At 54.4% G+C, this 57,671-nt stretch carries 49 protein-coding genes, 7 tRNA genes and 1 pseudogene (1 of these 57 cut by a window edge); 13 read left to right on the top strand and 44 right to left on the bottom strand.

The window, feature by feature from the left end; all coding sequences use genetic code 11:
- From mrdA to OGV50_RS18355, 4 genes are all read right to left on the bottom strand, one after another.
- Positions 1-1,751: the 5' portion of a peptidoglycan DD-transpeptidase MrdA gene (gene mrdA, locus OGV50_RS18370; protein ID WP_012133351.1), read on the bottom strand. Its footprint begins 151 nt before the window's first position; only the first 1,751 of its 1,902 coding nucleotides appear in the window; it begins with the start codon at positions 1,749-1,751; its stop codon lies off the left edge, out of view.
- Positions 1,752-1,781: 30 nt separating this feature from the next.
- A complete protein-coding gene (rlmH, locus tag OGV50_RS18365) occupies positions 1,782-2,249 on the bottom strand; it encodes a 23S rRNA (pseudouridine(1915)-N(3))-methyltransferase RlmH (protein ID WP_003022725.1) in 468 nt (155 codons plus the stop codon).
- Positions 2,250-2,252: 3 nt separating this feature from the next.
- Positions 2,253-2,570, bottom strand: a complete 318-nt coding sequence (gene rsfS, locus OGV50_RS18360; RefSeq protein WP_012133350.1) for a ribosome silencing factor — start codon at positions 2,568-2,570, stop codon at positions 2,253-2,255.
- 258 nt (positions 2,571-2,828) lie between these two features.
- Complete coding sequence (locus OGV50_RS18355; RefSeq protein WP_200075475.1) at positions 2,829-3,440, bottom strand: adenosylcobalamin/alpha-ribazole phosphatase; 612 nt, start codon at positions 3,438-3,440, stop codon at positions 2,829-2,831.
- A gap of 94 nt (positions 3,441-3,534) precedes the next feature.
- Here OGV50_RS18355 and cobD point away from each other — a divergent pair, with 94 nt between their 5' ends.
- Positions 3,535-4,629, top strand: a complete 1,095-nt coding sequence (cobD, locus tag OGV50_RS18350) for a threonine-phosphate decarboxylase CobD (protein WP_286488695.1) — start codon at positions 3,535-3,537, stop codon at positions 4,627-4,629.
- Here cobD and nadD read toward each other — a convergent pair.
- From nadD to leuS, 4 genes are read right to left on the bottom strand one after another with little or no spacing between them, the layout of a single operon-like run.
- Positions 4,604-5,245, bottom strand: a complete 642-nt coding sequence (nadD, locus tag OGV50_RS18345) for a nicotinate-nucleotide adenylyltransferase (RefSeq protein WP_024130547.1) — start codon at positions 5,243-5,245, stop codon at positions 4,604-4,606. The genes cobD and nadD overlap by 26 nt on opposite strands.
- Position 5,246: 1 nt before the next feature.
- A complete protein-coding gene (holA, locus tag OGV50_RS18340; RefSeq protein WP_012133346.1) occupies positions 5,247-6,278 on the bottom strand; it encodes a DNA polymerase III subunit delta in 1,032 nt (343 codons plus the stop codon).
- On the bottom strand, positions 6,278-6,871 hold the full coding sequence (gene lptE / locus OGV50_RS18335) for an LPS assembly lipoprotein LptE (RefSeq protein ID WP_024130546.1): 594 nt from the start codon (positions 6,869-6,871) through the stop codon (positions 6,278-6,280). The genes holA and lptE overlap by 1 nt, the downstream gene beginning before the upstream one ends.
- 14 nt (positions 6,872-6,885) lie before the next feature.
- Positions 6,886-9,468: a leucine--tRNA ligase gene (gene leuS / locus OGV50_RS18330; protein WP_200092025.1), complete on the bottom strand. Its 2,583-nt coding sequence runs from the start codon at positions 9,466-9,468 to the stop codon at positions 6,886-6,888.
- Positions 9,469-9,703: 235 nt separating this feature from the next.
- On the opposite strand from leuS, the gene OGV50_RS18325 reads away from it, so the two are divergent.
- Entirely contained in the window at positions 9,704-10,186 is a 483-nt protein-coding gene (locus tag OGV50_RS18325) for a zinc ribbon-containing protein (RefSeq protein WP_012133343.1), read from the top strand.
- 93 nt (positions 10,187-10,279) lie between these two features.
- Here OGV50_RS18325 and rihA read toward each other — a convergent pair whose 3' ends face one another.
- From rihA to miaB, 10 genes are all read right to left on the bottom strand, one after another.
- Positions 10,280-11,218 (bottom strand): pyrimidine-specific ribonucleoside hydrolase RihA, encoded by a 939-nt coding sequence (gene rihA, locus OGV50_RS18320; protein WP_047458179.1) that lies wholly within the window; start codon positions 11,216-11,218, stop codon positions 10,280-10,282.
- Between the two features lie 116 nt (positions 11,219-11,334).
- Positions 11,335-12,060 carry a glutamate/aspartate ABC transporter ATP-binding protein GltL gene (gene gltL, locus OGV50_RS18315; protein WP_012133341.1) on the bottom strand — a complete coding sequence of 242 codons (726 nt, stop codon included), beginning with the start codon at positions 12,058-12,060 and terminating at the stop codon, positions 11,335-11,337.
- The gene (gltK, locus tag OGV50_RS18310; protein WP_012133340.1) at positions 12,060-12,734 is read right to left on the bottom strand and encodes a glutamate/aspartate ABC transporter permease GltK; all 675 of its coding nucleotides are present in this window, start codon (positions 12,732-12,734) and stop codon (positions 12,060-12,062) included. The genes gltL and gltK overlap by 1 nt, the downstream gene beginning before the upstream one ends.
- Complete coding sequence (gene gltJ / locus OGV50_RS18305) at positions 12,734-13,474, bottom strand: glutamate/aspartate ABC transporter permease GltJ (RefSeq protein WP_110494538.1); 741 nt, start codon at positions 13,472-13,474, stop codon at positions 12,734-12,736. The genes gltK and gltJ overlap by 1 nt, the downstream gene beginning before the upstream one ends.
- Positions 13,475-13,636: 162 nt before the next feature.
- Positions 13,637-14,545: an amino acid ABC transporter substrate-binding protein gene (locus OGV50_RS18300; RefSeq protein WP_047458175.1), complete on the bottom strand. Its 909-nt coding sequence runs from the start codon at positions 14,543-14,545 to the stop codon at positions 13,637-13,639.
- A 360-nt stretch (positions 14,546-14,905) separates the two neighbouring features.
- Positions 14,906-16,444 (bottom strand): apolipoprotein N-acyltransferase, encoded by a 1,539-nt coding sequence (gene lnt, locus OGV50_RS18295; protein WP_110494537.1) that lies wholly within the window; start codon positions 16,442-16,444, stop codon positions 14,906-14,908.
- A gap of 24 nt (positions 16,445-16,468) precedes the next feature.
- The gene (corC, locus tag OGV50_RS18290) at positions 16,469-17,347 is read right to left on the bottom strand and encodes a CNNM family magnesium/cobalt transport protein CorC (protein WP_024130542.1); all 879 of its coding nucleotides are present in this window, start codon (positions 17,345-17,347) and stop codon (positions 16,469-16,471) included.
- Between the two features lie 84 nt (positions 17,348-17,431).
- Complete coding sequence (ybeY, locus tag OGV50_RS18285; RefSeq protein WP_286488694.1) at positions 17,432-17,899, bottom strand: rRNA maturation RNase YbeY; 468 nt, start codon at positions 17,897-17,899, stop codon at positions 17,432-17,434.
- Entirely contained in the window at positions 17,896-18,942 is a 1,047-nt protein-coding gene (locus OGV50_RS18280; RefSeq protein WP_012133334.1) for a PhoH family protein, read from the bottom strand. Before OGV50_RS18280 ends, ybeY begins: the two co-directional genes overlap by 4 nt.
- A gap of 243 nt (positions 18,943-19,185) precedes the next feature.
- Entirely contained in the window at positions 19,186-20,610 is a 1,425-nt protein-coding gene (gene miaB / locus OGV50_RS18275) for a tRNA (N6-isopentenyl adenosine(37)-C2)-methylthiotransferase MiaB (protein ID WP_275055167.1), read from the bottom strand.
- Between the two features lie 145 nt (positions 20,611-20,755).
- Here miaB and ubiF point away from each other — a divergent pair, with 145 nt between their 5' ends.
- Positions 20,756-21,931, top strand: a complete 1,176-nt coding sequence (ubiF, locus tag OGV50_RS18270; RefSeq protein ID WP_286488692.1) for a 3-demethoxyubiquinol 3-hydroxylase — start codon at positions 20,756-20,758, stop codon at positions 21,929-21,931.
- Positions 21,932-22,030: 99 nt separating this feature from the next.
- Here the strand turns inward: ubiF and OGV50_RS18265 are convergent.
- The 12 genes from OGV50_RS18265 to nagB form a co-directional block, all read right to left on the bottom strand.
- Positions 22,031-22,105, bottom strand: a tRNA-Gln gene (locus OGV50_RS18265).
- Positions 22,106-22,148: 43 nt separating this feature from the next.
- Positions 22,149-22,223, bottom strand: a tRNA-Gln gene (locus OGV50_RS18260).
- Positions 22,224-22,229: 6 nt separating this feature from the next.
- A tRNA-Met gene (locus OGV50_RS18255) sits at positions 22,230-22,306 on the bottom strand.
- Between the two features lie 16 nt (positions 22,307-22,322).
- A tRNA-Gln gene (locus OGV50_RS18250) sits at positions 22,323-22,397 on the bottom strand.
- A gap of 36 nt (positions 22,398-22,433) precedes the next feature.
- A tRNA-Gln gene (locus OGV50_RS18245) sits at positions 22,434-22,508 on the bottom strand.
- 23 nt (positions 22,509-22,531) lie between these two features.
- A tRNA-Leu gene (locus OGV50_RS18240) sits at positions 22,532-22,616 on the bottom strand.
- An 8-nt stretch (positions 22,617-22,624) separates the two neighbouring features.
- Positions 22,625-22,701, bottom strand: a tRNA-Met gene (locus tag OGV50_RS18235).
- Between the two features lie 222 nt (positions 22,702-22,923).
- Entirely contained in the window at positions 22,924-24,588 is a 1,665-nt protein-coding gene (gene asnB / locus OGV50_RS18230; RefSeq protein ID WP_047458165.1) for an asparagine synthase B, read from the bottom strand.
- A gap of 279 nt (positions 24,589-24,867) precedes the next feature.
- Positions 24,868-25,620 carry a ribonucleotide monophosphatase NagD gene (gene nagD, locus OGV50_RS18225; protein ID WP_012133329.1) on the bottom strand — a complete coding sequence of 251 codons (753 nt, stop codon included), beginning with the start codon at positions 25,618-25,620 and terminating at the stop codon, positions 24,868-24,870.
- Positions 25,621-25,666: 46 nt separating this feature from the next.
- Positions 25,667-26,887, bottom strand: coding sequence for a DNA-binding transcriptional regulator NagC (gene nagC / locus OGV50_RS18220; RefSeq protein WP_058668765.1), 1,221 nt, complete (start codon positions 26,885-26,887; stop codon positions 25,667-25,669).
- Positions 26,888-26,895: 8 nt separating this feature from the next.
- Positions 26,896-28,044 (bottom strand): N-acetylglucosamine-6-phosphate deacetylase, encoded by a 1,149-nt coding sequence (nagA, locus tag OGV50_RS18215; protein ID WP_200023808.1) that lies wholly within the window; start codon positions 28,042-28,044, stop codon positions 26,896-26,898.
- Between the two features lie 58 nt (positions 28,045-28,102).
- Entirely contained in the window at positions 28,103-28,903 is an 801-nt protein-coding gene (gene nagB / locus OGV50_RS18210; RefSeq protein ID WP_012133326.1) for a glucosamine-6-phosphate deaminase, read from the bottom strand.
- Positions 28,904-29,246: 343 nt separating this feature from the next.
- Here nagB and nagE point away from each other — a divergent pair, with 343 nt between their 5' ends.
- The 4 genes from nagE to chiQ all read left to right on the top strand — a co-directional run bounded on the left by nagE (position 29,247) and on the right by chiQ (position 35,498).
- The gene (nagE, locus tag OGV50_RS18205) at positions 29,247-31,196 is read left to right on the top strand and encodes a PTS N-acetyl glucosamine transporter subunit IIABC (RefSeq protein WP_134769628.1); all 1,950 of its coding nucleotides are present in this window, start codon (positions 29,247-29,249) and stop codon (positions 31,194-31,196) included.
- A 403-nt stretch (positions 31,197-31,599) separates the two neighbouring features.
- Entirely contained in the window at positions 31,600-33,267 is a 1,668-nt protein-coding gene (glnS, locus tag OGV50_RS18200; RefSeq protein WP_012133322.1) for a glutamine--tRNA ligase, read from the top strand.
- A 442-nt stretch (positions 33,268-33,709) separates the two neighbouring features.
- A complete protein-coding gene (gene chiP / locus OGV50_RS18195) occupies positions 33,710-35,116 on the top strand; it encodes a chitoporin ChiP (RefSeq protein WP_012133319.1) in 1,407 nt (468 codons plus the stop codon).
- A 49-nt stretch (positions 35,117-35,165) separates the two neighbouring features.
- Positions 35,166-35,498 (top strand): ChiQ/YbfN family lipoprotein, encoded by a 333-nt coding sequence (chiQ, locus tag OGV50_RS18190; RefSeq protein ID WP_047458156.1) that lies wholly within the window; start codon positions 35,166-35,168, stop codon positions 35,496-35,498.
- A gap of 123 nt (positions 35,499-35,621) precedes the next feature.
- Here the strand turns inward: chiQ and fur are convergent, their stop codons facing one another.
- From fur to ybfF, 4 genes are all read right to left on the bottom strand, one after another.
- Positions 35,622-36,068 (bottom strand): ferric iron uptake transcriptional regulator, encoded by a 447-nt coding sequence (gene fur, locus OGV50_RS18185; protein ID WP_007373881.1) that lies wholly within the window; start codon positions 36,066-36,068, stop codon positions 35,622-35,624.
- A gap of 289 nt (positions 36,069-36,357) precedes the next feature.
- The gene (gene fldA, locus OGV50_RS18180) at positions 36,358-36,888 is read right to left on the bottom strand and encodes a flavodoxin FldA (RefSeq protein ID WP_047458152.1); all 531 of its coding nucleotides are present in this window, start codon (positions 36,886-36,888) and stop codon (positions 36,358-36,360) included.
- A gap of 150 nt (positions 36,889-37,038) precedes the next feature.
- Positions 37,039-37,332, bottom strand: coding sequence for a LexA regulated protein (gene ybfE / locus OGV50_RS18175; RefSeq protein ID WP_012133315.1), 294 nt, complete (start codon positions 37,330-37,332; stop codon positions 37,039-37,041).
- 128 nt (positions 37,333-37,460) lie between these two features.
- Positions 37,461-38,234 carry an esterase gene (gene ybfF / locus OGV50_RS18170; RefSeq protein WP_049009846.1) on the bottom strand — a complete coding sequence of 258 codons (774 nt, stop codon included), beginning with the start codon at positions 38,232-38,234 and terminating at the stop codon, positions 37,461-37,463.
- Between the two features lie 197 nt (positions 38,235-38,431).
- Here ybfF and seqA point away from each other — a divergent pair, with 197 nt between their 5' ends.
- On the top strand, positions 38,432-38,977 hold the full coding sequence (gene seqA / locus OGV50_RS18165) for a replication initiation negative regulator SeqA (protein WP_047458147.1): 546 nt from the start codon (positions 38,432-38,434) through the stop codon (positions 38,975-38,977).
- 24 nt (positions 38,978-39,001) lie between these two features.
- A complete protein-coding gene (pgm, locus tag OGV50_RS18160; RefSeq protein WP_012133312.1) occupies positions 39,002-40,642 on the top strand; it encodes a phosphoglucomutase (alpha-D-glucose-1,6-bisphosphate-dependent) in 1,641 nt (546 codons plus the stop codon).
- A 90-nt stretch (positions 40,643-40,732) separates the two neighbouring features.
- Here pgm and potE read toward each other — a convergent pair whose 3' ends face one another.
- The 9 genes from potE to kdpF form a co-directional block, all read right to left on the bottom strand.
- Positions 40,733-42,052 (bottom strand): putrescine-ornithine antiporter, encoded by a 1,320-nt coding sequence (gene potE / locus OGV50_RS18155; protein ID WP_012133311.1) that lies wholly within the window; start codon positions 42,050-42,052, stop codon positions 40,733-40,735.
- Entirely contained in the window at positions 42,049-44,247 is a 2,199-nt protein-coding gene (speF, locus tag OGV50_RS18150; protein WP_286488691.1) for an ornithine decarboxylase SpeF, read from the bottom strand. The genes potE and speF overlap by 4 nt, the downstream gene beginning before the upstream one ends.
- Before the next feature lie 256 nt (positions 44,248-44,503).
- Positions 44,504-44,608 (bottom strand): leader peptide SpeFL, encoded by a 105-nt coding sequence (speFL, locus tag OGV50_RS18145; protein ID WP_114149115.1) that lies wholly within the window; start codon positions 44,606-44,608, stop codon positions 44,504-44,506.
- A 278-nt stretch (positions 44,609-44,886) separates the two neighbouring features.
- Positions 44,887-45,564 carry a two-component system response regulator KdpE gene (gene kdpE / locus OGV50_RS18140; RefSeq protein ID WP_012133308.1) on the bottom strand — a complete coding sequence of 226 codons (678 nt, stop codon included), beginning with the start codon at positions 45,562-45,564 and terminating at the stop codon, positions 44,887-44,889.
- Positions 45,561-48,248, bottom strand: a complete 2,688-nt coding sequence (gene kdpD, locus OGV50_RS18135; protein WP_200092032.1) for a two-component system sensor histidine kinase KdpD — start codon at positions 48,246-48,248, stop codon at positions 45,561-45,563. Before kdpD ends, kdpE begins: the two co-directional genes overlap by 4 nt.
- Positions 48,248-48,814: a K(+)-transporting ATPase subunit C gene (kdpC, locus tag OGV50_RS18130; RefSeq protein ID WP_047458134.1), complete on the bottom strand. Its 567-nt coding sequence runs from the start codon at positions 48,812-48,814 to the stop codon at positions 48,248-48,250. Before kdpC ends, kdpD begins: the two co-directional genes overlap by 1 nt.
- An 8-nt stretch (positions 48,815-48,822) precedes the next feature.
- Positions 48,823-50,871 carry a potassium-transporting ATPase subunit KdpB gene (kdpB, locus tag OGV50_RS18125; RefSeq protein ID WP_200092053.1) on the bottom strand — a complete coding sequence of 683 codons (2,049 nt, stop codon included), beginning with the start codon at positions 50,869-50,871 and terminating at the stop codon, positions 48,823-48,825.
- Between the two features lie 20 nt (positions 50,872-50,891).
- The gene (gene kdpA / locus OGV50_RS18120; RefSeq protein WP_200092071.1) at positions 50,892-52,571 is read right to left on the bottom strand and encodes a potassium-transporting ATPase subunit KdpA; all 1,680 of its coding nucleotides are present in this window, start codon (positions 52,569-52,571) and stop codon (positions 50,892-50,894) included.
- A complete protein-coding gene (gene kdpF / locus OGV50_RS18115) occupies positions 52,571-52,660 on the bottom strand; it encodes a K(+)-transporting ATPase subunit F (protein WP_047458128.1) in 90 nt (29 codons plus the stop codon). The genes kdpA and kdpF overlap by 1 nt, the downstream gene beginning before the upstream one ends.
- A gap of 309 nt (positions 52,661-52,969) precedes the next feature.
- Between kdpF and OGV50_RS18110 the strand changes: the two genes are divergently transcribed.
- The gene (locus OGV50_RS18110; RefSeq protein WP_024130535.1) at positions 52,970-53,176 is read left to right on the top strand and encodes a YbfA family protein; all 207 of its coding nucleotides are present in this window, start codon (positions 52,970-52,972) and stop codon (positions 53,174-53,176) included.
- 146 nt (positions 53,177-53,322) lie between these two features.
- On the opposite strand, the gene OGV50_RS18105 is transcribed toward OGV50_RS18110, so the two are convergent.
- On the bottom strand, positions 53,323-54,804 hold the full coding sequence (locus OGV50_RS18105) for an MFS transporter (RefSeq protein ID WP_200092076.1): 1,482 nt from the start codon (positions 54,802-54,804) through the stop codon (positions 53,323-53,325).
- Positions 54,805-55,070: 266 nt separating this feature from the next.
- On the opposite strand from OGV50_RS18105, the gene ybgI reads away from it, so the two are divergent.
- From ybgI to OGV50_RS18090, 3 genes and pseudogenes are all read left to right on the top strand, one after another.
- A complete protein-coding gene (gene ybgI / locus OGV50_RS18100) occupies positions 55,071-55,814 on the top strand; it encodes a radiation resistance protein YbgI (RefSeq protein WP_024130534.1) in 744 nt (247 codons plus the stop codon).
- 25 nt (positions 55,815-55,839) lie between these two features.
- Positions 55,840-56,178, top strand: a pseudogene (locus OGV50_RS18095) (carboxyltransferase domain-containing protein); the annotation flags it as partial.
- A 226-nt stretch (positions 56,179-56,404) separates the two neighbouring features.
- Positions 56,405-57,643 (top strand): IS110 family RNA-guided transposase, encoded by a 1,239-nt coding sequence (locus tag OGV50_RS18090; RefSeq protein WP_003030308.1) that lies wholly within the window; start codon positions 56,405-56,407, stop codon positions 57,641-57,643.
- The last annotated feature ends 28 nt before the right edge of the window (positions 57,644-57,671 follow it).

The following is a 57,671-nucleotide window of genomic DNA, read 5'->3' as shown; positions in this document are numbered from 1 at the left end:
TGGGGATTGTTATACGGCGCGAATGCCGTCATCAGTTTATGGTCGCGTAGTCGTTCAGCAATTTTGTGCGCGTTGTAGGTTTCGTTGGCTTTCAGGCCAAAGACCTGCGCCGTACCAGACTTCGCGGCGATTTTATACGGCGCGCTGGCGAAATATTTATGCGCAGTGCCGTTAGCGCGGTTTGCGACGCCGTACATGCCGTCTTTGGCAATTTCCCAGTAACCGGAGTGAATATCGCCGACAGGCGGTTCGTGCGGCTGTACCCACGGCACCTGCTTGCCATTCTCCGCCGTGCTCATCAGCAGATGCGGCACTTTTACCACCCCGTCGTTAATCAGGATCATCAGCGCCTTGCTCATCTGGATCGGGGTCGCCGTCCAGTAACCCTGGCCGATGCCCACCGGGATGGTATCGCCCTGATACCACGGCTTTTTAAAGCGTTTTTGCTTCCATTCACGGGTTGGCATATTGCCGGAACGCTCTTCAGCCAGATCGATGCCGGTATATTCCCCGTATCCAAATTTGCTCATCCACTCGGAGAGTCGGTCTATCCCCATGTCATAGGCCACCTGGTAGAAGAAGGTATCCGCTGACTCTTCAAGGGATTTGGTGATATTCAGATGACCGTGCCCCCATTTTTTCCAGTCGCGGTAACGCTTCTCAGAACCCGGCAACTGCCACCATCCGGGGTCGAACAGGCTGGTATTGCGGGTGATCACCCCCGCGCTTAAAGCGGACACCGCGACATACGGTTTAACCGTTGAGGCCGGCGGGTAAACACCTTGCGTCGCCCGGTTTACCAGCGGCGTATTCGGGTCGTTGAGCAACCCTGAGTAATCTTTGCTGGAGATGCCATCCACAAACAGGTTCGGGTCGTAGCTCGGCATGGAAACCAGCGCCAGTACGCCGCCTGTCCGTGGGTCGGTTACGATCACAGCGGCGCGGCTGCCCGCCAGCAGCGTTTCAATATATTGCTGGAGTTTCAGGTCAATTGTGAGATGGATGTCATGCCCGGCCTGCGGCGGCACCTCTTTAAGCTGACGGATGACGCGGCCACGGTTGTTGACTTCAACCTCTTCATAACCCGTCTGGCCGTGCAGCACCTCTTCGTAATAGCGCTCAATCCCCAGCTTGCCGATATCGTGTGTGGCGGCGTAGTTGGCCAGCTTACCGTCTTTATCAAGGCGTTCGACGTCTTTATCGTTAATCTTCGAAACGTAGCCGATGACGTGGGTTAGCGCGGAGTTGTAAGGATAGTAGCGGCGCTTGTAGCCTTTCACTTCCACGCCAGGAAAACGGTACTGATTGACGGCAAAACGCGCGACCTGCACTTCGGTCAGGTTCGTTTTGACGGGAATAGAGGTAAAACGGTGTGAACGTGCGCGCTCTTTCTTGAACGCGGCAATGTCATCGTCGTTCAAATCGACCACGCTGCGTAACGCATCCAGCGTTTGCTGAACGTTATCGACCTTCTCCGGCATCATTTCTATCTGATAAATAGTGCGGTTGAGGGCGAGGGGGATGCCGTTACGGTCATAGATGATCCCACGGCTGGGGGCGATGGGGACCAGTTTGATGCGGTTTTCGTTTGAGCGGGTCTGGTAATCGGTAAAACGCACGATTTGCAGATTATAAAGGTTGGCGATGAGCACGCCGGTCAGCAGCAAAATACCCAAAAAAGCGACCAGCGCCCGGCGCACGAACAGCGCGGACTCAGCCGTATAGTCGCGAAAAGAATTCTGTAGTTTCATCCGCTGCTTAATCTACTCAAGGCTTAATAATCACTCACGGTGATAAGGGTGGTTGGTGGTAATGCTCCACGCCCGGTACAGACTCTCTGCCACCAGCACCCGAACCAGCGGGTGGGGGAGGGTTAACGCAGAAAGTGACCAGCTTTGTTCCGCCGCCGCTTTACAGGCCGGAGACAACCCCTCAGGGCCGCCAATCAGGAGACTGACGTCGCGACCATCCAGCTTCCAGCGCTCCAGCTCAGTCGCCAGCTGTGGCGTGTCCCAGGGTTTCCCTGGGATATCAAGGGTGACGATACGGTTTTTGCCTGCGGCCGCCAGCATCTGCTCACCCTCTTTATCGAGAATACGTTTAATATCCGCGTTCTTGCCGCGTTTGCCCGCTGGAATTTCGATCAGCTCAAACGGCATGTCTTTAGGAAAACGCCGGAGATACTCCGTAAAACCGGTTTGTACCCAGTCGGGCATTTTCGTACCGACAGCGACAAGTTGAAGCTTCACGCATTAACTCCAGAGTTTTTCCAGTTCATACAGGCGACGGCTCTCTTCCTGCATGACATGGACAATCACATCACCCAGGTCAACGACAATCCAGTCGGCTACGCTTTCACCTTCAACGCCAAGCGGCAACATGCCCGCCGCGCGAGATTCCTGTACAACGTGGTCAGCAATAGACATAACGTGACGGCTGGATGTACCGGTGCAGATAATCATGCAGTCGGTGATACTGGATTTACCCTGAACATCTAAGGTGATGATGTCCTGACCTTTCAGGTCATCAATTTTGTCGATTACAAAATCCTGGAGTGCTTTACCCTGCAAGTTTTCCCCCTGGGTATTACGGATGAATATAAATAAGCCTGTCAGTATACCTGAACCCGAGGCGATGTCGGGACTAATGTCATCAACGGGCGTTTAAAAGTGGGTTATCATCCCATCCCGCACAACAGATTGCATCGCCATTTTTGTAAAACAATTTCTGCAAAGCTCTGAAGGGCGGGAGAAGTCTGGCGCGGAGGATAGCAGCCTGTCAGGGGGTGTCAATGGCCGAAACGCCCCCGAGGAGAAAAAACAGAAATATCACTCGCCGTGATGCCAGACAGCCCGACTGTTTAACACCTTCAGCGTGGCGAAATCTTCACAAAAATCAATGGCGCTCCAGCATCCTTGCTCAACCCTGAAATGCCATAATGAGGCGGCGGGCATGGACAATAATCGCGCGATCATGAGACTCAGAACCCCCTGGTGGCTCACGACCAGCAGGTTTTTATTATCTTTATAATCAGCAAGTTGTGCAATAAAGCGCTCTACGCGTTGTGAGAACGCCTGGAAGCCTTCCCCATTGGTCGGGACGGCGTTCTGCCAGTCGGTGCACCAGGCCGCGTAACTTGCCGCGTCTTCGCGGCTCAGATCGCGGTGATGACGCATCTCCCAGTCGCCAAAAAACATCTCGTTAAGCTCCGGGAACAGGCGCTGCGGTACGTCGCGGTCGTGAAGCACCAGCCGCGCCGTGTGGCGGGCGCGTTCCAGTTCGCTACAGAATACGTTGTCAAAGGGGACATTGCGCAGCAGATTATTCAGCGTTTGCGCCTGGGATATCCCTTTTTCTGTCAGCGGAGTGGGGGCGTGGCCGCTGTATAATCCGGCTACATTGGCTTCGGTTTCCCCATGACGAACTAACCAGAGTCGCATGTTTTTCCTCGTGATACGTATTCGCGCAAAATATGATATTCACCCTGATTGCGCAGCGCTTTTTCACTAAAATAGACTTTTTATCGGAGGCAAGATGCCTTTACTGAAGAGTGCGCATGGCGGTAACACCCGGGAAGCCGCCGCATTGTTGGGCATCTCGCCTGAACAGTTGCTGGATTTTAGCGCAAATATTAATCCTCTGGGTATGCCAGGGCGCTTAAAACGCGCGCTTATCGACAATCTTACCTGCGCGGAGCGGTATCCTGATGTGGATTATCAGCATTTGCACCAGGCGCTGGCGCAGCACCATCAGATCCCCGCGTCATGGCTCCTGGCCGGAAATGGCGAGACGGAATCCATCTTCACGCTGGTTCACGGGCTGAAGCCGCGTCATGCCATGATCGTCACGCCGGGCTTTGCCGAGTATTGCCGTGCGCTACAGTGGGGCGCGTGTGAGATACATGAATTTGCGCTTCGCGAAGCCGATGGCTGGCAACTCACGGATGCTATTCTGAATGCGCTGACCCCGGATCTGGATTGCCTGTTTCTCTGTACGCCAAATAATCCAACCGGACTCCTGCCTGCCCGCGAACTGTTACTGGCTATTGCGGAACGCTGTAAGACGCAGGGGATCGCGCTGATCCTGGATGAGGCGTTTATCGATTTTATTCCGGGTGAAGAGGGCTTTATTCCGCTGTTGCAGGGCAACCCGCATATCTGGGTGCTGCGTTCACTCACCAAATTTTACGCCATTCCGGGGCTGCGGCTGGGCTATCTGGTGAACAGCGACGAGCAGGCGGTCGCGCAAATGAGAGCGCAACAGATGCCCTGGTCAATCAACGCGTTTGCGGCGCTGGCCGGAGAGGTTATCTTGCAGGATGCCGCCTATCACCAGGCGACCTGGCAGTGGCTGGCGGAGGAGGGGCAACGCTTCCGTCAGCGGTTACATGCGTTTCCTGGGCTAACAGTTTATCCCGGTCGGGCGAATTATCTTTTATTACGCTGTGAGCGGGAAGGTCTGGATTTGCAACGCGCCTTGCTGGAGAAGCACATTCTGATCCGCAGCTGTGCTAACTATCCGGGGCTTGACGCGCGTTATTACCGGGTGGCGATTCGCAGTCAGGAAGAGAACCGCCGTCTGCTGACGGCGCTGGCGGAAGTATTTACCGATACAACCCTTGCTGGTTGATGTAGTTCAGGACGGATTCCGGCATGAGATCGTCGCACGGTTCGCCTTTCTCCAGCCGCTCGCGGATAAGGGTGGCGGAGATATTGAACCAGGGCGTTTCAGCCAGATAAATTTTACCCGCCGGGAGCGCGTGCAGATCGTCCGGCGTATGGGTTAAATGGCGCTCCAGCCACTGCTGATGCTGCTCTTTCACCATCTCAAGCGGGTAGCCGGGGCGTCGGCAAACGATCAGGTGAGTATTGTCAAGAATGGTTTCATAGTCATGCCAGGTCGGGAACGTCAGTAAGGAGTCCTGGCCGATGATAAACGCCAGCGGCGCGTCCGGGCCTTGTTCTTCACGCCACTCTTTCAGCGTTTGCGCGGTGTAAGAGGCGGTATCGCGTTTGAGTTCGCGCTCATCCAGGATAAACAGCGGCTTGTCGGCGATAGCCAGCTCAAGCATATATTTACGCTGTGCGCTGGACGCTTCAGGCTGTGGACGATGGGGCGGTACGTTATTGGGCATGATAATCACCCGCGACAGGCCAATCAGATTGGCCAGCGTTTCCACGGGCTTGAGATGACCATAATGCACGGGATCAAAGGTGCCGCCGAACAGAGCCTGTAACGATTTCATATCAACCATCAATAAAAACATCTGCCAGCGCTTTGTGGCAGAGAAGGAGAGAAAGCCCCTCCAGCTCAGCCCACACTGACTGTCCATAATCTTGTTTTAGCGTAATTTCCGTCCGCGTCAACAGTTGCACTGCCTGGCGAAGCTGGGTTTGCTGGAGCCGATTCAACGCATCGCCAATCATGCCGCGACGGTTTTGCCATACCCGATGTTTATCAAACAGCGTGCGCAGAGGCGTATGGGCGGATTGCCGTTTAAGGTTAACCAGCATCAGTAATTCGCGTTGCAGGGTGCGCAGTAGGATCACGGGTTCACTGCCTTCAAGGCGCAGTTGCTGCAAAATATGCAGGGCGCGTTTGCTTTTGCCCATCAATAACGCATCCACCCAATGGTATGGCGTGAAGTGCGCCGCGTCGTTGACGGCCTGCTCTACGCGTGGAAGCGTGAGCTTACCGTCAGGCCAGAGGAGTGAAAGCCGCTCCAGCGCCTGCGCCAGCGCCAGCAGGTTGCCTTCGTAGCAATAACACAGCAGCTGATTCGCGGCGTCATCCAGCTGCAAATTATTCTGCTTTGCTCTGGCGGCAACCCAGCGCGGTAGCTGCGCCTGCTCCGGCGTCTGACAGCTTACCTGCACGCCAGTGCCCGCCAGCGAGGTATACCAGGCGGCGTTTTCCTGGGCTTTGGTGAGCTTGTTTCCGCGCACGATCAGCAGCAGGTCGTCATGCAGCAAACCGCTGAGCGTTGCGAGCTGTTCATTGATCGCCGCATTCGGGCCATTTTCCGGTAGCAACAACAGCAGCGTTTGACGGCTGGCAAACAGGCTCATTGCCTGACACTGCGAGAACAGAGTTCCCCAGTCGGTGCTGGTGTCGATCGTAAAGGCGTGGTGTTCTTCGAACCCTTGCGCAGCGGCCGTCAGACGAATAGCGTCCTGGCTTTCCTGCAACAAGAGAGGGTCGTTGCCCAGGAGCAAATACGCCGCGCGCAGCCCTTCATTGAGCTGTGCGCGGAGTTGTTCAGGGTACAACCGGATCATCAGTTACCCAGCGTGGTGGACACGCGTGCCGGGGAAGATGCTGGCGTCGCCGTGGTGTTTTCAGCGGCGTCCGCGTTTTCCTGGGATGACTGAGCATCAGCGACATGGATACTCGGCAGCTTGCGAATCAACTGTTCGGCCGCTTTGTCATACATCTCTTTGATGATCATATCCTGTTCATTATCCTTCGCCAGCGCGGTTTGCGGGTTATCAAAGAATGAACGGTACACTTTCGTGCTGATCGGATAAATATCATGACCCGGGATCAGAACGCTTGCACTGACGCTCATGACCATCTGGTATTCCGCCGTACGGCCATCCTGGAACACGGAGGCGGTATCTTTAGAGATACTGGTCCGGCCAAGGCGCAGTGACGGAACATCCTGGCGCGTTGTATCTTTTTCAAGCAATTCAATATTGTTAAGACGCAGTTGGTTACGTACCGCCCGGCTTAATGGTCCATTCGGATCGCTTGTATCAAGAATCATAGTTTTCATCGTGCTGGGCACCTGCGTAGTGCTACGCAGATGCCAGCCGCACCCGGCGGTGACCAGCACCGCCAGGGATAACAACAATGTTGTCAGATGTCGCACGCTTCCTCCCGCGCTTAGCCAACGACCAAATTGAGGAGTTTACCCGGAACGTAAATCACTTTACGCACGGTAACGCCATCAAGATATTTTGCGACCAAATGTTCCTGGCCTGCACGTTCACGAACCTGTTCTTCAGTGGCGTTCACCGGTACGGTGATTTTGCCACGGACTTTACCGTTCACCTGAACCACAACCAACGTAGAGTCTTCTACCATTGCTTTGTCGTCAGCGACCGGCCACGGCGCGTTATCGATATCGCCTTCGCCTTTCAGCGCTTCCCACAGCGTGAAGCAAGCATGTGGGGTGAACGGGTTGAGCATACGCACGACAGCTAGCAGCGCTTCCTGCATCAGGGCGCGATCCTGCTCGCCTTCCTGCGGCGCTTTCGCCAGTTTGTTCATCAGCTCCATAATTGCGGCAATCGCGGTGTTGAAGGTCTGACGGCGGCCGATATCATCGGTCACTTTCGCGATGGTTTTGTGGACGTCGCGACGCAGCGCTTTCTGATCTTCGCTCAGCGCATCAACGTTCAGTGCCGCAACCTCGCCTTTCGCGGTGTGTTCATAGACCAGTTTCCAGACGCGTTTCAGGAAGCGGTTTGCCCCTTCCACGCCAGATTCCTGCCATTCCAGCGTCATATCGGCCGGAGAAGCAAACATCATGAACAGACGCACGGTGTCCGCGCCGTAACGCTCAACCATTACCTGCGGGTCGATGCCGTTGTTTTTGGACTTGGACATCTTGCTCATGCCGGTGTACACCAGCTCATGGCCCGCCGCGTCTTTCGCCTTAACGATGCGGCCTTTCTCGTCGCGATCAACGATGGCATCAACCGGGGAAACCCAGTTACGCTCGCCGTTTTCGCCTACATAGTAGAACGCGTCTGCCAGCACCATACCCTGGCACAGCAGCTGTTTCGCCGGTTCGTCAGAGTTCACCATGCCTGCGTCGCGCATCAGCTTGTGGAAGAAGCGGAAGTAGAGCAGGTGCATGATCGCGTGTTCAATACCGCCGATGTAGATATCGACCGGCAGCCAGTAATTTGCTGCTTCCGGGTCCAGCATCCCTTCGTTGTACTGCGGGCAGGTGTAGCGCGCGTAGTACCAGGAGGACTCCATAAAGGTGTCAAAAGTGTCGGTTTCACGCAACGCAGGCTGACCGTTAACGGTGGTTTTCGCCCACTCAGGATCGGCTTTGATCGGGCTGGTGATGCCGTCCATGACGACGTCTTCCGGCAGGATGACCGGCAGTTGATCTTCCGGGGTCGGCAGAACGGTGCCGTCTTCCAGAGTCACCATCGGAATCGGCGCGCCCCAGTAACGCTGACGGGAAACGCCCCAGTCGCGCAGACGGTAGTTGACTTTACGCTCGCCGACGCCTTTTGCCGCCAGTTTATCGGCAATCGCGTTGAAGGCGTCTTCAAAGCCCAGACCGCTAAACTCGCCGGAGTTAAACAGTACGCCTTTCTCGGTCAGCGCCTGCTCGGACAGATCCGGTTCAGAGCCGTCAGCCGCCAGGATAACCGGCTTGATGGTCAGGCCATATTTGGTGGCAAATTCGTAGTCGCGCTGATCGTGGCCCGGAACGGCCATGACCGCCCCGGTACCGTATTCCATCAGCACGAAGTTGGCGGCCCATACCGGGATCGCTTCGCCGGTCAGCGGGTGAATGGCTTTAAAACCGGTGTCGACGCCTTTTTTCTCCATCGTCGCCATATCGGCTTCCGCCACTTTGGTGTTGCGGCATTCGTCGATAAAGGCAGCCAGTTCCGGGTTGTTGGCAGCCGCTTTCTGCGCCAGCGGGTGACCTGCGGCAACCGCCAGGTAAGTGGCGCCCATGAATGTGTCTGGACGCGTGGTGTACACCGTCAGCGTATTGTCGTAGCCGTTCACGTCAAAGGTGATCTCGACGCCTTCAGAACGGCCGATCCAGTTGCGCTGCATGGTTTTAACGGTGTCTGGCCAGTGATCCAGTTTATCCAGATCGTTCAGCAGTTCGTCAGCGTAGGCGGTGATCTTAATGAACCACTGCGGGATCTCTTTACGCTCAACTTTGGTGTCGCAGCGCCAGCAGCAGCCGTCGATAACCTGCTCGTTCGCCAGTACGGTCTGGTCGTTCGGGCACCAGTTCACCGCAGAGGTCTTTTTGTACACCAGGCCTTTTTTATACAGCTCGGTGAAGAATTTCTGCTCCCAGCGGTAGTATTCCGGGGTGCAGGTCGCCAGCTCGCGGCTCCAGTCATAGCCGAAGCCCAGCATTTTGAGCTGGTTTTTCATGTAGGCGATGTTGTCATAGGTCCACGGCGCCGGTGCCGTGTTGTTTTTCACCGCCGCGCCTTCAGCAGGCAGGCCGAAAGCATCCCAGCCGATGGGCTGTAGAACGTTTTTACCCAGCATGCGCTGGTAGCGGGCAATCACATCACCGATGGTGTAGTTACGCACATGGCCCATGTGTAGTCGACCAGAAGGATAGGGAAGCATCGACAGGCAGTAATACTTCTCTTTGCTCTCGTCTTCGGTTACTTCAAAGGTGCGCTTCTCGTCCCAGTGTTGCTGGACTTTTGATTCTATCTCTTCCGGGCGGTATTGCTCTTGCATGGCAGCCAGTGGTCCTGTTTTCATTACGGCTACAAACGTAGCGTTAGATGTGGTGTTTCAGATCCGCATAGCATAGCCCAAACGCCCGCGCCAAAACAGCCTTTCGCGCATTCTGCATTGAATTCCCGCCATGCTAATCCTTGCATGAATTTACACACTCTGTGGGCGGTCTTGCAAAGCGCGGCGTAAATAACGTCTATTATTATAGACAGTTAACGACCCAGGAGGCGAAGCGATGAACAAGGTTGCTCAATATTACCGTGAACTGGTGACGTCATTAAGCGAACGCCTGCGTAATGGCGAACGCGATATTGACGCGCTGGTGGAACAGGCGCGTCAGAGCGTAATGAAAGCAGGGGAGTTAACGCGAATCGAGGTGGACGAACTGACGCGCGCCGTCAGACGCGACCTGGAAGAGTTCGCCATGAGCTACGAGGAGAGCCAGGAAGAGGAGAGCGACAGCGTCTTTATGCGGGTGATTAAAGAGAGCCTCTGGCAGGAGCTGGCGGACATCACCGACAAAACGCAACTGGAGTGGCGCGAAGTGTTCCAGGATCTCAATCACCACGGGGTCTACCACAGCGGCGAGGTGGTCGGCTTGGGCAACCTTGTGTGCGAGAAGTGTCATTACCATTTAGCGGTGTATACGCCGGATGTACTGCCGCTGTGCCCGAAATGCGGCCACGACCAGTTCCAGCGCAGACCGTTTGAGCCGTAATCGGCAGTGCCGGATGGTGACGCGAAGCGTCTTGTCCGGCCTACAAATTGTACGCTGATGTAGGCCGGATAAGCGTTAGCGCCATCCGGCTGGTTATGATGCGTAGAACGCCAGCCTCTCCGCCAGTAAATCCACAAAGCCCTGCCGGTCGATATCGACCATGACCGTCGCATTCGGTTTATTCCCCGTCAGGAAGTAATAATCCACGACCGTCATTCCCTGGGTGTATTTCCCCTGAGTCTCCACGCCGACCCAACGTTCAACGGTGGTGAAAAGCTCGGGTTTTAGCAGCCAGGCGATGGTGCAAGGGTCATGCAACGGCGCGCCGGTAAAGCCCCACTTTTCGTCTTTGTGATATTCGAGGAAGAAATCCAGCAGCTCCGCCACGATCGTGGAAACAGGATTGCCTATCGCCCGGAAACGCTCGGTATCTTCAGCGTGAATCTGCGCCTTGTGCGTTACGTCCAGCCCGGCCATCACCACGGGAATCCCTGACTGGAAGACAATCTCTGCCGCTTCGGGGTCGACGTAAATATTGAATTCTGCCGCTGGCGTCCAGTTACCTAATCCCATCGCGCCGCCCATGATCACAATACGGGCGATTTTACGGTGCAATTCTGGATGGCTGTTCAGCAGCAAGGCGACGTTGGTTTGCGGCCCGGTGGCGACGATGGTTACCGGTTCCGGGCTTTCGCGCAGGGTTTTCGCCATCAGCTCAACGGCGGTGCAGGTCTGCGGCGCAAATGACGGCTCCGGTAGCGCCGGGCCGTCCAGTCCGCTTTCGCCGTGTACGTTATCGGCGATGATCAGATCGCGCATCAGCGGTTTTATCGCGCCGCCCGCGACAGGAATATCGGTACGCCCCAGTAGCGTCAGCATACGCAATACGTTACGCAGCGTTTTGTCAGGCGTCTGGTTACCGGCGGAAGAGGTGATCGCTTTCACATCCAGTTCAGGCGATGCGAGGGCGAGAACAATTGCGATGGCGTCGTCATGACCTGGATCGCAATCAAAAAGGACTGGAAGTGCCATTGTTGCTCCTTGTAAGTGGTACTTTGTGACAAGGGTAACGCCGGGATGAGTGCGATTCGAGATATGAAGAGATAAAGCGTGATATGGCGCGCACTCTGTCGTGCGCGCCGAAAGGATTAATGCAGGATTTTCGCCAGGAAGTCTTTGGCACGGTCCGATTTCGGGTTGGCGAAGAACTCCTCTTTCGGTGAGTCTTCGACAATTTTCCCCTCGTCCATAAAGATCACCCGATTGGCCACCTTACGGGCAAAGCCCATTTCGTGGGTGACGACCATCATGGTCATCCCTTCGTTTGCCAGCTCGACCATAACGTCCAGCACTTCGTTGATCATTTCAGGATCGAGTGCGGATGTCGGTTCATCAAACAGCATAGCGATAGGGTCCATGCACAGCGCGCGCGCGATTGCCACACGCTGTTGCTGCCCGCCGGAAAGCTGCGCCGGGAACTTATTGGCATGGGCCGAAAGTCCTACGCGCTCAAGCAACTTCTGCGCTTTTTCACGGGCGGGCGCTTTGCCGCGTTTGAGCACTTTCACCTGCGCCAGCGTCAGGTTTTCAATGATCGACAGATGCGGGAACAGTTCAAAATGCTGGAACACCATTCCGACCCGCGAGCGGAGCTTCGCCAGATCCGTTTTTTTGTCATTCACTTTGGTGCCGTCAACGGTGATTTCACCCTGTTGCACCGGTTCCAGTCCGTTCACCGTTTTGATCAGGGTCGATTTACCGGAACCCGACGGGCCGCAGACCACCACCACTTCACCTTTTTTCACTTCCGTGGAGCAGTCGGTCAGCACCTGAAAGTGACCATACCATTTAGAAACATTTTTCAGGGTAATCATTAAACTGTCCTTTTCTTCAAATAGCTGACCAACAACGACGCGCTCAGGCTGATAACAAAGTAGACGGCACCGGCAAACAGGATCATTTCGACCTGCGTACCATCACGCTCGCCAATGGTGGTGGCGGTGCGGAAGAAATCCGCGAGGCTTAACACGTAAACCAGGGAGGTATCCTGGAACAGTACGATACCCTGGGTAAGCAGCAGCGGCACCATCGCACGGAACGCCTGCGGCAGGATGATGAGCTTCATCGACTGCCAGTGGGTCATCCCCAGCGCCAGCGCAGCGCTGGACTGCCCGCGTGAAATGCTCTGAATACCCGCACGGATAATCTCCGAGTAATACGCCGCTTCAAACATGGAAAACGCGACCATCGCTGAAATCAGGCGAATATCCGTTTTGGGCGAAATACCCAGTACGTCCTGCAACAGCCCCGGCACAATCAGGTAGAACCATAGCAGCACCATCACCAGCGGGATGGAGCGGAAAACGTTGACGTAAGCTTTAGCAAACCAGGCGACAGGGGCGAAACTTGAGAGACGCATTACCGCCAGAATAGTGCCCCAGAGAATCCCGATCACCACGGCGGTGACGGTAATTTTCAGGGTGATCACCAGCCCGGCCAGCAGATACGGCATGGAAGGAACGATCGAACTCCAGTCAAACTCGTACATTATTTGCCTCCCATATTGCCAGGCAGGCGGACTTTACGTTCCACCAGATTCATCACCAGCATAATGACGGCATTAATCAGCACGTAGGCCAGCGTAATTGCGGTGAACGACTCCCAGGCGTGGGCGGAGTAATCCAGCAGCTTGCCCGCCTGCGCCGCCATATCCACCAGACCAATGGTCGATGCGATGGCGGAGTTTTTCACCAGGTTCATCATTTCCGAGGTCATCGGCGGGACAATCACCCGATAGGCGTTCGGTAGCAGAACATAGCGATAAGCCTGAGGCAGCGTCAGCCCCATCGCCAGCGCAGCGTTTTTCTGCCCGCGAGGCAGCGACTGAATCGCGGCGCGTACCTGCTCGCAGACGCGCGCAGCGGTAAACAGCCCCAGACAGATCATTGATGAGAGGAAAAATTGAATGTTCGGGTCCAGTTCCGCCTTAAACCACATGCCGATATTTTCCGGCAACAGCTCAGGCACGACCAGATACCAGGTAAAGAACTGAACAATCAGCGGGACGTTACGAAACAGTTCCACGTAAAGCGTCCCTATTCCCGAGAGGAAGCGGTTAGGTACAGTACGTAAAATGCCGAATAACGAGCCGACGAGGAAAGCAATAATCCAGGCGGTGATGGATAACGCGACGGTGACCTGGAAGCCGCTCCAGAGCCAGCCGAGATACGTGGTGTTGCCGAACGGGGCTTGTTGTAAAAAAATCCCCCAGTTCCAGTCTATTGACATAAATCTACTCCAGAAAAAAAAGGGTAGCAGCGCTACCCTCGAAGATTGTTATCCAGCGTTTTGCGGTTTTCAGGCCTGATGGGGAACGACCATCAGGCTTATAGTCTGTCCGTGCTGAATGACAATCGAGAGGGCAAGGAGATCCCGCCCCATTTATTTTAGTTAGTTAAGTGCTTTGTCATTCGGTTCTTTGAACAGCGCCTTCATCTCGTCGGACAGTTCGAAATTCATGTTCAGGTTTTTCGGCGGGATTGGGTTTTTAAACCACTTATCAAACCATTTTTCCGCTTCGCCTGAGGTCTGCACCTGGGCAATCGTGTCATCTACCAGCGTTTTAAACTCAGGATCGTTTTTACGCAGCATACAGCCGTAGGCTTCCTGAGATTGCGGCTTACCGACGATCTCCCAGTTGTCTGGTTTTTTGGCTTTCGCGCGTTCACCCGCCAGCAGGGCATCATCCATCATAAAGGCGACGGCGCGACCGCTTTCCAGCGTACGGAAGGAGTCGCCGTGGTCTTTCGCGCTGATAATGCGCATATTCATTTTTTGTTCTTCATTCAGCTTGTGCAGCAGAATTTCAGAGGTGGTACCGGAGGTGACCACGACCGCTTTCCCTTTCAGGTCCGGGAAGTCTTTAATATCGCCGTCTTTTTTCGCCAGCAGACGCGTACCGACGATGAAAATGGTGTCAGAGAACGCGGCCTGTTTCTGGCGTTCGACGTTGTTGGTGGTGGAGCCACATTCAAAGTCGAAGGTTCCGTTCTGCAACAGCGGAATACGGTTCTGGGAGGTAATTGGGATCAACTTCACCTGCAGGTCAGGTTTGTTAAGCTTTTTCTTCACGGCTTCAACGATGGCGTTGGAGTAGTCCTGTGAATAACCGACCACTTTTTGCTGGTTGTCGTAGTAAGAGAACGGCACGGAGGACTCGCGGTGGCCGACGACGATAATGCCATTCTTCGCGATTTTATCCAGCGTACTGCCCGCCGCCGGCGCGGCGTCTTCCGCGTGTGCCAGACCGGCAGACATTCCCATGACCAGCATTGCTGTGGCTAGCTTACGTAATTGCATATCCAACTCCTTTATCGTCTGCGCCATCGACGCATTGATACCCATTGTGAGTGTTTGTGTTGTTATCGTCTGCAACTTGAGCGTGCAGTGTTATGCGTGTTTGTTAACATTTAGTTTGGCTGAATGTAAAGATTTTGCTGCTTTATTGTTTATTTTTGCGAAGTGCGCCGCACCGTTTAGAGGCAAAAATCTTTCATTGCACTGTTTGGGTGCTACCGATGATCGATATTGGTGCGACCAGGTTGCACATATAGCCAAAACAAGGTTTACCTTGTTTAACAAAGCAATAGGCGTGCCAGAATGGAGGGATATAGCCAGGCCGGGTAAGACGCATCGCGTCTTACCCGGTAATAAGGGAGATTATTTACGACGCTGACGCAGGCTCATCACCACGGCGCCAAAGCCCATCAGCGCGGTGAGCAACCATAACGGCCAGTTGCCGGTACGGGCATAAGGCGTTAAACCACGGGTTGGCGTAACGTGGGTGGTCAACACGTCGCGGGTAAACTGCGGGATCATCGCCTGAATTTCACCTTGCGGGCCAATGACTGCCGTAATGCCGTTGTTGGTGCTGCGCAACAGCGGGCGCGCCAGCTCCAGAGAACGCATTCTCGCCATCTGGAAGTGCTGCCACGGGCCGATAGATTTTCCGAACCAGGCGTCGTTAGAGATGGTCAGCAGATAGTCAGTGTCCGGGCGGAAATTGTCCCGAACCTGTTCACCCAGAATGATTTCGTAGCAAATCGCCGCCGTCAGTTTAAAGCCATGTGCATGCAGCTGTGGCTGTATGTACGGCCCACGGCTGAATGAGGACATCGGCAGGTCAAAGAACGGCGCTAACGGGCGCAGAATCGACTCCAGCGGCACGAACTCGCCAAACGGCACCAGGTGGTTTTTGTTGTAGCGATTGCTGGAATCGTAGCTGTACGGGCTGTCTTTACCCAGCGTGATAATCGTGTTGTAGGTGTCGTAGCGGTTCTGCTTGTTCAGACGCGCATCGACGATGCCGGTAATCAACGTGCTGTTTTTGGATTTCAGCAGATCGTCCATCATGCCGAGAAAACGCTGCTGATTAATCTCCAGATCGGGAATGGCGGACTCCGGCCAGATAATCAGTTGCGATTTACCCATTTCCGGCTGGGTGGCGTCGAGATAGATTTTCAGCGTATTGATAAGCTGACTCTCATCCCACTTCAGCGATTGGGGAATGTCGCCCTGAACCAGCGAGACCTGCGTTGTTTTTTCTGGCTCCAGCGTATACCACTGGATGTAACGCAGCGGGAAGGGCAGGGCAAATAACACCAGCGCGGCGACCAGAGGACGCCAGTTACGGGTGACTGCCGCCAGCACCAGCAGGCCGCTGACCATCATCAGCAGGAAGTTGATGGCCTCAACGCCCATCACCGGCGCCAATCCTTTTAGCGGGCCGTCAATCTGGCTATAGCCGAACTGTAGCCATGGGAAGCCGGTCAGTACCCAGCCACGCAGAAACTCGGTGATTTGCCAGACTACGGGGGCGGCGATCGCCACGCGCAGCCAGGTGGTTTTCGGCCACAGACGCGACAGAATACCGGCAAACAGGCCCGTGTAGAGGGAAAGGTATGCGGCAAGCAGCACCACAAGAAAGACGTTTATCGGGCCGGGCATACCGCCGAACTGCGCGATACTAACGTAGACCCAGTTGATGCCGGAGCCAAAGAGTCCCAGCCCCCAGAAGTAGCCGATAGCAGCCGACTGGAGCGGGCGGCGGTGTAAGGTTAACGCCTGTAGGCCCATAAGCGAGATAAGCGCGGCGGGCCAGACGTCATACGGAGAAAAAGCCAGCGTTCCGCAGGCGCCGAATAATAACGCCAGCAGCAGGCGAATGCGCTGGCGTTCAATCAGTGAGGCAAATGCCATTTAGTCTTTAGTCCACTTTTGGTTTTATTCGTCCAGTTTAGGCTGGGGCGAGTCATCCGGTATTCTGACATGAACCTGAATAATACGACGGCTGTCGGCCATAGCGACTTTGAACTGGTAACCATCAATGTCAATGGTCTCACCGCGCGCAGGCAGATGACCGAACGCCTGCATCACCAGACCGCCAATGGTATCGACCTCTTCATCGCTGAAGCTGGTGCCGAAGGCTTCGTTGAAGTCTTCAATCGGTGCGAGAGCGCGAATGGTCCAGGTGTGGCGACTGAGCTGACGGAAGTCGATATCGTCTTCTTCATCATACTCGTCTTCAATTTCACCCACGATCAGTTCGAGAATGTCTTCAATGGTCACCAGACCCGACACCCCGCCAAACTCGTCGATAACGATCGCCATATGGTAACGCTGGGAGCGGAACTCTTTGAGCATGCGGTCAACGCGCTTACTCTCCGGGACAACAACGGCCTGGCGTAACACTTTTTCCATGCTGAAGGCTTCGGCATCGCTGCGCATAAACGGCAGCAGATCCTTCGCCATCAGAATCCCTTCAATGTGATCTTTGTCTTCGCTGATGACCGGGAAACGCGAGTGTGCTGACTCAATGATGACATCAAGGCACTCATCCAGCGTCTGGTTGCGTTTCAGGGTAATCATCTGGGAGCGGGGGATCATGATGTCGCGAACGCGCTGGTCCGCAATGTCCATCACCCCTTCGAGCATATCGCGCGTATCTTCATCGATAAGGTCGTTCTGCCCGGAATCACGGATCAGCGCCAGCAGTTCGTCACGGTTTTTGGGTTCACCGTGGAAAAGTTGGCTCAGTAACAGGGAAAAAAATCCCTTTTTGCTGTTTAACGTGTCACTACTGTGTGAATTGTCGTCGCTCATGGCGTCGTATGGGTTCTCATGTTGGTTAATAGGTCGCTCGTCATGCATATACTTAACGGCTGACGGCATGTTTGTTCATCGTACTTAGTCTTTCTCGGAAATGTACGGGTCCTCATAGCCCAGAGCAAGCATAATCTCTGTTTCGAGGGCTTCCATCTCTTCCGCTTCATCATCTTCGATATGGTCGTAGCCCAGCAAATGCAAGCTGCCGTGCACGACCATATGCGCCCAGTGGGCCTCCAGCGGCTTATCTTGTTCTTTCGCTTCTTGCTCCACCACCTGGCGGCAGATGATCAGATCGCCCAGCAGCGGTATCTCCATACCTGGCGGCGCTTCAAACGGGAAAGAGAGCACGTTGGTTGGCTTATCTTTCCCGCGGTAGGTCAGGTTAAGATCGTGGCTTTCGGCTTCATCCACCAGGCGAATCGTCACTTCTGATTCTTCCTGAAACTGTGGGATCACCGCATTCAGCCACGTCTGAAACTGGCTCTCTTCCGGCAGGCCGGAATGGTCTTCACATGCCAGTTGTAAATCGAGGATCACCTGACTCATTTTTGTTCCTGCTCCTGCGCTTCACGCTTACGTTCTGCCGCCAGCGCTGCCTTGCGTTTTTGTTCCGCTTCTTCCCAGGCTTCATAGGCGTTAACGATACGGGCAACCACCGGATGGCGCACCACGTCTTCGCTGTGGAAGAAGTTAAAGCTGATCTCTTCGACTTCCGCCAGCACTTCTATCGCATGGCGCAGGCCAGACTTCGTGTTGCGCGGCAGGTCAATCTGCGTGACGTCACCGGTAATAACCGCTTTCGAATTAAAGCCGATACGCGTCAGGAACATCTTCATCTGTTCGATGGTGGTGTTCTGGCTCTCATCGAGAATAATAAAGGCGTCGTTCAGCGTACGACCGCGCATATAGGCCAGCGGCGCGACTTCAATGACGTTGCGCTCAATCAGCTTTTCTACTTTCTCGAAGCCGAGCATCTCAAACAGCGCGTCGTACAGCGGGCGAAGATACGGGTCGACCTTCTGGCTCAGGTCGCCTGGCAGAAAGCCCAGTTTTTCCCCGGCTTCCACTGCCGGACGGGTCAGCAGAATACGACGAATTTCCTGACGCTCAAGAGCGTCCACGGCGGCGGCAACGGCGAGGTAGGTTTTCCCCGTACCGGCAGGGCCAACGCCGAAAGTAATGTCGTGATCGAGAATGTTGGCGATGTACTGCGCCTGATTCGGCGTGCGCGGCTTAATCACGCCACGCTTGGTTTTAATATTTATCGCCTTGCCATAGTCAGGAACGCTCTCCGCGCTTTGTTCCAGCACGCGCGCTTCTTTAATCGCAAGGTGGATTTGTTCCGGCTCGATGTCCTGAATCTGACCGCGCATCGGGGCGGTATCGACGTACAGGCTGCGCAGGATATCTACCGCGGCGGTGACGCAAATCGGGCGACCGGTCAGCTTAAAGTGATTGTCACGACGGTTGATCTCGATGCCGAGACGGCGTTCCAGTTGTTTGATGTTGTCGTCAAACGGGCCGCAAAGGCTCAACAGACGGGCGTTGTCTGCGGGCTCAAGGGTAATTTCGCGAGTGTCTATGTTCAAACTGTTCCTCTTATGCCTGAGTCGCCGGAAAATGAAAATTCACCGGCAGATAAGGAAATTATTCACGCCACAGGATAAAGGCGCAAGCATTGCAATGAAGATGGGGGCGTAGGGGGGAATTACAAGGTCTGCCTGTTATTTGCCGGATGGCGGCACAGGTGCCTTATCCGGCCTACGAACCATATTGTGCCGTAGGCCCGATAAGTGCAGCGCCATCGGGCATTTTTTCGCTTTTCAGCAGGATTAAGGCTGGTAAAAACCGACGCCAATCTCGTTTTCTTTACGGGTACGGGCAATGACTGACTCCGGCGTTTCAGCCACGCGCAGCCCCATCTCATCTTCGGTGCGTACAACCTTGCCGCGCAGAGAGTTGGTGTAGACATCGGTGATTTCCACATCCACAAACTTACCGATCATCTCCGGGGCGCCTTCAAAGTTCACCACGCGGTTATTTTCGGTACGGCCTGACAGTTCCATAATGCTCTTACGCGAGGTGCCTTCCACCAGAATACGCTGGACGGTGCCGAGCATCCGACGGCTCCAGGCCATCGCCTGCTGGTTAATACGCTCCTGTAGAATATACAGACGCTGCTTTTTCTCTTCTTCCGGCACATCGTCAACCATATCGGCCGCCGGTGTACCCGGACGCGCCGAGAAGATAAAGCTGTAGCTCATGTCGAAATTGACGTCGGCAATCAGCTTCATGGTCTGTTCGAAGTCCTGAGTCGTTTCGCCCGGGAAACCAACGATGAAGTCCGAGCTGATTTGAATATCCGGGCGCGCCGCGCGCAGTTTACGGATGATCGCTTTGTACTCCAGCGCCGTGTGGGTACGCCCCATCAGATTCAGTACGCGATCCGCGCCGCTCTGTACCGGCAGGTGCAGGAAGCTCACCAGTTCCGGCGTATCACGGTAAACTTCGATGATGTCGTCGGTGAACTCGATCGGGTGGCTGGTGGTGAAGCGGATGCGATCGATCCCGTCAATGGCGGCAACCAGACGCAGCAGGTCGGCAAAGGAGCCGGTGGTGCCGTCGTAGTTTTCACCGCGCCAGGCGTTAACGTTCTGACCGAGCAGGTTGACTTCACGCACGCCCTGAGCAGCAAGCTGGGCGATCTCAAACAGGATGTCGTCAGACGGACGGCTGACCTCTTCACCACGGGTATACGGCACTACACAGTACGTGCAGTATTTATTACACCCTTCCATGATGGAGACAAACGCGGTCGGGCCTTCCGCACGCGGTTCCGGCAGGCGGTCGAACTTCTCGATTTCCGGGAAGCTGATGTCCACCACCGGGCTGCGGTCGCCACGAACGGAGTTGATCATTTCCGGTAAGCGGTGCAGCGTTTGCGGGCCAAAAATAATATCGACATAGTGCGCACGCTGACGGATATGGTCGCCTTCCTGGGAGGCCACGCAACCGCCGACGCCGATAATCAGATCCGGGTTCTTCTCTTTTAAGAGTTTCCAGCGGCCTAATTGATGGAAGACTTTTTCCTGAGCTTTCTCGCGGATTGAGCAGGTATTCAGCAGCAGCACATCCGCTTCTTCCGCGACCTCGGTCAGTTGATACCCGTGGGTAGCATCCAGCAGATCGGCCATCTTCGATGAATCGTACTCGTTCATCTGACAGCCCCAGGTTTTAATATGGAGTTTTTTGGTCATCGACTTGCTCTTGCGAAATAGTGGCTGAATTGCAGGGCGCATAGTGTAATGCTTTGGCGCGGTTGTGACCAGTATGACGCTTATCAGCCCTTAGAGGTAAAAAATCCTGTAAACTTGTCTTATCAACGTAACAGGATGAGTGACCATGACAAATCAACCAACGGAAATTGCCATTGTTGGCGGGGGGATGGTCGGTGGCGCGCTGGCGCTGGGACTGGCGCAGCATGGATTTACCGTCACGGTGATTGAACATGCTGAGCCTGCGCCGTTTGTGGCCGACAGCCAGCCTGATGTGCGTATTTCAGCGATCAGCGCGGCGTCGGTGTCGCTGCTTAAAGGCCTGGGCGTCTGGGATGCGGTGCAGGGGATGCGCAGCCATCCGTACCGTCGTCTGGAGACCTGGGAGTGGGAAAACGCCCATGTGGTGTTTGACGCCGCTGAGCTTAAGTTACCGCTGCTTGGCTATATGGTTGAGAATATCGTGCTGCAACAGGCGCTGTGGCAGGCGCTGGACGCGCACCCGAAAGTGACGCTGCGCGCGCCTGCTTCACTGATTGCGTTGCATCGCCACAATGATCGACATGAGCTGGAGCTGGCGGATGGCGAGCGTCTTATCGCAAAACTGGTGATCGGCGCTGACGGTGCGAACTCGCAGATACGACAGCTGGCGGGGATTGGCATTCATGCCTGGCAGTATGCTCAGTCCTGCATGCTGATTACCGTACAGTGTGAGAACGATCCCGGTGACAGCACCTGGCAGCAATTTACGCCAGACGGCCCACGGGCCTTTTTACCGTTGTTCGACAACTGGGCATCGCTGGTGTGGTATGACTCACCGGCGCGTATTCGCCAGTTGCAAAACCTGAGTATGCCGCAGTTGCAGGCGGAAATTATGCAACATTTTCCGTCGCGTCTGGGGGCGGTCACACCGGTTGCGGCAGGCGCTTTTCCGCTGACGCGCCGCCATGCGTTGCAATACGTACAGCCTGGTCTGGCGCTGGTGGGGGATGCGGCGCATACCATTCATCCATTAGCCGGGCAGGGGGTAAACCTGGGGTATCGTGATGTGGATGCGCTGCTGGATGTGTTGATCAGCGCCCGCAGTCATGGCGAAGTCTGGGCCAGTCACCAGGTGCTGAAACGCTATCAGACGCGCCGCATGGCGGATAACTTCATTATGCAAAGCGGGATGGATCTGTTCTATGCCGGTTTCAGCAATAATCTTCAGCCGCTGCGCATTATGCGTAATATTGGGTTGATGGCGGCAGAGCGCGCAGGCGTGTTGAAACGTCAGGCCCTGAAATATGCGTTAGGGTTGTAGGATGTTCTGTGCCTGATAGCGTTGCGCTTATCAGGCCTACTCCGCCCCCCGGCGCGCCAGCCACATTAAAAAAGCTCGCCGAAGCGAGCTTTTTTAATGTGGCTGGGGTACGAGGATTCGAACCTCGGAATGCCGGAATCAGAATCCGGTGCCTTACCGCTTGGCGATACCCCAATGGTTGGGTTTTTGCGTTCGTCATCCGAACGTCTTTCAAATTTGGCTGGGGTACGAGGATTCGAACCTCGGAATGCCGGAATCAGAATCCGGTGCCTTACCGCTTGGCGATACCCCAAGAATTTGGTGGCTACGACGGGATTCGAACCTGTGACCCCATCATTATGAGTGATGTGCTCTAACCAACTGAGCTACGTAGCCAGATTGTTTTCTTCGATGGCTGGGGTACCTGGATTCGAACCAGGGAATGCCGGTATCAAAAACCGGTGCCTTACCGCTTGGCGATACCCCAATGACCGTCGCGGCAATCCGCAAACTCGAAGAAATATGGCTGGGGTACCTGGATTCGAACCAGGGAATGCCGGTATCAAAAACCGGTGCCTTACCGCTTGGCGATACCCCATCCGTGCAACGCGTACTGGTGAATGGTGCGGGAGGCGAGACTTGAACTCGCACACCTTGCGGCGCCAGAACCTAAATCTGGTGCGTCTACCAATTTCGCCACTCCCGCAAAAAAGATGGTGGCTACGACGGGATTCGAACCTGTGACCCCATCATTATGAGTGATGTGCTCTAACCAACTGAGCTACGTAGCCATCTTTTTTCGCGTTACCTTATCGGCGTTGCGGGGCGCATTATGCGTATTGAGCCTTGAAGCGTCAACCTCTTTTTCATTGAAAATGGCCGGAATGTGACTGTTTGGTTAGGTTGCGAACAGCGTGACGCAATATTCGGCAATTATTGGTTATTAATCGTTTTTTGCGGTGAAAAAACGGCGTAAAAAAAGAGTCCCGCAGGACTCTTTTTAACACGATAACTTATTTATAAGCGGACTGGTGTACGCCGACGGCGCGGCCTGATGGATCGTCCATCGTTTTGAACGCCTCATCCCATTCGATGGCCTTCGCAGAAGAACAGGCGACGGACGGGCCGCCTGGCACACATTCTGCCGCGCTGGGTACCGGGAACAGCTCTTCGAAGATTTCACGGTACAGGTACGCTTCTTTAGAAGATGGCGTGTTGTACGGGAAACGGAAGCGGGCGGTTTCCAGTTGCTGGTCGGAAATTTGCTCCGCCGCAACCTCTTTCAGCGTGTCGATCCAGCTGTAGCCGACGCCGTCAGAGAACTGCTCTTTTTGACGCCATGCCACGCTTGCGGGCAGGTAGGATTCAAAACATTCACGCAGGATATGTTTCTCCATTTTGCCGTTGCCGCACATTTTGTCTTCCGGGTTGATGCGCATCGCCACATCGAGGAATTTCTTATCCAGGAACGGGACGCGGGCTTCGACGCCCCAGGCAGACATCGCTTTGTTGGCGCGAGCGCAGTCAAACATATGCAGCGCCTGTAGTTTACGCACGGTCTCTTCGTGCAGTTCTTTGGCGTTTGGCGCTTTATGGAAGTAGAGATAGCCGCCGAACACTTCATCGGAACCTTCGCCGGACAGCACCATTTTGATTCCCATCGCTTTGATTTTACGCGACATTAAATACATCGGCGTCGAGGCGCGAATGGTGGTGACATCGTAAGTTTCGATGTGGTAAATCACGTCGCGAATCGCATCCAGACCTTCCTGCACGGTGAAGTGAATTTCGTGATGCACGGTGCCGAGATGGTTTGCCACTTCCTGCGCGGCTTTCAGGTCCGGGGAGCCTTCCAGACCGACAGCAAAGGAGTGCAACTGAGGCCACCAGGCTTCCGAACGTTCCTGATCTTCCACGCGGCGTGCGGCGAATTTCTTGGTGATGGCGGAAATAATGGAGGAGTCCAGGCCGCCCGAGAGCAATACGCCGTATGGCACGTCTGACATCAGGTGGCTTTTGACGGACTCTTCCAGCGCCTGGCGCAGCACGTTTTTGTCCGTTTCGTTGTCTTTTACTGCGTCGAACTCGAACCAGTCGCGCTGGTAATACTGACGAATCTCACCGTCTTTGCTCCACAGGTAGCTGCCTGCCGGGAACTCTTTAATCGTGCGGCAGACTGGCACCAGCGCCTTCATTTCAGAGGCGACATAAAAGTTGCCGTGCTCGTCATGACCCATATAAAGCGGGATGATCCCGATGTGGTCGCGACCAATCAGCCAGGCATCCTGTTCGCTGTCGTACAGCGCAAAGGCGAACATACCCTGTAGGTCGTCGAGAAATTCCACCCCTTTTTCCTGGTACAGCGCGAGGATCACTTCACAGTCAGACCCGGTCTGGAACTGATAGCGATCGCCATATTCCGCGCGTAATGCCTGGTGGTTATAAATTTCACCGTTAACGGCCAGCACATGTGTTTTCTTTTCGTTGTACAGCGGCTGCGCACCGGCGTTGACGTCGACAATAGACAGACGCTCGTGTGCCAGAATCGCGTTATCGCAGGCGTAAATACCGGACCAGTCTGGGCCGCGATGGCGCATCAAACGTGACAGCTCAAGGGCTTTTTTACGCAGCTCAACCGCGTCTGTTTTGATATCGAATACGCCAAAAATAGAACACATAACCTTCTCCATTAACCCGTTGCGTGGTGCTTTTTTGTGTTTGCTTGTTTATGAAAATGCCGCAAAGCCGCAGGGTTCGCAAGAGATTTGGCGTGATGAAAGCAAAAAATGCAATGGCAGTTGTTGAATGATGAAAAAAGATTACGTAATGAGCGTGTTTATTGATGAATCGATAATTTTATGGCGATTTTATTAAACGATATTTTTTATCAGGCCTACGATTCGAACAGAACAATATTGTAGGCCTGATAAGCGCAGCGCCATCAGGCAGGGGGGCGTTTAGATAACGTCGATTTCGGCGACGGAAGGATAAATCCAGCTTGGTCTGAACGGCATGTCGTCGATATCGTTGAGCGTTGAGACGCCAGAGAGCACCAGAATGGTTTCCAGACCGGCCTGGAATCCCGCCAGAATATCGGTGCGCAGATTGTCGCCGACGATAACGGTCTCTTCCGAGTGCGCCTGCATTTTGTTTAATGCGGCGCGGATAATCCACGGGCTGGGTTTACCGACGTAAAAAGGCTTACGACCAGAGATTTTTTCAATACCTGCACAGAGCGCGCCGCAGGCCGGATAGAAACCACGACCGTGGGTATCGGGGTTGGTGGCGATGAAACGGGCGCCGTTGGCGACGAAGAAGGCCGCCTTATGCATCATGTCCCAGTTATAGGAACGGGTCTCACCGACAATTACAAAATCGGGATTGACGTCGGTAATGGTAAAACCTGCTTTATACAATTCGTGAATTAGTGCGCCTTCACCGACCACATAGGCTTTCTTGCCTTCCTGACGACGCAGAAAATCGGCGGTGGCCATCGCGGAAGTATAAAAAACGCTGTCCGGTACGTTAACCCCTGCGGTAGCAAAGCGGTTCGCCAGATCCTGGCCGGTCTGTGAAGGGTAATTGGTCAGCAGCACCAGCGGCAGACCTTTTTCCATTACATCCGTCAGAAATTCTGCCGCACCGGGTACGGCAACATTGTCGTGCATCAGCACGCCGTCAATATCACAAATTACATTCTTGATGGTCATGAACTACCCAAAGGATTTAGTCATAATGCGCCACTATAAAAGCTCATTAATTTTCCAGCAAATGTTGCAACAAAATGCCGTTGAGCATGGCGCGTTTCACCAGCGCAAATGCGCCGATGGCGGAGCGGTGATCCAGCGTGGAACGGACAACCGGCAAATTTTTGCGAAACGCTTTCAGCGCCTGTGTGTTGATGCAGCTTTCAATCGCCGGCAGCAGCACTTTATCCGCTTCGGTAATTTCACCGGCAATCACGATTTTTTGCGGATTAAACAGGTTGATAGCGATAGCGATGGTTTTGCCCAGATGACGACCAACGTGTTCAATCACCTCTGCCGCTAAGCTGTCACCTTTATTAGCTGCCTTGCAGATGGTTTTAATCGTGCAGTCGTCCAGCGTAACGCGACTTTGGTAGCCCTGCTTGAGTAAGTGCTGTACGCGTTGTTCAATGGCCGCGTTGGCGGCGATGGTTTCCAGACAGCCAAAATTGCCGCAGTGACAGCGCTCGCCCAGCGGCTCGACCTGAATATGACCGATCTCCCCAACGTTGCCGTTGCGACCAATAAAAATGCGGCCATTTGAGATAATCCCGGCGCCAGTCCCCCGGTGTACGCGCACCAGAATGGAATCTTCGCAATCCTGGCTTGCACCGAAATAGTGCTCGGCCAGCGCCAGACTGCGGATATCGTGACCGACAAAACAGGTTACGTGAAAACGTTTTTCCAGCGCTTCAACTAATCCCCAGTTTTCAACCTGAATATGCGGCATATAGCGGATCACGCCGCTTTCGGGATCGACAAGACCCGGCAGGATCACGGAAATCGCGATTAACTCGCGAAGTTTACGCTGGTTACTGTCGATGAATGTGGTGATGGCATTGAGCAGGGCATGTTCCAGCGTCTCCTGAGTGCGCTCTGGCAATGGATAGTGCTCTTCAGCCAGCACTTTACTGCTCAGGTCAAACAGGGTAATGGTTGCGTCATGACGACCCAAACGCACGCCAATGGCATGGAAATTACGGGTTTCGGTAACGATGGAGATGGCGCGGCGGCCCCCGGTGGAGGCCTGCTGATCAACTTCTTTGATCAGCCCGCGTTCAATGAGTTGACGCGTAATTTTGGTTACGCTGGCGGGAGCAAGCTGGCTTTGCTCGGCAATCTGAATACGCGAGATTGGCCCGTGCTGGTCAATCAGGCGGTAAACGGCCGCGCTGTTAAGCTGTTTTACGAGATCAACATTACCTATTTGAGCTTGTCCGCCTGGTGTCATACTTTCTCTTACTCAGTAACGACCTCGTTACCATTAACGATGGTCTTGATGATTTTAAAGTCGTGGGTGAAGGCGGTCAGGTTCGCAACTTTACCCGGCGCGAGGCTGCCGAGCTGCTTATCGACGCCAATCGCGCGCGCAGGGTAGAGCGTCGCCATACGCAGCACTTCATCCAGCGCAATACCGCAATGTTCAACCAGATTACGCACGCCTTCGATCATGGTTAATGATGATCCGCTCAGCGTACCGTTCTCATCCACACACAGTCCATTACGGTAGTATATTGTTTTACCAGCAAAAATGAACTGTTCAATGTTTGCACCCGCCGGGGCGGTTGCATCGGTCACCAGGCAAAGTTTGTCACCTTTCAGACGTTTAGCGTTACGAATGTTGACGTAATCAACATGCAGACCATCCGCGATGATGCCGCAATAAATATCGGCATCGTCAAGAATGGCGCCCGCCAGACCCGGTTCACGGCCCGTAATATACGGCATCGCGTTGAACAGGTGGGTGGCAAAGGTGATCCCTGCGCGGAAACCGGCTTTCGCCTCTTTTAACGTCGCGTTGGAGTGACCGGCTGAAACCACAATGCCCGCCGCCGTCAGTTTGGCGATCACTTCCGCCGGCACCATTTCCGGCGCCAGCGTGACTTTGGTGATCACATCGGCATTATCGCACAGGAAGTCCACCAGCGCAGCGTCAGGTTGGCGGACAAAACTCGGATTATGGGTGCCTTTTTTGACCAGGTTCAGCCACGGACCTTCAAGATGAAGACCTAATGCCTGATTCGGGTATTTCGCCAGGTATTCACGCATGACGCGAATGCCCTGTTTCATCAGATCGTCGCTGGTGGTAATCAGCGTCGGCAGATAGCTGGTGCAGCCTGATTTCTCATTGGCTTTCTGCATGATTTCCAGCGTTTCGACAGTCACCGCGTCAGCGGTATCGTTGAACTGGACGCCGCCGCAGCCGTTTAATTGCACATCAATAAAACCGGGGGAGAGAATGGCCCCATTCAACGCGCGTTGTTCTATCTCTGGCGGCAGTTCCGCCGCTGGACAGATGCGATCAATCAGGCCATTGGCGACAACAATCGCATGGTCATCAAGAATTTCGTGACCGGTAAAAATCCGGCCCTGGGTTAAAGCATACATTCCGACCCCCGATTTCAAAAAATGCCGCCCTGCGTCTGCGTACAGGGCGGAGATAACATTACAGACCTTTAATATTTTCGGCTTCTAACTCGTTGAAATATTTCAGTGTCTTAACTTTCAGTTCCATAGTGGAAGGTTCGTCGCACACCACGACCGCTTTCGGATGCAGTTGCAGACAGCTAATGGTCCACATGTGGTTGACGTTGCCTTCGACAGCCGCCTGTAGCGCCTGCGCTTTCTGATGGCCCAGCACCAGAATCATCACTTCTTCTGCGTCCAGCAGCGTACCCACGCCTACGGTCAGCGCATATTTCGGCACCTGATTGACGTCGCCGTCAAAGAAGCGGGAGTTTGCCACGCGGGTGTCATGGGTCAGCGTTTTGATACGCGTACGGGAAGCCAGGGAAGAAGCCGGTTCGTTAAACGCGATATGGCCGTCGTTACCTACGCCGCCCATAAACAGGTGAATTTTACCGTAAGAACGGATTTTTTCTTCATAATTACGGCATTCCGCATCGATATCCGGCGCGTTACCGTTGAGCAGGTTAATATTTTCTGCCGGAATATCAACGTGATCGAAGAAATTGCGGTGCATGAAGCTGTGGTAGCTTTCCGGGTGTTCTTTCGGAAGGCCAACATATTCGTCCATGTTGAATGTCACCACATGCTTAAAGCTGACCTGGCCCGCTTTGTGCATTTCGACTAATGCTTTATACGCCGTCAGCGGCGTGCCGCCGGTCGGCAGACCCAGGACAAACGGGCGATCGGCGGTAGGTTTGAAGGCGTTAATACGGTTAACGATATGGCGAGCAGCCCATTTGCCGACCTGTTCTGCGGACGTCAGGGGGATCAGTCTCATTCTTCACCTCAAAAGTAAAAGTAATAAATTGGCGGATTGAGCATCTGTACGTTAGTAAGCGTAACCTGGATTCGTATGGACAGGCGCTAATCCGTGTTGATTTTTTGAATGATAAAATAAGTTTTCGCAGTTAGCCAGTATAAGGGAGGGTGAATAACGATATTTGGTGATTCAAATCACAAAAAACACGCGTTTAATTTGCGATACGAATTAATTTTTCACACACTCTGAGCGTAGATGAATAATTCATACCGTTGTTGCCAAACATCACGCTTTAACGATTTGTCGCACAATAAAAAAATGGCTTCCAGAAGCCTAATCGGGGTCTCGTAGGGGGAATAAGATGAATATTTTAGGTTTTTTCCAGCGACTGGGTAGGGCGTTACAGCTCCCTATCGCAGTGCTGCCAGTGGCGGCACTGTTGCTGCGATTCGGTCAACCAGATTTACTGAATGTCGCCTTTATCGCGCAGGCGGGCGGGGCGATCTTCGATAACCTCGCACTGATCTTCGCCATCGGTGTGGCATCCAGCTGGTCTAAGGACAGCGCGGGTGCAGCAGCGCTGGCGGGTGCGGTCGGGTACTTCGTCCTGACCAAAGCGATGGTGACGATTAACCCGGAAATCAACATGGGTGTCCTGGCGGGTATCATTACCGGTCTGGTGGGCGGCGCCGTTTATAACCGTTGGTCCGGTATCAAACTTCCTGATTTCCTGAGCTTCTTTGGCGGCAAACGTTTTGTGCCGATCGCCACGGGCTTCTTCTGTCTGGTGCTGGCGGCGATTTTCGGTTACGTCTGGCCTCCGGTTCAGCACGCTATTCATGCGGGCGGTGAATGGATCGTCGGCGCGGGCGCGCTGGGTTCCGGTATCTTCGGTTTTATCAACCGTCTGTTGATCCCGACAGGTCTGCATCAGGTGCTGAACACCATCGCCTGGTTCCAGATTGGCGAGTTCACTAACACGGCAGGTACGGTATTCCACGGCGACATCAACCGCTTCTACGCGGGTGACGGCACGGCGGGGATGTTCATGTCCGGCTTCTTCCCGATCATGATGTTCGGTCTGCCGGGTGCGGCGCTGGCGATGTACTTCGCTGCGCCGAAAGCGCGTCGTCCAATGGTTGGCGGTATGCTGCTGTCCGTTGCGATCACCGCGTTCCTGACCGGTGTTACTGAGCCGCTGGAATTCCTGTTCATGTTCCTGGCGCCGTTGCTGTACCTCCTGCACGCAGTATTGACCGGTATCAGCCTGTTCATCGCGACGCTGCTGGGTATTCATGCGGGCTTCTCCTTCTCCGCAGGCGCAATTGACTACGTGTTGATGTATAGCCTGCCTGCGGCCAGCAAAAACGTCTGGATGCTGCTGGTGATGGGCGCGGTCTTCTTCGTCATCTACTTCCTGCTGTTCAGCGCGGTAATTCGCGTGTTCAACCTGAAAACGCCAGGTCGTGAAGATAAAGACGACGATATCGTGACTGACGAAGCGAACAGCAACACTGAAGAAGGTATGACCCAACTGGCGACCAACTACATTGCTGCGGTTGGCGGTACGGATAACCTGAAAGCGATCGATGCCTGCATCACCCGTCTGCGCCTGACCGTTGCCGACGCGGCTCGCGTGAGCGATGCGATGTGTAAACGTCTTGGTGCGTCCGGCGTGGTGAAACTGAACAAACAGACCATCCAGGTTATCGTCGGCGCGAAAGCGGAATCTATCGGCGACGAAATGAAGAAAGTGGTGGCGCGTGGCCCGGTTGCGGCAGCGTCTGCTGACAGTGCGCCAGTGACTGCGGCACCGGCGGCAAAACCGCAGGCGGTTCCTAATGCGGTGACCATCGCGACGCTGGTGTCTCCGATCACGGGTGACGTGGTTGCGCTGGAACAGGTTCCTGACGAAGCGTTCGCCAGCAAAGCGGTTGGCGACGGCGTGGCGGTGAAACCAACGGATAAAACCGTTGTTTCCCCGGCGGCAGGCACCATTGTGAAAATCTTCAACACCAATCATGCGTTCTGCCTGGAAACCGAAAAAGGCGCGGAAATCGTTGTCCACATGGGGATCGATACCGTTGCGCTGAACGGTCAGGGCTTCAAACGCCTGGTGGAAGAGGGTGCCGAAGTGGTTGCCGGTCAGCCGATCCTGGAAATGGATCTGGAGTTCCTGAACGCCAATGCGCGCTCGATGATTAGCCCGGTGGTTTGCAGCAACATCGACGACTTCAGCGGTCTGGTGATTAAAGCTGAAGGTCAGGTGGTTGCGGGTCAAACGCCACTGTATGAGATTAAAGGCAAATAATCGCTCCTGAGTAGAGTTTGTGCCTGAGCGGCGGGGGGAAACCTCCGCCGCTTTTTTTGCAGCCTGTAGGCTGGATAAGGTATAGCTGCTATCCGGCAAATGCGCCTGATGGCGCTGCGCTTATCAGGCCTACGGTTCGACACAGTTTGTAGGCTGGATAAGGTATAGCTGCTATCCGGCAAATGCGCCTGATGGCGCTGCGCTTATCAGGCCTACGGTTCGACACAGTTTGTAGGCCGAATAAGGCGTAGCCGTCATCCGGCAAAGCGCCGTCGCTTTTTTTACAGCAATCAGCCCCCATATTTTCTTCAAAGCCACTTTTTAAGTAACTAAAGGTTGTCAGTCTGTCCGGCTTATAAGATCATATGCCGTTATACGTTGTTTACGCTTTGAGGAATCCACGATGAGTGAGGCTGAAGCCCGCCCGACTAACTTTATTCGTCAGATCATCGATGAAGATCTGGCCAGTGGTAAGCACACCACAATCCACACCCGTTTTCCGCCGGAGCCGAATGGCTATCTGCACATCGGCCACGCGAAATCCATCTGTCTGAACTTTGGCATCGCGCAAGATTATCAGGGCCTGTGCAACCTGCGTTTCGATGATACCAACCCGGTAAAAGAAGATATCGAGTACGTTGATTCGATCAAAAACGACGTCGAGTGGTTAGGTTTTCACTGGGCTGGCAACGTTTGCTACTCCTCAGATTACTTCGATCAACTGCATGCGTATGCGGTTGAGCTGATCACCAAAGGTCTGGCGTACGTCGATGAGCTGACGCCGGATCAGATCCGCGAATATCGCGGTACGCTGAAAGAGCCGGGGAAAAACAGCCCGTTCCGCGATCGCAGCGTGGAAGAGAACCTGGCGCTGTTTGAAAAAATGCGTACCGGTGGTTTTGAAGAAGGTAAAGCGTGCCTGCGCGCCAAAATTGATATGGCGTCGCCGTTTATCGTGATGCGCGATCCGGTGCTGTACCGCATTAAATTTGCCGAACACCACCAGACCGGCAACAAGTGGTGCATCTACCCGATGTACGACTTTACCCACTGCATCAGCGATGCGCTGGAAGGCATTACGCACTCTCTGTGTACGCTGGAATTCCAGGACAACCGTCGTCTGTACGACTGGGTGCTGGACAACATCACCATCCCGGTTCACCCGCGTCAGTACGAATTCTCGCGCCTGAATCTGGAATATACCGTGATGTCCAAGCGTAAGCTGAACCTGCTGGTGACGGACAAACACGTTGAAGGCTGGGACGATCCGCGTATGCCGACCATTTCTGGCCTGCGTCGTCGTGGCTATACCGCGGCCTCCATCCGTGAATTCTGCAAACGCATCGGCGTTACCAAGCAGGACAACACCATTGAGATGGCGTCGCTGGAGTCCTGCATTCGTGAAGATCTGAATGAAAACGCACCGCGCGCGATGGCGGTTATCGATCCGGTGAAACTGGTTATCGAAAACTACCCGCAGGGCGAAAGCGAAATGGTCACCATGCCGAACCATCCGAACAAACCGGAAATGGGCAGCCGTGAAGTACCGTTTAGCGGTGAAATCTGGATCGATCGTGCTGACTTCCGCGAAGAAGCGAACAAGCAGTACAAGCGTCTGGTGATGGGGAAAGAAGTGCGTCTGCGTAACGCCTATGTGGTGAAAGCTGAGCGCGTGGAGAAGGATGCGGAAGGCAATATCACCACCATCTTCTGTACCTATGATGCGGACACCCTGAGCAAAGATCCGGCCGATGGTCGTAAAGTGAAGGGCGTCATTCACTGGGTAAGCGCGGCACACGCGCTGCCGGTTGAAATTCGTCTGTACGATCGTCTGTTCAGCGTGCCGAACCCGGGGGCCGCAGAGGACTTCCTGTCCGTGATCAACCCTGAATCGCTGGTGATTAAGCAGGGTTACGCGGAACCGTCGTTGCAGAACGCCGTAGCGGGTAAAGCGTATCAGTTTGAGCGTGAAGGCTACTTCTGCCTGGACAGCCGCTACACAACGGCGGATAAACGCGTATTTAACCGTACCGTAGGTCTGCGCGATACGTGGGCTAAAGCGGGCGAGTAAAGCCACCGCATCACATCACCTTCCAACGCCGCATTTTGCGGCGTTTTTTATCCTTTCCATTTTGTCATCCCGCTCTCTGTTTGCAGAGCGAATTAATGCCGCCAGGAAAATAATTTCGCAACAAAATAGTTTTGGCATAGTGAATTTATGGAATGAATATCATTTCATGTGAAACCGATTTCATGTGCATGGAAAACAAGACAATTTTAACTTTTGTTCATCTTTTTTAGCACCTGATGAAAATGTAACATAAAGCAATGAAATATGTGCGGTTGCTCATACTCTTACATTCTCGTTACAGAAAGAGATTGATAATTCGCGTCGCGAAAAATAGTCTATTCACTGTAGTCTGCGAGGTTTTTCTCAACGCTACTTTTACATTTTTATTTTTCGCTGTCCGCTTTTGTTCGGCAGCATTTTATACGTCAAAGAGGATTAACACATGCGTACGTTTAGTGGCAAACGTAGTACGCTGGCGCTGGCTATCGCCGGTATCACAGCAATGTCAGGTTTGGTCGTCGTTCCACAGGCTCAGGCTGAAGGCTTTATTGACGATTCCACGTTAACAGGCGGCATCTATTACTGGCAGCGTGAGCGTGACCGTAAAGATGTCACCGACGATGACAAATATAAAACCAACCTTTCACACGCGACCTGGAACGCCAATCTGGATTTCCAGTCTGGTTATGCGGCTGATATGTTCGGTCTGGATATCGCGGCATTTACCGCGATAGAAATGGCGGAAAACGGCGACAGCGGACACCCCAACGAAATCGCCTTCTCGAAAAAGAATAAAGGTTACGATGAAGATTATTCTGGCGATAAGAGCGGGATCAGCCTTTATAAAGCCGCGGCAAAATTTAAGTACGGGCCAACCTGGGCGCGTGCGGGGTATATCCAGCCGACCGGTCAGACGCTGTTAGCGCCGCACTGGAGCTTTATGCCGGGTACTTATCAGGGCGCGGAAGCCGGAGCGAATTTTGACTACGGTGATGCGGGCGCGCTGAGTTTCTCCTATATGTGGGCCAACCAATATAAAGCGCCGTGGCACACCGATGTTGATAAATTCTATCAGGCCGATAAAAAGACCAAAGTGGATTACCTCCACTCTATCGGCGCTAAATACGATTTCAAAAATGACCTCGTGCTGGAAGCGGCATTTGGTCAGTCAGAAGGGTATGTCGACCAGTATTTTGCCAAAGCCAGCTACAAATTTGATTTGGGCGGCAACCCGTTCACCACCAGCTATCAGTTCTATGGTGCGCGCGACAAAGTTGATGATCGCAGCGTAAACGATATTTATGACGGCACCGCCTGGTTGCAGGCGCTGACTTTCGGTTACAAAGTGGCCGAAGTCGTCGATTTGCGCCTGGAAGGGACCTGGGTTAAGGCGGACGGTCAACAAGGTTACTTCCTGCAACGTATGACGCCAACTTACGCATCCTCAAACGGTCGTCTGGATATCTGGTGGGATAACCGCTCAGACTTTAACGCCAACGGCGAAAAAGCCGTCTTCTTCGGTGCGATGTACGATCTGAAAAACTGGAACCTGCCGGGCTGGGCAGTGGGGGCGTCATACGTTTACGCCTGGGACGCGAAGCCATCAACCTGGCAGATTACCCCGGATGCGTACTATGACAAAAACCGTACCATTGAAGAGTCTTCTTACAGCCTTGATGCGGTCTACACCCTACAGGAAGGCCGTGCCAAAGGCACTATGTTTAAACTGCACTTCACGGAATATGACAACCACTCCAACATCCCAAGCTGGGGCGGCGGTTACGGCAACATCTTCCAGGATGAACGTGACGTGAAGTTCATGGTTATCGCTCCGTTCACTATTTTCTGATGCCCGTTGCGGCAGGCGATTTGTCTGCCGCAACGTTGAGGACACTGATATGAAAAAACTGTTACTCATCGCCATGATGGCATCGGGACTGGTGGCCTGCGCGCAGCCAACCGCGCCCAAAGAAGACAGTCAGTTAAAAGAGGCGTACAGCGCCTGCATCAATACGGCGCAAGGTTCGCCAGAGAAAATCGAGGCCTGTCAGAGCGTACTGAACGTGCTGAAGAAAGATGACCAGCACAAGCAGTTTGCTACAGAAGAGAGCGTGCGCGTGCTGGATTACCAGCAGTGCATTCAGGCTACGCGTACGGGGAACGATCAGGCGGTGACCGCCGATTGCGACAAAATCTGGCAGGAAATTCGCAGTAAAAATAGCGCCAAATAAAAGCAGGGCGGGTTAATGGCGGGCGGAGAGAACTCTCCGCCCGTTTGCGTTTTTTAAGGCCGCTACCGGCTCGGAAGCATAAAAAAAGCCAACCGGTCGGTTGGCTTTTTAGCAGGTTTCACATTACTTCGCGTCGTGCGCGTGCTCGTCTTCCCGGCAATCGCCTTCAGCGCAGTGCCCGTAGAGATAGAGGCTGTGGTTCGTCAAACGAATGCCATGCTTAGCCGCAATCTCACGCTGGCGCGCTTCGATAGAGTCATCACTGAATTCGATCACTTTGCCACAATCGAGGCAAATAAGGTGATCGTGATGATGCTGTTGGGTCAGCTCAAAAACGGATTTACCGCCTTCAAAATTGTGGCGGGTTACGATACCGGCGTCATCAAACTGGTTCAGCACGCGGTACACGGTCGCCAGCCCAATCTCTTCACCCATGTCGATCAGACGTTTATATAAATCTTCCGCACTGACGTGATGGTTATCCGGTTCCTGAAGAACTTCCAGAATTTTTAAACGAGGAAGCGTTACTTTCAGGCCAGCCTTCTTTAATGCGGTATTGTTGTCAGTCATGCGGAATCTGTCCTGTTGCTAAACGATTCACTTCAAACAAAGAAGTGACAGAAATTGCACTTGAGATAATGCGTTTCATTATAGAACTGCCACGCCTAAATGAAAACTGCAAGCCTCCGGCAAATATTGTTAATAAAAACGAGGTATCGCCAACAAACACACTGTGCAATACCAGAATAACACCCGGACATTGTACAGGGTCAGGCAAGAAAGTTACAAATTTGTAGCAATTATTTTAATTGGTTTTATCTATTGATGCGACGCAGATGCTTTTCTGCGCCGCACAAAATCAGGCGTTAATGATTTCGTCGAGGTGCAGTTCGCCGGAAATCTGTTTAACCCATTTTTCAACGCGCTCTGCGGTCAGTTCAGGCTGACGGTCTTCGTCGATAGCCAGACCAACAAAGTGATCGTCGTCAGCCAGACCTTTGGACGCTTCAAAATGGTAGCCCGCCGTTGGCCAGTGGCCGACGATGGTCGCGCCGCGCGGCTCAATGATGTCGCGGATGGTGCCTAACGCGTCGCAGAAATATTCTGCGTAATCTTCCTGGTCGCCGCAGCCGAACAGCGCCACCAGTTTACCGTTAAAATCAATCTCTTCGAGAGTCGGGAAGAAGTCATCCCAGTCACATTGCGCTTCACCGTAGTACCAGGTCGGGATGCCCAGCAGCAGGATGTCGTACCCTTCCAGGTCCTCTTTGCTGCTTTTCGCAATGTCATGCACATCGGCAACGTCTTTACCAAGCTGTTTTTGAATCATTTTTGCGATATTTTCGGTATTACCGGTGTCGCTGCCGAAAAAGATGCCAGTGATTGCCATGAGTAAAATAACCTCTTGAAACTTATTGAAATGGTGGTGGCGTATTGCCCGCAGATAAGGGCAATCATAGCAGAACAGTCAGGCATGCGGAAACAGCAATCACGCGGGACTGCACTCTGTGCTACATGATTTATGATATTGAGCAGTTTTTCAGACTACGCCCTGGCCGCGCAGCGCTGCCAGTTGAGTCATCAGCATCTCTTCGATGAGTTCGCTACGGCTCATATTGCGGGATTCGGCCAGCTCGTTCAGCGCATCGACAGCCTCAGCGTTGAGTTTCAGTTCGACACGCTTAAGGCCACGTACTTTGTCGCGTTTTAGCTGGTTACGCTTATTAATGCGCAGCTGTTCATCACGCGAAAGCGGATTGGTTTTGGGTCGTCCCGGGCGACGCTCGTGTGCGAACAGATCTAATGTCGTACGGTCCGTTTGTTCTTTGGCCATGATTTTGGTGACTTCGGGGAAACAATCAGCCAGGCGTCTGCCCGGATGGATAGCGCGCCATCATACATCAGCAAGGCAGACACGCCAACGCCCGCGGACGTAATCGCGCGCGGACGCTGAGTTTTTAATCAGTTGGCCTTATCTGCCAGATAGCGACGAATGGCGCGCAGCACCGCATCGGGTTTTTCCGCGTGAACCCAGTGGCCCGCTCCGGCGATGACGTGCGCTCGCGCCTGAGGGAACTGCGCCAGCAGATCGTGACGATATGCTTCGGTCACATAAGGCGAGTTGCCGCCGGGGATAAACAACGCCGGGCGATCCCAGGCTGGAATGGTCTCCCAGCCCACAATATGTGGATACTGTTCCCACAATACCGGTACGTTAAAGCGCCATTCGCCGTCGATAAACGATTTCAGCAGAAACTGGATGACGCCTTCTTCTTGCAGATGTTGACGCATAACGGTGGCGGCCTGTTGACGGGTTTCGGCGCCCGCGTCGGTGACGGCATTGATGGCGGCGAAGATTTCATCGTGGCGGCGAACGTGGTAATCGACCGGCGCGATGTCGATCGCGACCAACTGGTCAATACGCTCCGGCGCCAGCGCGGTGAGCGCCATTACCGCTTTACCGCCCATAGAGTGGCCGATAAAGGTGGCTTTCTCAATGCCTTCGGCATCGATGGTATCCAGTAAGTCTTGCGCCATTGCCGGGTAGTCCATCACCGGATCGCGAGGGGAGAGACCGTGGTTGCGCATATCAACCTGAATGATATCGTGATCGGTCACCAGGTCGCGCGCCAGCACGCCGAGGTTGTCCAGGCTGCCAAACAAACCGTGAACGAGGACGATGGGAGAATTATTGTGCAGGTTTTGTGCAGTTTGCGCTCGGATATTCAATTTCATGGCAAAGTTCTTTTTTTCGCTCTGTCGGGTTAGGGTATTATGTTGACTATTCTGCCACAGGGCTGCAACAACTACGGTTTACTCCGAGTTTTTCCGTCAGCCAGGTTTGACGCTATCCGCTGTTGGAATTTGCCTTTACACTACGTGCAGGTAATCCCAACGACTTGTATTCAGATAAGACACCGCACTGGATTAAGATGAAAACGATTGAAGTTGATGATGAACTCTATAGCTATATTGCCAGCCACACCAAGCATATTGGCGAGAGCGCATCCGACATTTTACGGCGCATGTTGAAGTTTTCCGCCGTATCACAGCCTGTCACTCCGGCGGCGAAAGAGGTTCGCGTCGCGCAACCTGCTATCGTGGAAGCGAAGCCCGTCAACCCCGTAAAAGATAAAGTCCGCGCCATGCGTGAACTGCTGCTTTCCGACGAGTACGCGGAGCAGAAGAAAGCGGTAAACCGCTTCATGCTGGTGCTGTCTACACTCTACTCACTGGATAATCGCGCGTTTGCCGAAGCGACGGAGTCGTTGCATGGCCGTACGCGCGTCTATTTTGCGGCTGATGAACAAACGCTGCTGAAAAATGGTAATCAAACCAAACCGAAACATGTGCCCGGCACGCCGTATTGGGTGATTACCAACACCAACACCGGCCGTAAATGCAGCATGGTTGAACACATCATGCAGTCAATGCAATTCCCGGCGGAATTGATTGAGAAGGTTTGCGGAACAATTTAATCCTTGCATTAAAAGGACCAGGCAATGGCAATCCACAACCGTGCAGGTCAACCTGCGCAACAGAGTGATTTGATTAACGTCGCCCAACTGACGGCACAGTACTATGTACTGAAACCCGAAGCAGGGAATGCAGAGCACGCCGTGAAGTTCGGTACGTCCGGGCATCGCGGTAGCGCAGGTCGTCATAGTTTTAACGAGCCGCACATCCTGGCAATCGCCCAGGCGATTGCGGAAGAGCGTGCAAAAAACGGTATCACTGGTCCTTGTTATGTGGGCAAAGATACCCACGCGCTGTCTGAACCGGCATTTATCTCTGTACTGGAAGTGCTGGCGGCGAACGGTGTTGATGTCATCGTGCAGGAAAACAATGGCTTCACGCCAACGCCTGCCGTTTCCAACGCTATCCTGGTTCACAATAAAAAAGGCGGCCCGCTGGCTGATGGCATCGTGATCACGCCATCTCACAATCCACCGGAAGACGGCGGAATTAAGTACAACCCGCCAAACGGCGGCCCGGCGGATACCAACGTCACCAAAGTGGTGGAAGACAGGGCCAACGCGCTGTTGGCTGACGGTCTGAAGGGCGTGAAGCGTATCTCTCTGGATGCGGCGATGGCCTCAGGCCACGTTAAAGAGCAGGATCTGGTGCAGCCGTTCGTTGAAGGGCTGGCGGATATCGTCGATATGGCGGCGATTCAGAAAGCGGGCCTGACGCTGGGCGTCGATCCGCTGGGCGGTTCCGGTATCGAATACTGGAAGCGTATTGCTAAGCACTACAACCTGAACCTGACTATCGTTAACGATCACGTTGATCAGACGTTCCGCTTTATGCATCTCGACAAAGACGGCGCAATCCGTATGGACTGTTCCTCCGAGTGCGCGATGGCGGGTCTGCTGGCGCTGCGTGATAAGTTCGATCTGGCGTTCGCCAACGACCCGGACTATGACCGCCACGGCATCGTGACTCCGGCAGGGCTGATGAACCCGAACCACTATCTGGCGGTAGCGATCAACTATCTGTTCCAGCACCGCCCGCAGTGGGGCAAAGAGGTGGCGGTCGGTAAAACGCTGGTTTCCTCTGCGATGATCGACCGCGTGGTGAACGATTTGGGGCGTAAACTGGTGGAAGTGCCGGTCGGCTTTAAATGGTTCGTTGACGGTCTGTTCGACGGCAGCTTCGGCTTCGGCGGCGAAGAGAGCGCCGGGGCGTCTTTCCTGCGTTTCGACGGCACGCCGTGGTCTACCGATAAAGACGGCATCATCATGTGCCTGCTGGCGGCGGAAATCACGGCCGTCACCGGGAAAAACCCGCAGGAGCACTACAACGAGCTGGCGGCTCGCTTTGGCGCGCCGAGCTATAACCGTTTGCAGGCAAGCGCAACGTCTGCGCAGAAAGCCGCATTGTCTAAGCTCTCTCCAGAAATGGTGAGCGCCAGCACGCTGGCGGGCGATCCGATCACCGCGCGTCTGACGGCGGCGCCGGGTAACGGCGCGTCGATTGGCGGCCTGAAAGTGATGACCGACAATGGCTGGTTTGCCGCGCGGCCTTCTGGCACGGAAGACGCTTATAAGATTTATTGCGAAAGCTTCCTCGGCGAGGAACACCGCAAGCAGATCGAAAAAGAAGCGGTTGAGATTGTCAGCGAAGTGCTGAAAAACGCGTAAGTGCGGTTTGTGTGCCGGGCGGTACTGCGTTTGCCCGGCTACAACAACGATCGTAGGCCCGGTAAGCGTTAGCGCCACCGGGCTTTTTTTTTAGCCGTGTTTGTTTTTCAGCTCAAAGCGCGGCGATACCAGTCCATACAGCGTCCAGCCGAGGAAGGTCACGATGGAGCCGTACAGCATCGCTTCTTCACCGGATGAATACAGCGCGTAGAAGCTGTACAGTGCGCCGATGAATGCCACGAAGTTCGCCGTTTTGGCTTTTGACGACGGAACATTTGCCACTTTCTGAATGATCACCAGCGCGGCCATCGACAGAATGTACGGGATAATGTTTGTTACCACCGCCAGGTTAACCAGCACGTTGAACTGGCTGTTCAGCGATGGGCTGATGGTCATCAGCGATAATCCGCTCTGGATAATCACGATGGTCAGCATCCCCTGAACCGGCGCATCCACTTTCGTTACGCGAGAGAAGATTTTCGGGAAATATCCTTCATCCGCCGAGGATTTGAAAACCTGGGCGATAGTGAACTGCCAGCCCAGCAGCGAACCGCAGCAGGACATCACCATCAACGCCATGATCACTTTACCGACTTCCGGGGTAAACATCTGTGCGAACGCCAGACCGAACGGCGCGGTGGAGTTGGCCAGATCCATGTTCGGTACGATCCCGGCAATCACGTTGGTGGAGATGATGTAAATCACCGCCGCGCCCAGCGTACCGCCTAATACCGCAATCGGTACGTTACGCTCCGGGTTTTCCACCACTTCGGCGTTGGCGCAGGCAGATTCCAGACCGAGGAAGGCCCACAGCGTCATCGCAATAGAAGAACCGACGGCGGTGAAGAACGGTACGTGATGCGGGTTCCAGGAGTTGGCGTACAGCGTCGGGCTAAACCAGAACCAGCCGATGATGCACAGACCGACAACCGGAATAATCACGCCCCAGACGGTGATACTGCTGATTTGCCCGGTAATGCGCGCGCCGCCGAAGTTGGCGACGGTGCACAGCCACAGCACGCCGATGGTCGCCAGACCGATCTGCACCGGTGACAGCGTGGCGCCGAATAACTCGGTGCCGTAGCCGACGGCGGAGATGGCGATAGCGACGTTGGCAATCAGCAGCGAAACGCCATAGGTGTAGTTCGCCATAAAGTTGCCGGATTTACCAAAGGCATACTCCGCGTAGCCGCCCATGCCGCCGGATTTACGGCTGAACATCCCGCATTTGGCGAAAGCCCATGCCAGCGCCATTGAACCAACGGCAGTCACCAGCCACGAGATGATCGAGATGGTGCCGACCTCCGCAAGTTTGGTGGGCAGCATGATAATCCCGGAGCCCATCATATTGACCATTGTCAGGATGGTGAGCTGAACGACGCCCATTTTATTGGATTTGGCTTTACTCATAATTTTTCCCCTTTCAGCAGGGTGTTCTGTGCTTCGCGCGTTTTAATGACGTAGCACCACACCTGTTTACGGCCGTCGTGTTCTTCGATGTAAACGCCCTGTAGTTCAGGCGCAAAGCCCGGCAGCAGGTTGATCCCTTCTTCCAGCGCGCTGAAATAACGCAGCACCGCACCGCCCCAGATTTCACCCGGAACAACGCACAAAACCCCTGGCGGATACGGAAGCGCGCCTTCTGCCGCGATCCGTCCTTCCGCGTCCGGCAGGCGAACCAGTTCGACTTCACCGCGCAGATAGGCGTAGTTGGCGTCCTGCGGATTCATGCTGACGCGTGGGAAATGGGATTTACGGAACATCTCTTTTTGCAGCTGTTTCACGTTATGGCGTGCGTACAGATCGTGCATCTCCTGGCACAGCTGACGCAGGGTGTAGCCGGCATAACGCGCTTCATGCTGCTTATAAATTGACGGCAGAACGTCAGCCAGCGGCGCATCGGCTTCCAGCAGTTTCTCAAAGCGCACCAGCAGGGCGACGAGTTGCTGCAATTTCGCCATGTCTTCCGCTGGCGTCAGCAGGAACAGGATCGAGTTGAGATCGCATTTTTCCGGCACCACGCCGTTTTCACGCAGGAAGTTGGCAAGGATGGTCGCCGGAACGCCAAAGGTGTCGTATTCGCCGTTGCGCGCATTGATGCCCGGCGTCGTGAGCAGCAGTTTGCACGGATCAACAAAGTACTGGTGTTCGGCGTAGCCTTCGAAGGCATGCCAGTGTTCGCCCGGCACAAAGTGGAAGAAGCGCAGGTCGTTTGCGATCTCCGCCGTGGGGTAAGACTGCCACGGTTTGCCGTCGATCAGTTCCGGCACGAACGGACGGATGTGATGGCAGTTATCAAGGATCAGCTTACGAGCATTGATGCCATTCGCCACGCAGTCCATCCACATGTTACGGCCACCGACGCCTTCGTGCATTTTGGCGTTGATGTCCAGGGCGGCGAACAGCGGGTAGAACGGGCTGGTGGAGGCGTGCATCATGAACGCGTTATTCATACGTTTATGCGGCACATAGCGAGACTGACCTTTGATATGGCTGTCTTTCTTGTGGATCTGCGAGGTCTGGGAGAAACCGGCCTGCTGTTTGTGAACAGACTGCGTGACCAGGATACCTGGATCGTTCTCGTTCAGATCCAGCAGCAACGGCGAGCAATCGGCCATCATCGGAATAAACTGCTCGTAGCCGACCCATGCGGAGTCAAACAGGATGTAGTCGCACAGATGACCAATCTTATCCACCACCTGACGGGCGTTATAGATGGTGCCGTCGTAGGTGCCTAACTGGATCACCGCCAGGCGGAACGGGCGGGCGTCTTGCGCGCGTTGCGGCGCCACTTCGCTGACCAGTTCACGCAGATAGCCTTCTTCAAAGCAGTGGGCGTCGATCCCGCCGATGAAGCCGTACGGGTTGCGCGCGGTTTCCAGATAAACCGGCGTCGCGCCCGCCTGCAACAGCGCGCCGTGGTGGTTCGATTTGTGGTTATTACGATCGAACAGCACCAGATCGCCTGGGGTCAGCAGCGCGTTAAGTACCACTTTGTTTGACGATGAGGTGCCGTTCAGCACAAAGTAGGTTTTATCGGCGTTGAACACTTTCGCGGCGTGTTGTTGCGCGATGCACGGCGCGCCTTCATGGATAAGCAGATCGCCCATCGCCACGTCGGCATTACACAAATCAGAGCGGAAAAGCGTTTCGCCAAAGTACTCAACGAACTGGTTCCCTGCGGGGTGACGGCGGAAGAATTCACCGCCCTGATGCCCCGGACAGTCAAATGCGCTGTTGCCCTGGTTTACGTAGTCCACCAGCGCCCGGAAGAACGGCGGGCGCAGTTGCGTTTCATAGTGGCTGGCAGCGGTCTCCAGTTGGCGGCCATAGAAGGCGTTACGGGCTTCATTATGTTCGAATACGCCCGAGATCCGCGGCAGATATTCCGCCGGAACGCGCTCTTCATTTTGTGTCGCGATAAACACGGGAATACCGTAGCCCGTCGCATCAATCTCATCGAGTTTACCTCGTTCAATATCATTGATGGATAACACGATAGCGGCAACATCAATGAAATTACTTTCATCAACATTAACGATACTGCGCTGTGTAGAAAAACAATCAGGGCAGGAACGACTGACGGCAATTTTTAATTCAGACATTTTCATCTCTTTATTTTCAGGTAATAGCAGGTCCTCAATTTCTCGAATGAGAAACTGATAGCTCCGGAAAAAAAGCAATACGACGCCACTGACAAATAAATCAGTAAATTGCTTTTTAGAAGATGCAATAAACCCTAACCTTTCCGGTCACAGGTAAAACAGGGTTATGCAGTGTGAGCACCACGAGATACAGGCGTTAGCCTGCAATGCAAGGGGTCAGGAAGACCTGTATGCTGGAGTGCCCTTAGTCGAAAGACTAACGGGCATTAAAGAAATGAAAGTCGAAGCTGTTACGGTGAGCAAACATCATAATATGAGTTGTCCGCCTTATATGGGGCATTGTACGGCTATTATTTTCCATTTTGGTTACCTTTACTGGATAAGTGGAAGGTGAGGGTATTTTATCCAGGAAATGAGCCTGATCTGTGAAGAAGATCAATAAAAAACGATCATTTCTAAAATATTTAGTCGTTGTTTATGCATATCACACGATAAGATATCGTATTGTTGTTTATATGTTATGAATTTGTATTTTTATATTTTTTAAGGAATGAGCTTACACTGCAAAATACATTATTTGCAGTGTGGTTAATGATAAAAATGATATTTAGGAATTAATTAAAAAAAATGAATAACCATTCATGGCATAAAACGATAACCGATTCCGGTTTCGGTAATGAAATGGCGGGGGCGGGCGGGATCTTTCTCCAGTTTCTGTCGCAGGTGACCCATATAAATACGCAAATAGTGACTGTGCTCGACGGCGTTCGGGCCCCAGACCTGGTTCAACAGCTGGCGCTGGGTGAGCACTTTGCCCGCATTATTCAGCAACACGGCCAGTAGGCGAAACTCAATCGGCGTCAGGTGAATTTCTTCTTCATCACGGTGGACAAGGTGTGCTGCTAAGTCCACTTTTATGCTGGAAAACTGCACGATGGGGTCAGGAGAAGGGCCGCTGGCGTGACGGCGCAGCGCCACGCGTAAGCGCGCCTGTAGTTCGCCAATGCCGAAGGGTTTACTCAGATAGTCATCGGCGCCCGCATCCAGCGCAGTGATTTTATCGCTCTCCTCGCTGCGAGCAGAAAGCACAATCACCGGAATTGCGCTCCATTGTCGCAGGTCGCGAATAAAATCGATGCCGTCGCCGTCAGGCAGGCCAAGATCAAGAATGATGAGATCGGGTTTCCGCGTGGCGGCTTCCAGCAACCCACGGCTTAGCGTCTCTGCTTCGTACACGCGCAGCCCGTCGCTTTCCAGCGCGCTGCGCAGAAAGCGGCGAATAGCCTGTTCGTCTTCAACAATCAGAACGTTGGTCACATATCCTCATGAAAATCTTCAAGTTCAGGCGCAGTTTCCTGCGGGAGTGTAACACGGAAACAGGCTCCGCCCTGCGGGCGATTGTGGGCGGAAATCGTTCCACCGTGCACTTCAACAATCGCCTGGCAAATAGCCAGCCCCAGCCCAACGCCCGGTACGGCAGACTCTTTATTTCCCCGGGCAAATTTGTCGAAGATGCTTTTCTCCTGCCCGTCAGGAATGCCAGGGCCATTATCCCAGACGTCAAGCTGAAGATGTTCGTCTTCAATATGGGCATCAATGCCGATCTCCGCCTGTGAACCGGCATATTTGACGGCGTTTTCCAGAAGGTTGATCAGTACCCGTTCAAACAGCGGGCCGTCAACGTGTACCAGCGTCAGCGGCGCTGGCAGCGACAGGTTAATGGGGTGGGATAGCCCCGGCTCCAGCATTTGCAGAGCGCTGCCGACAACCTCTTCCAGCGTCAGCCACTCTTTTTTAAGATTAAATCCACCGGACTGAATGCGTGCCATATCCAGCAGGTTATTCACCAGTCGGGTGGTGTTGAGAATGTGCTGGCGGATTTCGCTGGCCTGGCGCGCATGTGGCGATCCTTCACTTGCCAAATCCAGGGTTAAAATCTCCGCCTGACCAAACAGCACCGTCAGCGGCGTGCGCAAGTCGTGGGAGAGGGCGGCGAGCAGGGCATTGCGAATGCTCTCGCGCTCGCTGGCGAGTCGGGCCAGCTCTTCACTGGCGGTAAGCGTCAGACGCTCCAGCGCGCTGGCGACCAGCAAGGTGAATGTTTCCAGTAGCCGCTGTTGCTCCGGGAGCATCAACTGGCGAAGATTCCCCGGTTCGACCACCACCAGTCCATGCGTTTTATCGGCGCTTTTTAACGGTAAAATTTGATACGGCACGCCGGGCAGGGTATCTGTGCCCGCCCCGGCCGGCTGGCCTTTGTCAAAGCTCCACCGGGCGATGGCGTCATCCCACGGCGTTATGCCCTGCTGGTGGGTCAGCGGCATCAGCGTGCCGTTTTCATCCGGCAATAACACCTGGCTGCGGGCCTGAAACGTGGAGGCGATAAACTGTTCGCTGGTGGCGGCGATATCCTGCCTGCTTCGCCCCACCGCCAGCGCTTTGGACATCTCGTACAGATGGCGCGTGCGCTGTTCCCGATAGCGGGCAACCCGCGCCTGATAGCGCACGCCCGCCGTCAGGTTACCGATCACCAGCCCCACCGTCAGCATCACGGCGAAGGTCAACAGATACTGCACATCGGAAACGGCAAGCGTGCCGCGAGGAGCAATAAAAAAGAGATCGAAGCTGGCGACGTTAATAAAGGTTGCCACTACCGAGGGCCAGCGCCCATAAAACAGAGCGATAATTACCACGCCCAGCAGATACAGCATCACCAGGTTAGCGGCATCAAAGGCGACCATCCACTGTACGGCGATGACGGTGGTCACCGCGCAAAGGGCGATCGCGACCAGGCAGCCCTGTATCTGCACCCGCCACTTATCTTTGAAGCCACGGGTATCCGGTGTCTGATTCAACGGGCGAGTCGGGGGATCATCAAGGGCGACAACTACCTGATCGAGATCCGGCGCCTGTTTCGCCAGGCGATCGGCAAACGAATCTCTGCGCCACCAGCGTCGCGTTGCCGGACGACCCAGCACAATTTTGCCGAGGTTATGTTCCCGGGCGTAACGCACAACCGCTTTTTCTTCGGCGGGCTCGGAAAGCGTGGCGGTCTCTGCGCCCAGCTCCTGCGCCAGACGCAGGGCGCTTAAGATGGCGCGCCGCTGCTTTTCCGGCAGGCGATGCAGCGCCGGGGTTTCGACATACACCGCGTGCCAGACGCTGCCGAGGCGGGCAGCCAGCCGCGCGGCGGCACGCACCAGTTTTTCACTGCCGGTGTTGTGCCCGATGCACAGCAGAATGGCGTCGCGGGTATGCCACACTTTCTCTTCGCCCGGATGACTCCGCCAGGCGCGCATTTGATCGTCCACCCGGTCGGCCGTGCGGCGCAGCGCCAGTTCACGCAGGGCGATCAAATTGCCTTTGCGAAAGAAGTGCTCAATGGCGCGTTCAGCCTGACCGGCAATGTACACCTTGCCCTCCTTCAGACGCGCTCGCAGATCGTCAGGCGGCAGGTCGACCAGAACCACCTCGTCGGCGGCATCGAAGAAAGGGTCTGGCACGGTTTCACGAACCTGAATGCCGGTCACGCCACTGACCACATCGTTGAGGCTTTCCAGGTGCTGGACGTTGACGGTGGTAAAGACGTCAATACCCGCTTCCAGCAGTTCTTCGATATCCTGCCAGCGTTTGGGGTGGCGCGAGCCTGGCGCATTACTGTGCGCCAGTTCGTCCATGAGAATAAGCGCCGGGCGACGGGCCAGCGCCGCGTCGAGATCGAACTCGCTGAGATGGCGTCCGTGACGCGTCTGCCGTTTTAGCGGCAGGATGCTGAGGCCGTCCAGCAGCGCGGCGGTCTCTTTACGCCCGTGGGTTTCCACGACACCCGTCAAAATATCCAGCCCTTGCGCCCGCAGTCGCTGCGCCTCAGCCAGCATCGCCCAGGTTTTCCCGACGCCTGCGCAGGCGCCGAAGAAGATTTTCAGTTTTCCCCGGTGTGGTGCGGCGGTCTGTTCCAGTAGGCGATCGGGGTCAGGGCGTAGCGGTTCTTCATTAACCATCAGAGCTTATCCAGCGCTAAATTGAGTTCCACGATATTGACCACTGGCTGGCCGATAAAACTCACCAGCGGCTTTTGCGTATATTCTGCGACCAACTGCGTCACGGCTTCAACGCTGAGATTTCGCGCTTTGGCGACGCGCGGGATCTGCCACGCCGCCGCTGCTGGCGTCAGGTTATTGTCCAGCCCGCTGGCGGAGGCGGTGAGCAGTTCCACCGGAATCGTCGTGCTGGCGTCCGGGTTAGCGGCCCGCAGCGCCTTCACCCGCTGCTGCAACTGTTTATCCAGCTCCGGGTTGCTGACCGCCAGATTACTGCCGCCGGAAGCCATGGGATTATAGGGTATTTCCGCCGTTGCTGACGGGCGTCCCTGAAAATAGCCGTCGGCGGTAAAATTCTGCCCGATAAGCGCAGAGCCGCGCACGAGACTGCCATCAACAATCAGTGAACCGTTAGCCTGATACGGGAACCACCATTGCCCCAGCGCGGTGGTAAGCAGCGGGTAAATGCCGCCGGTTAGCAGCGTCAGAAACACCAGCGTTGATAATGCAGGACGTAATCCACTCATTATAAACCTCACACCAGACCCAGCAGAGTCAGCAGTAAATCAATCACTTTAATGCCGATAAACGGCACAACCAGACCACCCAGGCCGTAGACCCACAGGTTACGGCGCAGCATGGCAGAGGCCGAAAGCGGCTTATAGCTCACCCCTTTCAATGCCAGCGGGATCAGAAAAACGATAATCAACGCATTGAAGATCACCGCGCTGAGGATTGCGGAATCCGGCGAATGCAGACGCATAATGTTCAGCGTATTCAACTGCGGGTACGTCGCGGCAAACGCCGCCGGAATGATGGCGAAATATTTCGCCACGTCATTGGCGATACTGAACGTGGTGAGCGAACCGCGCGTCATCAGCATCTGTTTACCGATATGCACCACTTCGATCAGCTTGGTCGGGTTGGAATCCAGATCCACCATGTTACCGGCTTCTTTCGCTGCCTGAGTACCGGAGTTCATCGCCACCGCCACATCAGCCTGCGCCAGCGCCGGTGCATCGTTGGTTCCATCGCCGGTCATCGCCACCAGGCGACCTTCAGCCTGGTACTGGCGGATCAACGCCAGCTTGGCTTCTGGTGTGGCTTCCGCCAGGAAATCATCCACACCGGCTTCTGCGGCAATCGCCGCTGCCGTCAGGCGGTTGTCGCCGGTGATCATCACCGTTTTGATGCCCATTTTGCGCAACTGGGCAAAACGTTCCTTAATCCCGCCTTTGACAATATCTTTCAGCGCGATAACGCCCAGCACGCGGGAACCTTCCACCACCACCAGCGGCGTGGCGCCAAGACGGGCGACGCTATCCACTTTTTGCTCCACGTCAGCGGGGAAGTGACCACCGCTGGCTTCAACGTGGCGGCGAATGGCGTCCACGGAACCTTTACGGATCATTCGGTTATCAATGTTGATACCGCTCATCCGGCTTTGCGCGGTAAAGGGCACAAAGGTGGCATGGCGCGACTGCACATCGCGCTCGCGCAGATTAAAACGCTGTTTGGCGAGAATGACGATGCTGCGGCCTTCCGGCGTTTCGTCGGCCAGCGAAGAGAGCTGCGCCGCGTCGGCCAGCGTCTTTTCATCCACGCCCTGAGCGGGCAGAAAGTCCGAGGCCTGACGGTTGCCGAGAGTGATGGTACCGGTTTTATCCAGCAGCAGCACGTCCACGTCGCCTGCGGCTTCCACCGCCCGCCCGCTGGTGGCGATGACGTTTGCTCCCAGCATTCGACTCATCCCGGCGACGCCGATCGCCGAAAGTAATCCGCCGATAGTGGTGGGGATCAGGCAAACCAGCAGGGCGACCAGCACCGTCACGCTGACGACATGGCCGCCCCAGGCGGAAAAGGGCCAGAGCGTGGCGGTTGCCAGTAAAAAGACAATAGTCAGGGCAATCAGCAGAATGGTCAGCGCGATTTCGTTTGGCGTTTTACGGCGCTGCGCGCCTTCCACCATCGCGATCATCCGGTCAAGGAAGGTTTCGCCGGGATTCACGCTGCATTCGATGACCAGCCAGTCGGAGAGAATACGTGTTCCGCCGGTCACTGAGGCAAAGTCGCCGCCGGATTCACGAATCACCGGCGCGGACTCACCGGTAATGGCGCTTTCGTCCACCGATGCGCCGCCTTCAATGACCTCGCCGTCGCAGGGAATAATATCGCCCGCTTCAACCAGGACGATATCCCCTTTACGCAGCTCATCGGCAGGGAGGCGATCCGCCTGCGCGCCATACTTTGGTTCACGCAGTTTGCGGGCAAATGCCGTTTTCTTCACCCCCTTCAGACTGCTGGCCTGTGCTTTGCTGCGACCTTCCGCCAGCGCTTCGGCAACGTTAGCGAACAGGACGGTAACCCACAGCCAGAGGCTTATCGCGCCAGTAAAACGGGGATTCCCTGGCATCTGCCCGGTTGCCATCGCCACCGTGATAAAGGTCGTCAGCAGACTGCCGATCCAGACAATAAACATGACCGGATTGCGCCACTGGGTATGTGGGCTTAATTTTTTCACGGCCTCGATCAGCGCCTGAGCGACCAGGGAGGGTTCGAACAGCGCCAGTTGTTTGCGACTCATCACCATGTACTCCGCTTCGCTCAATATAAAGAGAGGTGTTCAGCAACCGGCCCAAGCGCCAGCGCAGGAATAAAGGTCAGTGCGCCCACCAGCAACACCGTACCGATCAGCAGGCCGACAAACAGCGCGCCGTGCGTCGGCAGTGTGCCGGGGCTGGCCGGCTGGCGCTTTTTACCGACCAGCGATCCGGCAATTGCCATGACCGGGATAATCACCCCGAAGCGACCGATAAACATGCAGAAGGCCAGCAGGCAGTTCCAGAAGGGTGTGCTGGCGTTCAGACCGGCAAAGGCGCTGCCGTTGTTGTTGGCCGCCGAAGAGACGGCGTACAGCACTTCGCTAAAACCGTGTGGGCCGGGGTTGAGCATTCCGCTGCGGCCGGTTTCGGTCATCATCGCCAGCGCCGTACCGAGCAATACCAGCGTCGGGGTAATCAGAATCGCCAGGGCGGTCATTTTCATTTCGCGCACGTCGATTTTTTTACCCAGATATTCTGGCGTGCGGCCAATCATCAGCCCGGCGATAAATACGGCTAACAATACGAACAACAGCATGCCGTACAAACCCGAACCGACGCCGCCAAAAACCACTTCGCCGATTTGCATCAGCCACATTGGCACCATGCCGCCCAGCGCGGTAAAAGAGTCATGCATAGCGATAACCGCCCCGCAGGAGGCCGCCGTGGTCACGACGGCGAACAGGCTGCTGACCAGCACGCCAAAGCGGCTCTCTTTGCCTTCCATATTGAGGCTGCTGTCGGCGCCAAACTTCAGCAGATGAGGATTACCCTGGACTTCCGCCGACATCACCACGGCGACGCAGACCACGAAAATGATCGACATCGCCCACAGCAGCATCTGCCCCTGACGGCGATCGCCTGACGCATCGCCAAAGGCAAAGCAAAGCGCGGCGGGAATCAAAAAGATCGCCAGCATCTGTACCATGTTGGTTAATGCGCTCGGGTTTTCAAACGGATGCGATGAGTTGGCGTTGAAGAACCCGCCGCCGTTGGTGCCGAGCATCTTTATGGCTTCCTGTGAAGCTACCGGCCCCATCGGCAAAAGCTGTTTCACACCTTCAACGCTGGTGAACGGTTGATAGGGCATCAGGTTTTGCAGTGCGCCCTGCTGGATGAAAAGCAGGGCGATTAACAGGGCGAGCGGCAATAAGATCCACAGCGTAATGCGCACCAAATCCATCCAGGCGTTGCCCAGCGTATCCATGCTCTGGCGCGTAAAGGCGCGGATCAGGGCGAAGATCACCGCGATACCGGTAGCCGCCGACAGGAAGTTCTGTACGGTCAGTCCCGCCATCTGGCTGAAGTAGCTTAAGGTGGTTTCCCCACCGTAGGACTGCCAGTTGGTATTGGTGACAAAACTGATGGCCGTATTGAGCGCCAGATGCCAGGAAAGGCCAGGCAACTGCTGCGGGTTCAGCGGCAGCAGGTTTTGCCCCAGCAGCATCAGAAACAGCACTGCCAGACCCAACAGATTCAGGGTAAGAATGGCCAGCAGATACTGTTTCCAGTCCATTTCCTGCGCCGGTATCCCCAACCCGCGCCATAGCAGACGCTCTGCGCTGGCGGTGCCTGGCAGGGGAATGTTGTTGATAAGTCGCGCCAGACCCACGCCTAAAGGGCGGGCGAGCACGAACAGGATCAGTAAAAAACTGGCTGTCAGTAAAAATCCCTGGGCCGCCATCAGAATGCCTCCGCATTAATCAGGGCATACACCAGGTAACCCAAAAGTAAGAAAATCAGCATGATGCCGATGATTACGCCTGCACTCACGGTGCACCTCCAGTGGTTTTTCTTCTGATATGCGGAGGGTAATTTTTTGCCTGCAAAGATTTCGCAAAAATCGGCGCGTAGGGTGTAAAAAAAGTATAAAAATGGAAAAGACCATCATTTAACTAATGATTAGTATTAATTTAACTTTTATGTAACTTAATTACGGGGCGAATGTAAATAAAGCTTAAATAGACAAAAATAAGTGGTCGGATGAGTAGTAAAATTACACGCAAAGCGGTACTATTTTCAGCAGATAACCAATTTGACTTTACCGGTGATGATTACCGGCCAGATAAAGGGGAGAAAAGTATGGAACTCTATAAAGAATATCCGGCTCATGTTGTTTTGTTACGCCGCACTCTCGCCGTTGTGGCTGGGGTTCTGGCGCTGCCGGTCATGTTGTTCTGGAAAGACCGTGCTCGTTTTTACAGCTATCTGCATCGCGTCTGGTCGAAAACCAGCGATAAACCGGTGTGGATGGAGCAGGCAGAAAAAGTGACCTGCGATTTCTACTGATATACAGCATCGTCCGAGAAAACCGCCAACAGAAATGTGGCGGTTTTTTTATACGTTATGCCGGATGGCGGCGATGCCTTATCCGGCCTACAGATAGTGCCACGCTGTAGGCCCGGTAAGCGCTGCGCCACCGGGCGTAATGTCATTCAGGACTCAACCGCCAGCGGGCGGTTTCTGAATTTGAGTGACTGATACAGCCAAATCAGCAGTACCAGCGCCACGCAGGCCAGCGCTCCCCAGGTTATCTGGTCGAACACATCGATATAGGCATTGATGGCGTAGTTGATCGCGCCGCTTGCATCAAACGCGCTCTGCGAGGTCTGATCGGCAATGACGCCAGCCAGATAGTTGGCGATCGCGCCGGAGAGCAACATATAGATACCGGTCAGAACGCCCGTCACGCCAGGGATCTCAATACGTGTAATCTGCGACATTGCGACCGGGTCGATGAACAACTCGGCAAAACCCATTACCGCCAACCCTAAGATCATCAGTGGCATAGAAGAGTGACCGTAGGCGGCAGATAACCGGGCGCTTACGGTCAGAATGCAGAATCCGGCGCTCATCAAACCGAGGCCCAGGGCGAATTTCCCCCAGATCCGCACGGTACGGTTGCCGCCCATACTCTCCTTAATCAGCCAGGCCAGCACCACGCCGCACAGCATGACCGCGAAGGCATTCACTGACTGGAACATCGCCGTCGGTACTTCGTAACCCAGAATCGTACGGTTCACGAATCGGTCGATGTACAAACTGATGGAGCTGCCGCCCTGTTGGGCGAACGCCCAGAACAACATGCTGAAGAAGGTGAGAACCACAATCAGCCCCAGCTCTTTACGCTGTTTTTGCGTCTGTGCCTGACGGTAGATTTTTGTCAGCACCGCAAGACCAATGACGGTGGCGACAATCAGCGCATAGACCGACCATTCTTTCCAGAACAGCACCGTGATCAGCAGCGGCGCGGCGACCAACAGCACCAGCAGCCAACACCAGTTGGGCAGAACAAACGTTCTGGCGTGCAGCGTGGCTTTATTCACCCCAGTGGTGTGGGCGAAATGGCGATTGCCGCACAGGAAGATAATTAACCCGGCGATCATGCCGATAGCGGCCAGCGCAAAACCCATCGCCCAGCTGTACTCTTCCTGAACATAACCACAGGCGATAGGGGCAACGATCGAGCCGATATTGCCGGCGGCATACAGCAGTGAGAATCCCCCGTCGCGGCGTGGATCTTCCGGTTTATACAGCTCACCCAACAGGCAACTGATGTTGGATTTGAACAGACCGTAACCGCAGACGATGATCGCCAGCGACAAATAAAGGAAGGTCGGCGCGATTTCACTCGCCCCCAGCACCAGATGCCCAACGGCCATCAAAAATGCTCCCAGCATGACCGCCATGCGATTACCAAGCACTTTATCCGCCAGATACCCGCCGAGAATCGGGGTGACATAGACCAGCGAACAGTAAGCGCTGAACAGCGCATACGCATGGTTATCGTCGTATTTTAGCTGGTTGGTGAGGTAGAGAATCAGCAGGGCGCGCATGCCGTAAAAGCTGAAGTATTCCCAAATTTGCAGTGCGACGACGTAATAAATGGCGCGCGGTTGAGAAGATGGTTTATTCATTGTGATTCCGGGATGGATGTCACACCGCAAAAGAAATCCGCGGCGTGAGTGTGTTTCCTTAAAGTTATAACTTCGATACAGATCTGATTATTTTTGCAATATGCTGTCTGATTGCATAAATATACATGAATCAGATCGAGTAAGGGTAAGCATTTTGCGTCTTAAAACGGCGTGATTGTTTCTCAATGTGTCGAAGAAATGGCTATCGACGAAGTGACGGGAGAACGCTATTTTAACGTAGTGCACATATGAAGAAGGGAGCGATGATGAAAAACACCGAACTGGAACAACTGATCAATGAAAAGCTGAACAGCGCGGCCATCAGCGATTACGCGCCGAATGGCTTACAGGTTGAAGGCAAAGAGACGGTGCAAAAAATCGTGACCGGCGTGACGGCAAGCCAGGCCTTACTGGATGAAGCGGTACGCCAGCAGGCTGATGCGGTCATCGTTCATCATGGTTACTTCTGGAAAGGGGAATCTCCGGTCATTCGCGGTATGAAACGCAATCGGCTGAAAACGCTGCTGGCGAATGACATTAACCTCTATGGCTGGCATCTGCCGTTGGATGCGCACCCGGAACTGGGAAACAACGTGCAGCTGGCGGCGCTGCTTGGCATTACCGTGATGGGGGAAATCGAGCCGCTGGTGCCGTGGGGAGAGTTATCAATGCCGGTGCCGGGGCTGGAACTGGCCTCGTGGATTGAAGCGCGCCTGGGGCGTAAACCGTTATGGTGCGGCGATACCGGGCCGGAAAAAGTGCAGCGTGTGGCCTGGTGTACCGGTGGCGGGCAAAGTTTTATCGACAGCGCCGCGCGCTTTGGCGTGGATGCGTTTATTACCGGCGAGGTCTCTGAACAGACGATTCACTCCGCCCGCGAACAGGGGCTGCATTTCTATGCCGCCGGACACCACGCCACCGAGCGCGGCGGTATTCGCGCGTTAAGCGAATGGCTGACTGAAAATACGAGTCTGGATGTGACCTTTATTGATATTCCTAATCCGGCATAACGCATAAAACACGAGAGGGACGAAAGTGCAACGAGCGCGTTGTTATCTGTTAGGTGAAACGGCAGTGGTGCTGGAGCTTGAACCGCCGGTCACGCTGGCATCCCAGAAACGCATCTGGCGACTGGCGCAGCGTCTGGTCGATATGCCGAATGTTGTTGAAGCGATTCCGGGTATGAACAATATCACGGTGATCCTGCGCGAGCCGCAGACGCTGGCGCTGGATGCGATTGAACGTTTGCAGCGCTGGTGGGAAGAGAGCGAGGCGCTGGAGCCTGATTCACGCTTTATCGAAATTCCCGTGACCTACGGCGGCGAGGGCGGCCCGGATCTGGCGGAGGTGGCGCGACACAGCGGATTAAGCGAAATATAGTCATTCGCACCCTGAGAATTACACTTTAAGTGATTCAGGGTATGCGCTTACTGGTTACGAATATTGAGCGAGAATCACGTGATGATCGCCGCTTTTCTTTCGAGCCAGTGGGTGCTCCACGTTCGCTAACGAATACTCAGGGCATGCAGATAAACTGCTGGCTATATTTCTTTCGAAGAGCGTGGAATGCATACCAATCCCCGATAAAAAGGAGTTGGTGATGACTGCGACTAATCAATTTGCTGCGCACGTTGGTCTGGACTGGGCAGATAAAAAGCACGATGTCTGTGTTCAGTTTAAAAACGGTGAACGCACATTCCATGTGATTGAACATACGCCGGAAGCACTTGATGTCTGGCTTACCGAGTTACACCAGAAGGTAAAAGGCAGGATCGCTATCGCCGTTGAGCTGAAGAAAGGTCCCGTGGTGTATGCTCTTCAGAAATATCCATTTATCACCGTTTTCCCCGTCCACGCTTTGTCCCTGGCTCGTTACCGGCAGGCCTTCTCGCCCAGCGGCGCTAAAGATGACCCGCAGGATGCCGAGCTGGCATTAGAGTTAATGCTGCGTTATCCCCAAAAGATAAAAGCCATTGAACCCGACAATGCGGATATCCGGTTACTCCAGCAACTGGTTGAGCAGCGCCGTCAGCTGGTTGAAGATAAACGCCGTTTTGTGAACCGGATAATCAACACACTTAAACAGTATTATCCTCAGCCACTGGAGTGGTTCTCACATCGGGGTAGCTTACTATTGTGTGAGCTGATTATCCGGTGGCCCAGTCTGCAACAACTGAAACGAGCGAGGCGCGACACGATCCGCAACTTTCTGAATGCCAAAGGTGGCCGCGCAATGGCTCTTACCGAGCAACGTGTTGCGAGTATTGATAACGCGATCCCATTGACTACAGACCCGAGCGTTATAGAGGCTAATGCTTTGATGGCAACAGCACTGGCGACACAAATTAAAGTCGTGAGTGAAATCATCAAAACCTATGACGAACGAATCGAAGCGTTGTTTGACACATTGCCAGATGCGGAGCTGTTCAAATCACTTCCGGGCATGGGGCCGTGTATGGGCCCACGAATGCTTGCTGCACTTGGTGATAACCGTGACCGGTTTAACAGCGCTGAAGAAATTCAAAACTACGCAGGTATTGCACCGGTGACAGAACGAAGTGGCCAGAAATCCTGGGTTCACTGGCGATGGCAGTGTGCCAAGTTCGTCAGGCAAACCTTTGTTGAATGGGCTGCCAAGACGGTTAATTCATCATACTGGGCCAGACTGTATTATCAGGGCCTCAGAGAGAAGGGCAAATCTCATCAGTCTGCGATCCGGGCACTGGCGTTCAAATGGATAAGGATCATTTACCGCTGCTGGAAGGCCAGAACCCAGTACGATGAAGCAAAATATTTGCTGGCTCTCGAAGCGCGCCACTCGCCCTTACTGAAGCCATAAAAAGCTTGTCGAATGTCTCAGGGCGTGA

Source organism: Citrobacter sp. CK180 (genome assembly GCF_030333655.1).
GTDB classification, from domain to species: Bacteria; Pseudomonadota; Gammaproteobacteria; order Enterobacterales; family Enterobacteriaceae; genus Citrobacter_B; species Citrobacter_B koseri.
The sequence above is the reverse complement of the archived record's forward strand: the minus strand, read 5'-3'. Positions and strand labels throughout refer to the sequence as shown.

Excerpts from the sequence above, each read along its gene's own strand:
- holA (WP_012133346.1), bottom strand. The coding sequence starts at position 6,278 with ATGATCCGGTTGTACCCTGAACAACTCCGCGCACAGCTCAATGAAGGG.
- nagC (WP_058668765.1), bottom strand. The coding sequence starts at position 26,887 with ATGACACCAGGCGGACAAGCTCAAATAGGTAATGTTGATCTCGTAAAA.
- gltK (WP_012133340.1), bottom strand. The coding sequence starts at position 12,734 with ATGTACGAGTTTGACTGGAGTTCGATCGTTCCTTCCATGCCGTATCTG.
- pgm (WP_012133312.1), top strand. The coding sequence starts at position 39,002 with ATGGCAATCCACAACCGTGCAGGTCAACCTGCGCAACAGAGTGATTTG.
- glnS (WP_012133322.1), top strand. The coding sequence starts at position 31,600 with ATGAGTGAGGCTGAAGCCCGCCCGACTAACTTTATTCGTCAGATCATC.
- seqA (WP_047458147.1), top strand. The coding sequence starts at position 38,432 with ATGAAAACGATTGAAGTTGATGATGAACTCTATAGCTATATTGCCAGC.
- nadD (WP_024130547.1), bottom strand. The coding sequence starts at position 5,245 with ATGAAATCGTTACAGGCTCTGTTCGGCGGCACCTTTGATCCCGTGCAT.
- OGV50_RS18110 (WP_024130535.1), top strand. The coding sequence starts at position 52,970 with ATGGAACTCTATAAAGAATATCCGGCTCATGTTGTTTTGTTACGCCGC.
- ybfE (WP_012133315.1), bottom strand. The coding sequence starts at position 37,332 with ATGGCCAAAGAACAAACGGACCGTACGACATTAGATCTGTTCGCACAC.
- OGV50_RS18325 (WP_012133343.1), top strand. The coding sequence starts at position 9,704 with ATGAACAAGGTTGCTCAATATTACCGTGAACTGGTGACGTCATTAAGC.
- chiP (WP_012133319.1), top strand. The coding sequence starts at position 33,710 with ATGCGTACGTTTAGTGGCAAACGTAGTACGCTGGCGCTGGCTATCGCC.
- kdpC (WP_047458134.1), bottom strand. The coding sequence starts at position 48,814 with ATGAGTGGATTACGTCCTGCATTATCAACGCTGGTGTTTCTGACGCTG.
- rihA (WP_047458179.1), bottom strand. The coding sequence starts at position 11,218 with ATGGCACTTCCAGTCCTTTTTGATTGCGATCCAGGTCATGACGACGCC.
- ybgI (WP_024130534.1), top strand. The coding sequence starts at position 55,071 with ATGAAAAACACCGAACTGGAACAACTGATCAATGAAAAGCTGAACAGC.
- lnt (WP_110494537.1), bottom strand. The coding sequence starts at position 16,444 with ATGGCATTTGCCTCACTGATTGAACGCCAGCGCATTCGCCTGCTGCTG.
- speF (WP_286488691.1), bottom strand. The coding sequence starts at position 44,247 with ATGTCTGAATTAAAAATTGCCGTCAGTCGTTCCTGCCCTGATTGTTTT.
- nagA (WP_200023808.1), bottom strand. The coding sequence starts at position 28,044 with ATGTATGCTTTAACCCAGGGCCGGATTTTTACCGGTCACGAAATTCTT.
- OGV50_RS18355 (WP_200075475.1), bottom strand. The coding sequence starts at position 3,440 with ATGCGACTCTGGTTAGTTCGTCATGGGGAAACCGAAGCCAATGTAGCC.
- OGV50_RS18105 (WP_200092076.1), bottom strand. The coding sequence starts at position 54,804 with ATGAATAAACCATCTTCTCAACCGCGCGCCATTTATTACGTCGTCGCA.
- OGV50_RS18090 (WP_003030308.1), top strand. The coding sequence starts at position 56,405 with ATGACTGCGACTAATCAATTTGCTGCGCACGTTGGTCTGGACTGGGCA.
- kdpA (WP_200092071.1), bottom strand. The coding sequence starts at position 52,571 with ATGGCGGCCCAGGGATTTTTACTGACAGCCAGTTTTTTACTGATCCTG.
- gltJ (WP_110494538.1), bottom strand. The coding sequence starts at position 13,474 with ATGTCAATAGACTGGAACTGGGGGATTTTTTTACAACAAGCCCCGTTC.
- kdpD (WP_200092032.1), bottom strand. The coding sequence starts at position 48,248 with ATGGTTAATGAAGAACCGCTACGCCCTGACCCCGATCGCCTACTGGAA.
- nagB (WP_012133326.1), bottom strand. The coding sequence starts at position 28,903 with ATGAGACTGATCCCCCTGACGTCCGCAGAACAGGTCGGCAAATGGGCT.
- nagD (WP_012133329.1), bottom strand. The coding sequence starts at position 25,620 with ATGACCATCAAGAATGTAATTTGTGATATTGACGGCGTGCTGATGCAC.
- asnB (WP_047458165.1), bottom strand. The coding sequence starts at position 24,588 with ATGTGTTCTATTTTTGGCGTATTCGATATCAAAACAGACGCGGTTGAG.
- ybfF (WP_049009846.1), bottom strand. The coding sequence starts at position 38,234 with ATGAAATTGAATATCCGAGCGCAAACTGCACAAAACCTGCACAATAAT.
- leuS (WP_200092025.1), bottom strand. The coding sequence starts at position 9,468 with ATGCAAGAGCAATACCGCCCGGAAGAGATAGAATCAAAAGTCCAGCAA.
- chiQ (WP_047458156.1), top strand. The coding sequence starts at position 35,166 with ATGAAAAAACTGTTACTCATCGCCATGATGGCATCGGGACTGGTGGCC.
- ubiF (WP_286488692.1), top strand. The coding sequence starts at position 20,756 with ATGACAAATCAACCAACGGAAATTGCCATTGTTGGCGGGGGGATGGTC.
- miaB (WP_275055167.1), bottom strand. The coding sequence starts at position 20,610 with ATGACCAAAAAACTCCATATTAAAACCTGGGGCTGTCAGATGAACGAG.
- cobD (WP_286488695.1), top strand. The coding sequence starts at position 3,535 with ATGCCTTTACTGAAGAGTGCGCATGGCGGTAACACCCGGGAAGCCGCC.
- OGV50_RS18300 (WP_047458175.1), bottom strand. The coding sequence starts at position 14,545 with ATGCAATTACGTAAGCTAGCCACAGCAATGCTGGTCATGGGAATGTCT.
- fldA (WP_047458152.1), bottom strand. The coding sequence starts at position 36,888 with ATGGCAATCACTGGCATCTTTTTCGGCAGCGACACCGGTAATACCGAA.
- corC (WP_024130542.1), bottom strand. The coding sequence starts at position 17,347 with ATGAGCGACGACAATTCACACAGTAGTGACACGTTAAACAGCAAAAAG.
- potE (WP_012133311.1), bottom strand. The coding sequence starts at position 42,052 with ATGAGTAAAGCCAAATCCAATAAAATGGGCGTCGTTCAGCTCACCATC.
- gltL (WP_012133341.1), bottom strand. The coding sequence starts at position 12,060 with ATGATTACCCTGAAAAATGTTTCTAAATGGTATGGTCACTTTCAGGTG.
- kdpB (WP_200092053.1), bottom strand. The coding sequence starts at position 50,871 with ATGAGTCGCAAACAACTGGCGCTGTTCGAACCCTCCCTGGTCGCTCAG.
- ybeY (WP_286488694.1), bottom strand. The coding sequence starts at position 17,899 with ATGAGTCAGGTGATCCTCGATTTACAACTGGCATGTGAAGACCATTCC.
- nagE (WP_134769628.1), top strand. The coding sequence starts at position 29,247 with ATGAATATTTTAGGTTTTTTCCAGCGACTGGGTAGGGCGTTACAGCTC.
- speFL (WP_114149115.1), bottom strand. The coding sequence starts at position 44,608 with ATGGAAAATAATAGCCGTACAATGCCCCATATAAGGCGGACAACTCAT.
- fur (WP_007373881.1), bottom strand. The coding sequence starts at position 36,068 with ATGACTGACAACAATACCGCATTAAAGAAGGCTGGCCTGAAAGTAACG.